Here is a 57,010-nt window from a genome sequence, read left to right on the forward strand (position 1 = left end):
GCTAAGCCATTGATATACAAGGCTTTTTGCCGTTCCGTTGCAACGGAAGTGGGGCGCATTATAGGCCCCTCCGCTCACAGGTCAAGCTTTATTTTGAACTACTCAGCTTTAATAACAATACGGGCAAATGCCTTCTTGCCTGCCTGACAAACATGAGTAGCACCCAACTTGAAGACAAAGCTTCGATCTACTACTTCACCATCAACCTTTACGCTACCTGCGTTCAGCAAATCACGTGCAGCAGCTGAGTTCTTTACCAGACCTGCGCGATTGAGCACTGCGGCTACGGACATATCCTCCGCAGTCGTTAACGTTACCTCTGGAATTTCCTCTGGCAGCTCGCCGTCCTTCATGCGATTGCCAGCAGAACGGTGAGCGGTAGCAGCTGCCTCCTCACCATGGAACCGGGCAACGATCTCCTCGGCCAACTTGATCTTGATATCGCGCGGATTGGCACCCGCCTCTACATCATGGCGAAACGCTTCAATCTCACTCATCGCCCTAAAGCTTAAAAGCTCAAAATATCGCCACATCAGCGAGTCAGGCATTGAAACGATCTTATTGTACATAACGCCAGGCGCTTCCTGGATACCTATATAGTTGCCAAGCGACTTGGACATCTTTTTGACGCCATCCAGCCCCTCAAGCAAAGGCATGGTGAGAATGGACTGCGCCTCTTGGCCATAGGCACGCTGCAACTCGCGGCCCATTAACAAATTGAATTTCTGATCAGTTCCACCAAGCTCGACATCTGCTTTCAATGCAACCGAGTCATATCCCTGAACCAGGGGGTACAAGAACTCATGAATAGCAATGGGTTGATTAGTCGCGTACCGCTTACTGAAATCGTCACGCTCAAGCATACGTGCGACCGTGTACTGAGACGCCAGGCGGATAAAGTCAGCCGGTGTAAGCTTGTCCATCCAAGCAGAATTAAACGCCACTTCAGTCTTCGCCGGATCCAATATCTTGAATACCTGAGCTTTATAGGTTTCGGCGTTTTCAAGAACCTGGTCACGCGTCAATGGCGGACGAGTCGTGCTTTTACCACTGGGATCGCCAATCATGCCTGTGAAGTCACCAATCAGGAAAATGACCTGATGACCCAGCTCCTGGAATTGACGTAGCTTATTGATCAGAACGGTATGGCCTAGATGAAGGTCTGGAGCTGTAGGATCAAAGCCTGCTTTGATACGCAACGGAGTCCCTTTCTCAAGCTTTGTAATGAGCTCAGATTCAACCAAAAGCTCGTCAGCTCCACGCTTGATCAGCGCTAACTGTTCTTCTACCGATTTCATTAGCTAATCCCGCTTAAATTAATGGCGCAACCATACAAGATCACCTGATAAAAACAAGATTTCCAGAAACCTCTACCTATCAGGCACATATTGAAAATTATTAAGGGTTGTTCGGAACTTTATTTGATTATATTTTAGGCAGTTATTCATGCTCAAAAGCACCGCTACGTCATGACACAACCAACTCCAAAAAGCCCGTTGTATCCTAAAAGCCATATCCTGGCTGCTAGTGGGGTCGCTGCGCTTCTGAGTTTGGCTCTGCTGGTGTTTCCTTCTCGCGATGTCGAGGCAAAGAAAACGCTCGTTAATATGGATATTCAGAATAGTGCTGAGCGCATTATTCAAGAAAAGGATGACCTTCGACAGCTAAGCACTCTCTCAGAGCCTGAAGCGTCCACAACTGAAAGTCCGTTCGCCAGTATTCCTGAGTCAACCGAAACGGCTCAAGAACCCAACCCAGCTGAACCCTCTTCTACCGAAAGCCTTGCCTCAGTTGACCCTCAGTGGAAAGTCGAAACTGTTAAAAATGGCGACACGCTTTCCACATTATTCTCGGCAGCCGGTTTGTCAGCAAACGTGCTGCAAGACGTTTTAAATAGCGACAAAGAAGCCAAAGCCCTTAGCCGAATTCACATAGGCCAAAAGCTCGAATTCAAGGTATCTCAGACCGGTGACCTGCTCGGCTTCCGAAGCAAGCCAAACGCCTTGGAAACCATCACGATCTCCAAAGCTGAAAGTGGTTATGACTTTAAGCGTGAAATAGCACAGCCTGATGTTGAAAAGGCTTATGCACGCGGCGTTATTGATAGCTCTCTATTTACAGCTGGCCGACGCGCCGGCCTATCCCACGACATGATCATGTCACTGGCCAACGTGTTCGCCTATGATATTGACTTCGCATTGGATATACGAGAAGGCGACGAATTCGAGGTCATCTACGAAAAGAAGGTGGTCGATGGAAAGCGTGTCGGCAACGGCAACATTTTAGCGGCGCGCTTCACCAACCGCGGTAAAACCTTTACCGCAGTCCGCTATACCAGCAAGCAAGGCACTACGAATTACTACACGGCTGACGGTAGCAGCATGCGTAGGGCATTTATTCGTACTCCAGTAGAGTTTACCCGTATCAGCTCCCGTTTTTCCCTGGGTCGTTACCATCCTGTCCTGAGCAAGATTCGTGCGCACAAGGGTGTGGACTACGCAGCACCAACCGGTACGCCTATCCATGCGACAGGGGATGGCAAAGTGGTAGAAGCTGGGCGCAAGGGTGGTTACGGAAACGCTGTAGTAATCCAGCACGGACAGCGCTACAGCACTGTTTATGGACATATGAGCAAATTCGGTCAAGGCATTCGACCAGGCGTACAGGTTAAGCAAGGACAGGTTATTGGATATGTAGGCATGACAGGACTCGCAACGGGACCTCATTTGCACTATGAATTCCGCATCAATGGTACGCATGTCGATCCGCTCGGCGTAAAGCTACCTATGGCTGATCCTATCGCAAAAAATGAGGTGAAACGTTTCTTGAGCCAAAGCCAGCCTTTAATGGCCCGCATGGACCAGGAAAAGTCCACCCTTCTTGCCATGAACAAGCGTTGACAGGTATGACGCTTTATATAGGGCTAATGTCTGGTACCAGCTTGGACGGACTGGACATTGCCCTTATTGATCAAACGGCTACTAGATGCACGCTTATCGGCTCTCATTATGTGCCGATGCCATCGAGCCTAAAACATAAGCTTCTTGAACTGTGCAGTGCTGGCGACAACGAACTGGAACGTGCCGCACTGGCTGAGCAGGATTGGGTCCATTTGGCTGCTCAAGGTATTGAGCAACTCCTCAGCGAAGCGCAGCTATCGACCTCGCATATCAGAGCGATTGGTAGTCACGGGCAGACAGTCAGGCATAGTCCATCTGATGGCTACACGATTCAGATCGGCAACCCGGCACTTCTTGCAGAGCTGACAAGGATTGATGTTGTTGCAGATTTTCGTCGACGGGATGTGGCTGCCGGTGGACAAGGTGCTCCCCTCGTCCCCGCTTTTCACGCGGCCATCTTTGGAGATCCGGCGAAAGAGCGAGCCATTCTTAACATCGGTGGTTTTACCAATATTACATTGCTATCACCTAGCCACCCTATAGAGGGCTTCGACTGCGGCCCAGGTAATGTATTGATGGATGCATGGATAAACGAGCACAAAGGCGAGCCTTATGACCAGTTTGGTGCCTGGGCTGCCAGTGGCTCCATTTCATCCATGCTTCTTAATGCCTTTTTGTCTGATTCTTTTTTTGCCAAACAGGGGCCTAAAAGTACTGGGCGCGAGCTATTCAATTTAAGCTGGTTAAAACAAAAGCTCTCAATGCTTCCTGCGATACCGGTAGCCGATGTTCAAGCAACCCTGGCCGAGCTTACCGCCATTTCTGTCTGTGATTCGCTGCGACTGGCTCAACCTACATGTGCCGAGCTATTTATCTGCGGCGGCGGTGCTCACAATGAGTTTCTGCTTAAGCGACTCTCTGCTTATTTACCAGAAACGCTCGTTACAACCACAGACGCACTTGGCGTTTCGCCAGACTGGGTAGAAGCAATGGCATTTGCCTGGCTGGCACATTGTTTTGTTGAGCGCATACCGGGTAACTGCCCGGACGTAACAGCGGCTAAGGGGCCTAGAATCTTAGGCGCGCTGTATCCTGCCTAAGCGAAAGCGCCGCGCTTAAACGCGGCGCCTCAGTAAAGCCTTCTTAGATTGAGAAAGACTGACCGCAGCCACATGTAGTTGCCGCATTAGGGTTCTTAATGACGAAACGCGAACCCTCCAGCCCCTCCTGATAATCGACTTCAGCGCCAGCCAGATACTGGAAGCTCATGGGATCGACAACCAGACTTACGCCGTCACGCTCTACAATGGTGTCGTCTTCAGCCGCATCTTCATCAAATGTAAAGCCGTACTGGAAGCCAGAACACCCTCCCCCCGTCACAAACACGCGCAGCTTAAGACGAGGGTTGCCCTCCTCGTCGATTAAGTTCTTTACCTTATTGGCTGCACCGGAGGAGAACAATAAGGGAGTCGGAATGAAGGTTTCGATGGTCATGCTTGAATCTCCCGGCTTTCGCCGATACCAACTGCAATATGCAACATTATCCGCTTAACCCAGAAAAATGGTCAACTATTCTGCGACCGACCGATAATTAAAACTTAAATCGCTTATAAGGTGACGCCTGCAACACGGGCATCTACTATCTCTGGTTTTATATTGCCGGAGATACCTGATGCTCTATCTATGGATCAAAGCGTTACACATCATAGCTTTAGTCTGCTGGTTTGCCGGTCTATTCTATTTGCCCCGACTGTTTGTCTACCACGCGCAAAGTGAAGACACCGTTAGCCGTGAGCGCTTCATTCTGATGGAGCGAAAGCTGTATCGAGGAATCATGCTGCCTTCAATGCTGGCTACGCTTGTTTTCGGCATTGTATTACTGGTCCTGAATCCAGGCTGGCTGAGTCAGGGCTGGATGCATACCAAGCTTGCACTTGTCTTTTTGCTGGTCGGCTATCACCACATGTGCGGTGCCATGCTGAAACGCTTTGCGCGAGGTGAAAACAAACACAGTCATGTATTCTACCGCTGGTTTAATGAAGCTCCTGTCCTGATCCTGATTGCGATCGTGATCTTGGTTGTCATCAAACCCTACTAAATTTCCGAACGCAGCATATTTTGACAATATGCTGCGTGCCTCTTCTATTGTGCGACAAGGAAGCTCGCCATGTCCGATACGCGTTACAAGATTACTTTTGATGGGCAATTGCTCCCCGGTGTCAGTCGAGATGATGTACTGGAGAATCTTGCGAAACTTTTCAAAAGTGATACGCAGAAAATAGCCCAGCTATTTCGCGGTCCGGTTACATTAAAAAGGGACCTTTCGGAACCTGAAGCTGATCGTTATCTGGCAGCCTTGAGACAAGCTGGCGCTCAAGCCAGGAAAGAACAGGACTTGGCCTCCATGCTTACGCTGGTTGAGGACAAAGAAATACCAGCAAAAGAAAGCACACGGTTAATGACTTGTCCAAAATGTGGACATGAACAGACCAAGCGCGACGAATGCGAGCAGTGCGGCATTATTGTTGAAAAGTACCTGGCACGTCAGGCTGAGCTAGCGTCAGAGCCGCCCGCACCGTCAACTGCGCCAGTCATGGCCGCGTCTCCTTATGCTCCGCCTCAAGCAGACCTTTATACCCATGGCGAACATGAATACGGTACCTTGAAGGTCTTCAGCCTCAAAGGTCGAATAGGACGCCTGCGCTTTTTAGCTTGGTCGCTTGTAGCATCTGCCGCTTTTTTTGCCGCCTTTTTTGCACTACTGACAACGGTAGGGATCGCAAGTCTCATGACGTCGCATCCCTCAATCCTTACAGGGCTTGGGCTTAGTGCGCTGCTTGGTCTTGCAATGCTATTTATTAACCTGAGCATAGGTGTTCAACGCTTGCATGATCTAGGCTGGTCAGGCTGGCTCTGGCTTTTGAGCATCGTTCCGCTCATAGGAGGCCTGTTTACTTTCGTGCTGATGGTCTTACCAGGATCACGTACAGCCAATCGCTATGGTGCACCGCCTCCACCTAACAGCATAGCGGTCAAGCTTTTAGCGGGTGTCTGGCTATTTATTGTGATCGCTGTGATTCTGGCCTCCCTTGTGCGCCCTAGCTAAGGGCACCCTGCCACGCCGGAGCGGTCCAACTCCATGCCGTACTTCTGAGGGAGCATCATGCCTCGCTATGCATTAATTACTGGCGCCTCTAGTGGAATAGGCCTTGCGCTTGCTGAAGCACTGGCGCGCCGCGGTCATCCCTTGATCTTACTTGCCCGAAAGCGGGAGGCACTTGAAAGCATTGCCAGTGAGCTGGCCCAGCGATTTGGCGTGGAAGTACTTTATCGTGTTTGCGATCTGTCGGAGCCGCTGCATGTGACAGGGCTTCTGCACGAGCTTGAGCAGAGCGAGAAGGTTATCGACCTGCTTGTGAACTGTGCAGGCATGGGGACTGGCGGCCCCTTTCTTTCCTCCGACTGGTCACGCGAGCAGCACCTTATTGAGTTGAATGTGCTGGCCCTGACTCGCCTCTGCCATGCCCTAGGTGCGCACATGGCTCAACAGGGCGGCGGACAGATTCTCAACGTGGCTTCGACGGCCGCCTTCCAGCCCATTCCGCTTATGAGCAGCTATGCCGCCAGCAAGGCGTATGTCCTGCATTTTTCCGAAGGGCTGCGTGAAGAACTAAAAAGCCGAGGCATTTCCGTCTCGGTGTTATGCCCTGGCCCAACGCGTACAAGCTTTTTCCGCAAAGCCGGCATGCAGACTGCCTCAATGGAGAAAGGCAAAACCATGATGGGCGCCGAGGAGGTTGCATTGATCGCCATGCATGGCCTCGCCAAGCGCAAGGCCATCATTCATTGCGGATGGCGAAACCGCCTGACGGCAATGGTACCTCGTTTTTTGCCACGCTCACTTGTAAGAAAAGTTACCGACAGAATAGGCCGCATGCTGACATCACCTTGACTTGCGTCTGTGCGCAAAAGATAACCCTCGCTACACTTTGATCTTCAAATACACAGGAGACATCCATGGACTGCCTGTTCTGTAAAATCGTGGCGGGAGAGATTCCAGCCCGCAAGCTTTATGAGGACGATCATGTCATTGCCTTCCATGACATATCGCCCCAGGCGCCCGTTCATTTTCTTGTCATTCCCAAGAAGCATATCGCCACGCTTCATGACCTGAGCGAAACCGATGACAAGACGCTAGCAGGTCATATCCTGTTTACGGCACAACGCCTGGCCCAGGAACAAGGTTGCGATGAAGGCTTCCGGGTGGTCATGAACTGTAATCCAATGGGTGGACAAACGGTTTACCACATCCATATGCATGTACTTGGCCAACGGCAAATGACATGGCCGCCGGGTTAAGCGTTCCTTTACCCTCCCCTGATTTGAACCTGGAGACTGGAATGGCTAACGATCGTCACTATTCCCCTGCAGATCACCTGTTCATGCAGGTTGATGCCGCATTAAAAACACTACTGCCTTTCAATGGACACCCTAATAGGGCCTCCCCTGCGCTGAGTCATTCGGAAGCCGAGCTGGATGAGTCCAGCACCCGGCACGTGGCTGGACTGATGCGCATCAACCACACCGGAGAAGTGTGCGCACAAGCGCTCTATCAGGGACAGGCCTTGACGGCCAAGCTGCCTGAAATTCGAAGCGCCATGGAAGAAGCCGCTGACGAGGAGATTGATCACCTCGCCTGGTGCGAACAGCGAATTAAGGAGTTGGGAAGCCATACCAGCGTACTTAATCCATTGTTCTATGGCCTATCATTTAGCATCGGCGCGACTGCTGGCCTGATCAGCGATCGCCTCAGCCTTGGCTTTGTCGCCGCGACAGAAGAGCAAGTCTGTAAGCATCTTGATGAGCACCTGATGCAGCTTCCTTCGGAAGACAAGCGCTCCCGAGCGATTCTTGAGCAGATGCGCATTGACGAGGAGCAACATGCGGATCATGCCCTGGATGCAGGCGGGCTACGCTTCGCTACGCCTATCAAACTTGGCATGACGCTTCTTTCAAAGGTAATGACCAAAAGCACATACCGCATTTAAGACAACAAAAAGGGCGCTCAAAGCGCCCTTTTAATTTCACCTGCTGCTTAACGAGGCAGGTTACGACCAGAAAATATCTCACGCATCTCATGCTTGAGGCGTTGCGTTACCTGCTCACGCTGCTCACGCGAAAGATTCTGAGTAGCATCACCAAACAGGTAATTTTCTAGCTCGAACTCTTTCAATAGCATCTTGGTGTGGAACAGATTGTCCTGATAAACGTTTACATCCGTCATCTGATAGGCCGAACGCGTGTCTTCAGACAGGTAGTTCTGGATGGAATTGATCTCATGATCGATAAAGTGCTTGCGTCCTTCCACATCGCGGGTAAAACCACGAACGCGATAATCGACAGTCACAATATCCGAATCAAACTGATGAATCAGATAATTCAATGCCTTTAGCGGTGAGATGACGCCACAGGTAGACACATCGATATCGACACGGAATGTGGCGATGCCGTCAACGGGATGAATTTCCGGGTAGGTATGAACCGTAATATGGCTTTTATCCAGATGCCCTAGAATTGTTTCGCGTAGCGGACCGGGTGATTCCTCGATCTGGCTTTCGGTAGGCTCAACAGGCTGCTCCGAAATGAGAATGGTCACGCTGGCGCCCTGAGGGTCGTAATCCTGGCGAGCGATATTCAGAATATTGGCACCGATGATATCCACGACGTCTGTCAGGATCTGAGTCAGACGCTCGGCGTCATACTCTTCATCAATGTACTGTACATAGGCTTGCTGATCTTCTGACGTCTCTGCATAGCAGATGTCATAGATATTGAAGCTCAAGGTCTTCGTCAGGTTGTTGAAACCATGGAGCCTGAGTTTACTTTTCACCGTAGGGAACTCCCATAGGTACGGTCTCTGACCGTGGTCGTGAATGCCCGTCATCTGCATAAGGCGCAGGTGCGTAGGGCCGTTTCATACCTCTTCGCATTGGCGATTGTGGCTGTGCTTGTCGGGCCTTGCCCTGAAAAGGGGCGCATTATGCAGAGCCTGAGGGCTATCCGCCAGAGGTTGCGCCCGAAAGACGATGAATTGATGACAGTCAGGGCTTAATTAAGCTCTATGATCTCGTATCCGTGCGAAATCTCGACGCCCGCACGCTCCAGCATGATAGAAGCTGAACAATACTTTTCTGCAGACAGCTCAATGGCGCGCTTGACCTGCGCTTCCTTCAAGTCACGGCCCTTGACCACAAAGCGGATGTGTATCTTGGTAAATACCTTGGGTTCGGATTCAGCCCGCTCAGCCTCAAGAAAGGCCTCACAGCTCTCTACAGCCTGGCGAGATTTCTTTAAGATACTCATCACATCAAAGCTGGTGCAGCCACCCAAGCCGATTAGCAGAGCCTCCATTGGGCGGACGCCCAGGTTACGACCGCCATGATCAGGAGGGCCGTCCATGACAACCACATGGCCACTGCCCGACTCGCCCAGAAACATGGCCTCACCGGCCCATTGAATTCGTGCTTTCACCATGAGACTCCACAGCAAGTAAAAAAATAGAGTACCACAGCCCCATAAATGTGATGGAATGCTATCAAACTGCCATTAAACTGTTAGTCACGTCGCACACTTCACAAGTCGTGATCTGCAGAGTAAAAATTCACTTTAATTTAGTGGCAAACTTGCCGATATGTTCAAATCCCTGTAGACAAGGCTTGTCTCAACTTCAGGAACCAGCATGGCCGCTATTATTCCTCCTGCAAAACTTCAACATCTCGATAAACTGCTCGCGCATTGCTCGCGTCGCCGCTATACCGCCAAGACGACGATCATTTATGCGGGTGATAACAGTGAAAGCCTGTTCTTCATCCTCAAAGGGTCGGTAACGATTCTGATTGAGGACGACGAAGGTCGCGAAATGATCATCGCCTATTTGAATGCGGGCGACTTTTTCGGCGAGATGGGGCTATTTGCCAAGGAAGGAAGCGAACCCGAACGCAGCGCCTGGGTTCGTGCACGCACGGAGTGCGAGGTTGCCGAGATCAGCTACAGCCAGTTCAGAGAACTGAGCCAGCAAGATCCCGACATGCTCTTCTCGCTGGGCCGCCAGATGGCCGAGCGTCTGCGCCAGACTACGCGTAAGGTAGGTGATCTTGCCTTCCTGGACGTGACTGGTCGTGTCGCTCGTACGCTGCTTGACTTGTGCAAACAGCCCGACGCCATGACGCATCCGGACGGTATGCAGATCAAAATCACACGCCAAGAAATTGGTCGCATCGTTGGATGCTCACGTGAAATGGTCGGTCGCGTACTCAAGTCTCTGGAAGAGCAGGGCCTTGTCCATGTGAAAGGCAAGACAATGGTTGTGTTTGGTACTCGCTAAACACACCATGCTCTGACAAAAAAGCCGGCTCGCGCCGGCTTTTTTATTAATCACTCTACGTCGGGGGAGGAGATCCCCGCGCGTCTTTCAGGAAAGAACAGCCGGTGCAGCTCGTGTCCGGGATCCTCTGCACGCATGAATGCTTCACCTACTAAAAAGGCATGCACATCGCTGACTTGCATCAGCTCAACGTCAGCCCTGTTCAGAATGCCACTCTCAGTTACCACCAGACACTCTCGCGGGATAGATGGCAATAGGTCCAGTGTTGTTTCCAGGCTCACCTCAAATGTATGCAGATTGCGGTTATTGATACCGATCAGCGGCGTGTCGAGTGTTTTCAGCGCTCGCTCCAACTCATTTGCATCGTGAACTTCAACAAGCATATCGAGGCCAACCGACTTTGCCGTAGCGGCTAGCTCTGCCATCGAGGTATCGTCCAGGGCGGACACGATGAGAAGAATGCAGTCAGCACCAATCGCACGGGCTTCAATGACCTGGTATGGATCGATCATAAAGTCTTTACGAATGATAGGTAATGAGCAGGCTGCCCGGGCTTCCTTCAAATAGGCATCGCTGCCCTGAAAGAAATCGATATCCGTCAGGACCGAAAGACAGGTCGCGCCGCCTGCTTCATAGCTTCGCGCAATATCTGCCGGCACGAACTCCTCCCGCAGGACACCCTTACTGGGCGAGGCCTTCTTGACCTCAGCAATGACCGCTGGTTCTCTTCGCGCCACGCGATCCATCAGGGCCTGGGCAAATCCCCTTGGTGATTCAGAGGCCTGCGCCAAGGCCTCCAGATCGGCCAGTGGAAGCGCTGACTTACGCTGTGCTACTTCTTCAGCTTTGCGGGCCAGGATTTTTTGCAGAACGGTAGGTACGCTCACGCTTGATTCTCCACTTTGTATACCGCTGTAAAGCTGGCCAACTCATCCATTTTTTCCCGGGCAAGGCCGCTGTACAACGCGTCATGCGCCAGATTGACACCTTCTTGCAAACTTGAAGCTAGATCAGCTGCATACAATGCGGCTCCCGCATTAAGCACAATCATGTCAGCGGCCTTTTGCCCAGCCTCGGTTTTCCGACGCCCCAGGGCATCCCGGATCAGACTTAATGAAGCCTCCGGGCTGTCGACTGTAAGCCCGATCAAGCTCTGACTCTTGATACCAACATCCTCCGGAAGGACTTCATACTCTTGAATTTGTCCATCCTTGAGTTCAGCAACACGTGTAGGCGCCGCCAGGCTGAACTCGTCAAGCCCATCCCTGGAGTGAACAACCAGCACATGCTTGCTGCCTAGCCGCTGCAGCACTTCGGCAAGGGGACGGCACAGTGCAGGCGTGAATACCCCTACCACTTGATGCAAGACACCGGCTGGACTGGTCAACGGACCTAGCATGTTGAATAACGTACGCAGCCCCAGAGACTTTCGAGGGCCTGCAGCATGGCGCATCGCACTGTGGTGCGATTGGGCAAACATAAAGCCTACCCCTATCTCGTTAACGCAACGGGCTATTTGTTCGGGCGTCAGGTTGAGATAAATCCCCGCCGCTTCAAGCAGGTCGGCACTGCCGCTTTTACCTGAAACAGCACGGTTGCCGTGCTTGGCTACTTTTCCCCCAGCAGCCGCGACAACAAAGACAGAAGCCGATGATACGTTGAAGATATTGGCCCCATCCCCTCCTGTTCCCACAATGTCCACAACGTGCTCAAGGCTGGGCAATTCAACCTTGGTAGCCAGCTCGCGCATCACGCTTACGGCACCACAGATTTCATCGATGGTTTCGCTCTTGATACGCATGCCCATGAGAAAAGCGCCGATCTGGGCATCATCACATTGCCCGGTCATGATCTGGTGCATGACGTCCTGCATTTCGCTTGTGGTCAGGTCGAGTTGACTGACGATTTTGCCGAGCGCTTCCTTGATATCCATGACTAGCGTGCGCCTCCGGTCTGCTTGAGGAAATTGGCCAGCAGGTCATGACCGTATTCGGTAAGAATCGACTCGGGGTGAAACTGGACACCTTCCAGCATGTACTCGCGGTGACGGAGCCCCATGATTTCATCCATGGTTCCATCTTCGTGTTGAGTCCAGGCAGTAATTTCCAGACAGTCCGGCAGCGTTTCTCGTTTCACCACAAGCGAATGGTAGCGCGTGACCGTAAAGGGGTTGGGCAATCCGGCAAATACACCCTCACCCTTGTGATAAACCAGGCTCGTTTTGCCATGCATCGGCTCACGCGCTCTGACCACCTCACCTCCAAATGCCTGCCCCAGGCTCTGATGACCAAGGCACACACCCAAAGTAGGCACTTTGCCTGCGAAATGTTTCAGCAGTTCGAGCGAGACGCCTGCCTCATTCGGTGTGCAGGGGCCTGGGGAAACGACAATGCGCTCCGGCGCCAGCGCATCGATTTCGTTTACGGTCGTTTCATCGTTGCGTACGACTTTTACGTCTGCCCCTAACTCGCCCAGGTATTGCACGAGGTTATAGGTGAAGGAGTCGTAGTTATCCAGCATCAGTAACATGGTAGCGCTCCTTCAGGTACGCGAAGTCGTAGAAGTTTGTTCAGCCAGTGCAACCGCGCGGAACATCGCACGACGTTTATTGATCGTTTCTTCCCATTCCGCAGCAGGTTGAGAGTCTGCAACGATGCCCCCACCGGCCTGAACATGAAGCTCACCGTTTTTGATGACGGCAGTACGAATCGCGATGGCAGTATCCATATTGCCATTCCAGGCCAGATATCCTACGGCACCGCCGTAGACACCTCGCTTGACAGGCTCCAGCTCGTCGATGATTTCCATGGCGCGGATCTTCGGCGCGCCGGACAGCGTACCTGCCGGCAGGATGGCACGCAGGGCATCCATGGCATTGAGACCGTCCTTGAGCTGGCCGGTCACGTTGGACACGATGTGCATGACATTGGAATAACGCTCGATCACCATTTTTTCGGTCAGCTTGACCGAGCCGGTCGACGATACGCGGCCAACATCATTACGACCTAGATCGATCAGCATCAGATGCTCGGCAATTTCCTTTTCATCACTGAGCAGATCTTTTTCGAGTTCAAGATCCTGCTCCTCAGACGCTCCTCGTGGACGCGTTCCGGCGATAGGTCTAACCGTTACCAGCCCTTCCTCTACTCGAACAAGGACTTCCGGCGAACTGCCTACGACATGGAAATCACCGAAGTTGAAGAAGTACATGTAGGGCGTTGGGTTGAAGCAGCGTAGCGCGCGATAGAGGTCGATGGGGGCGGCCTTGAAATCGATGGACATCCGCTGGGAAGGCACGACCTGCATGCAGTCCCCAGCCAGGATATAGTCCTTGATCTTGATAACCGCCTGCTCGTAATCCGCCTGAGTAAAGCTGGCTCGAAACTTGGGCTCCTGCGCCTGAGGTGCACTGAAATCGAGCCCACGGCGCGGCGTAATAGGCTGACGCAGGCGCTCCAGTAATTCATCCAGGCGCGCTTTGCCTTGGTCGTAGGCATTTTCATCGGCCGGGTCGACCAGCACGATGGCATGCATCTTGGTAGACAGATTATCGAACACCACGACAGCATCAGATACCATCAGCAGGATATCGGGATTGCTCAGCGGGTCAGGATTGGGGCAGGCACCCAGGCGCTTTTCAACGTAGCGGACACAGTCGTAGCCGAAATAGCCGACCAAGCCACCATTGAAGCGTGGAAGGTTAGGCAGCGTGGGCACGCGATAGCGCTGCTGGAATGCTTCGACAAACGCTAGCGGGTCCTCGACCTCAACGGTTTCGACGACCTCATCGCCCTCATGAATCGTGGCCTGGTGACCATAGACTCGCAGTACGGTGCGACTGGGCAGCCCGATAATGGAGTAGCGACCCCATTTTTCACCACCTTGGACAGACTCAAGCAGGTACGTATTGGTGGTATCGGCCAACTTGAGATAAAGCGACAGCGGCGTGTCGAAATCAGCCAGGGTTTCGAATGTCAGGGGAATACGGTTATAGCCGGCAGCGGCCAAACGCAGGAATTCTTCGCGGGTCATGATCAGCCTCGTGGAGGGTAAAGGTCAGGTGCAAAACGCGCCGGGCATGCCGGCCAGGAATGAGTCAGGCGCGCCAGCGCCAACGCGCCAGGGCCTTGATGACCTTCATCCACAGTTTGCAGGTGACCACCACGATTCGATCTCTTCGCCGGGTAGATAGGAATACGGCCACACTAGCTCAGGCAACTCGCTGAATCAACCTCTTTGCCATAGCGAGTGTGGCATTTTATCGCTAAGCCAGTAACTGCCTAAGGTCGTCCAGTAGCCAGTCAGGTGACTCATCAGCTATGGGCTGACCATGATTGTAGCCATAGGTCATCGCGACGCAGCGCACTCCGGCGGCCCGTGCAGCACGGATATCGTTACGTGAATCGCCAATGAACAAGGCGTCGTCAGGCTTGGCACCCGCCTTGCCCATGACATAGAGGAGCCCGGCAGGATCAGGCTTTTGTTGAGGTAACGTATCCCCTCCTACGATCCATGAGAAAAAATCGCCCAACTGCATGTCATCCAGAAGTGGGCCAACAAAGCGCTCCGGCTTGTTGGTAATGACGGCCATCGCAATCCCTTTGGCCTTGAGCGTCGCCAGCGCTTCCTGAACGCCGGGGTACACGACCGTGAGCTCGTGGCTGCCCCCATAAAGAGACATGAAAAGGCTCAGTGCCTCATCTGCCTCAGCCTCCGTGATGTGGCTGTGCTCCATCTGATCCGCCAAGGCACGACGAACCAGCACACGGGCTCCATTGCCAATCCACAGCCTGACCTTATCCAGCCCTGCAGGGGGTCGACCTAGCGTTTCAAGCATGGCATCAACCGCTGCGGCCAGATCTGGGGCTGAATCGAGAAGCGTGCCGTCCAGATCAAACATGATCAGCCGTGGCTGCTTTCCATCAAACAAGGTTTCCAGCACGCCTTGACTCATACTGCACGTGCCTTGGCCAGCTCATTACGCATGGTCTTGATGACCTCTGCATAATCCGGCGCATTAAAGATGGCGGAGCCCGCAACAAACGTATCGGCACCGGCACGTGCGATTTCACCGATGTTGGAAACGTTGACGCCGCCATCGATTTCCAGGCGAATCGGCAGGCCGGAGGCATTGATCAGCTCACGTGCCTCGCGCAGTTTGTCGAGTGTTTTCGGAATGAACTTCTGGCCACCAAAGCCCGGGTTCACACTCATCAGCAACACCATGTCGATCTTGTCCATGACATATTTCAGGCAGTCCAGAGACGTCGCCGGGTTAAAGACCAGCCCTGCTTTACAACCACCTGCCTTAATGAGCTGCAGTGAGCGGTCGATATGCTCTGAAGCCTCCGGGTGAAAGGTGATGAACGAGGCGCCCGCCTCGATGAAATCACCGATAATACGATCCACTGGCTTGACCATCAGATGCACATCGATAGGCGCCGTCACGCCATACTTGCGTAGCGCCGAACAGACCATGGGGCCAATCGTGAGATTGGGCACATAGTGGTTGTCCATAACATCGAAATGGACGATATCGGCGCCCGCTGCGAGCACCTTGTCTACATCTTCACCCAGACGGGCAAAGTCAGCGGAGAGGATCGACGGAGCGATAGCATAAGGTTGCATGGAAAAGCCTCAAGGCAAGTCAGCGGAAAGCGGCATTGTACCCAATGCAGCGGCTGGGCATTCATGCATTAGAGAGCTGACGACCGGCATTTCTCCCCGCTGCTGTCTTGCACAGCACATCTTGCAGGGCACACTTGCCGCTTGTGGCGGTCAGTGCAAGTAGATGCCTCTTATTTGCGTGCCGCGGTAGACATCGCCCATGACAGCATGACCAAAGGTGATTAGTCTTCCGCCCATTCTGGACAGGACGAAGTGCACTTCATGTTTAGCCGACCCGGTGTGTTCAACAAGACCCTGCTGCTGATTGCTCTTGGCATGGCCAACAATGCCTCTGCCGAAGAAGCTACTACCCCGCCAGCCCCTGCTGCCGAACGAGCAGCTCCGATTGGACGCAGTCAGGATACTGCGCAGGCGCTGGAGCGCACGCTCCCCAAAAGCGAGCAGCAGACCCTGACGGCGGGCAACGAGCAATTCCTGGCGTTATGGAAACCTGCCAATACTGCCCAGCCTCAGGGAACGATCGTCCTGATACCGGGCGATGGCGAGTCCGCTGACTGGCCCAACACCATCAGCCCACTCAGGCAAAAATTGCCCGACGAAGGTTGGCAGACACTTAGTCTGACTCTGCCCGACCCGCAAAACCAGGCTCCACTGCCGCGTAACGCCAATGGGGCGACTTCCGCTCCTGCCGATGCCGATGCATCCACTGCAGAGGGTGCGTCCCCTACACCCGTAGAAGGTGTGACCGGCACCGCACCAACACCTGAAACCCAGGCTGAAATAGGCAGTGGCGAACCCGCACAAGCAGGCAAAGCGCCCTCGGATGCCAAAGCATTGCAGGATGCCTATGCGGAGGGCGTCATGGCTAGACTGGCGGCCGGAATCGACTTTGCGCTACAGCGAGGCTCCAAGCAGGTGATTCTGCTCGGTCACGGTACCGGAGCCTATTGGGCAGCTCGCTACCTCGCTGAACGAGAACCCAGCGAGCTTCATCACTTGATTATCATTGATGGCAAGGCACCGGTTAATTCGGGCTCAAATCTGGATGCAATCGTGCCCAAGCTCAAGGTAGCAACAGGCGACTTCTATCATAACCAGTCTTCGATCGCTCAAGCCTCGGCCCAGCAGCGCCGCCAGGCTGCCAAGCGGGAACAGGCCAGCGATTACACCCAGGTTGCCCTAAAGACGATTCCCGGCGACCCCTCCAATGAGCAGGAACAGTTGTATCGTCGTGTGCGAGGCTGGCTTAGCACACACATAGCGGCAGGCGGTGGAGAGCAGCCTGCGCCCTAACGAAAGCCATGCCGTTCTTTGATAAGCCGATAGGCTGCGTGCAAGGCAGCGGTTTTTTCCGCTGCCTCCTGAACCACATATTTATTGGCGCCGGCACCTTGAACCTTGTCGGGATGATGCCTGCTGAGCAATCGCCGATAGGCTTGCTTGATACTTTTGCTATCGCTGCTCTCGCTTACCCCTAGCAGCGCCAAAGCCTCTTTATAGCCATTGTTTGCCCGCGACTTCTTCGCTGACCGCATGGGCTGCAGTTCATCTACTCGCGTTTGTGAGAGCCCGGCCCACAATCCCCATTGCCGGATCAGGTCCCGCTCACCAGGCCGGACGCTGCCGTTCACCCATACCATTCGCCAACAGGCACGAATGATAATTTCAGCCTGACTTTCCGCTGCAGCCAGCCGGGTACGAGCCGAGCGAACTGCCGTTTTACCCTGATTGAACGCAGCGATTGCACGGCGGCGGCCCTCAACGTCCAAACCCAATCGCTTAATTTCACCTTCAGCCTGGCGAATATGTGCCGTCGACACTTGCCCCCCTGCCTTGGCCAGATGGCCGAGCAGTTCAAACAAGAGCTGATACTCAAAACCAACCTGCCCCAGCCGCAGGCGCAGCGCAGACCAGGAGGTGAGTCCCAGCTTACGCTCGGCCGCATGCCCTAACATTGCACCCAGCAATGCTCCAGAAAGATCAGCTGCTGCCCAGCCGGTAAGCGCCCCGGACAGCGTTAAAGGCCATGGCCAGAACACTAGGCGCTCGCCTCGATCAGTTGCTCGACTTCTGCCAGCCGCTCATGGGTCCCTACATCGACCCAACGACCGGTATGCAGCGCTCCGCTGACGCGCCCTTCTGCAATGGCTGCGCGCAGTACAGGCGCCAACTTGAAGGCGCCTGCCTCGCAGGTGCGAAATAGATCGGGATCCAGTATTGCAATACCGCTGTAGGTAAACCTGTCGCAAGCCTCGCCAGCTTCAACCACGCGTCCATTACTCAAAAAGAAATCCCCTTCTGGGTGGTGAAGAGGGTTATCGACCAAAATCAGATGCGCTAAATCACCGGCGGTCAGCTGTAACGGCCGATAGTCGTAATCCGTCCAGATATCGCCATTAGCCACCAGGAAAGGCTCTTTACCTAACAGCGGAAGCGCCTTGAAGATGCCCCCGCCGGTTTCCAGCGGCTCACCTTCAGGCGAGTACACGATACTGACGCCTAACCGCGAGCCATCTTGCAGGTAGTCTTCTATCTGCCGCCCCAGCCACGCATGGTTGATGACGAAATCGTTGAAGCCAGCCGTTTTCAAAGCCCGAATCTGATATTCGATCAACGGCACTCCGCATGCTTTAACCAAAGGCTTCGGGGTATGCAAGGTAAGCGGGCGAAGCCGCTCCCCACGCCCTGCTGCAAGAATCATGGCTTTCATACGGTAGAGGCCTCCCGAAGCTCGGCGAGCAAGGCCTTCAAAGGCGCGAGTTCAGGGCGCCGCGCGATAACCGCCTCGATATAGGCGAAGAAACGCGGCACGTCAGCCAAATACTTGGGCTTGCCGTCTCGATGGCAAATGCGCGCAAAGATCCCGATGACCTTGAGGTGTCGTTGTACGCCCATCAGGTCGCTGGCTCGGTAAAAATCTTCAAAATCATCGCCAACCGGCAAGCCTTGCTGCCGGGCACGGGTCCAGTAAGTTTCGATCCACCCTCTGACACGCTCCTCCGGCCAACTCAGGAAGGCATCCTTGAAAAGGCAGGTCACGTCATAGGTAATGGGGCCGTATACCGCATCCTGAAAATCCAGGACACCTGGATTTGGCATACTGACCATCAAGTTGCGCGGCATGTAATCGCGATGCACCAAGACGCGCGGCTGCGCCAGTGCGCTGTCAATCAGCAGCTCACAGACCGACTCCCACGCGTCCTGTTGCGCCGCATCGAAGCGATGATCAAGAACGTAGCGGACATACCAGTCAGGAAATAGTTGTAGCTCACGCGCCAACAGGGCGCGGTTGTACTCTGGCAGATGACCTTCCGTCGGAAGAACCTGATAGGTCAATAACGCATTCAAAGCGTCATTAAAAAGCGCGTCGGCATTATCGGATGTCAGGACGTCAAGGTATGTTTGCCGCCCCAGATCATCCAGCAGTAAAAAGCCCTGTTCTATATCCTGAGCCAGGATTTCCGGCACATGCACACCGGCCTCGGCCAGTAGCGCGGCCACATGCACAAACGGCCGGCAGTCTTCCTGTGGAGGTGGTGCATCCATAACGATCAGGGTACGGCCGTCACATTCCCAGCGAAAATAACGACGAAAACTTGCATCGCTACTGGCGGGGGTCAGCTCGCCTTCTCCAGGCGCTCCCCAGCCTTTTTTATTGAACAATTCAGGCAGACACGCGTCCAGCCACTGACAGAGTTGGGTAAAGCGAACATCTTCAGACATTTATAACGGTTTCCCTCGGCCCTAGCCGTTGCGCAGGTCATGCTTTATTATCCGATATCTTTTTGAGCCCATCGAGAGGCCTGCGGTCCGTTTCCGGGCCGATGGCGCGCAGGATAACTTTAAGGATGGCCGTGAAATCCCCCGCGTTTCGCAGAAAGTTTCCCTTGCTGGTTACTGGCAGTCTGCTGGCTTTTCAGCCGCTGACCTCCGTTCTTGCTGCTCCGGCAGCCCAGCAGTTCAACTGCGCTCCTTCCGCCACAGGCGGCTGGGCGTGTAATACTACCGAGGCCACGAGTAATGTGCCTCCCCGCCCAGCTCATACGGAGTCGGCTGTCAGTGCAGGCGATGGCCCGCAGACCGCAGCCGCCCGAGAGCCGGAGAAGACGCTGGTCACCGAGAGCGAAGGCCGAGGCCTTGCTTCCCGAAGCGCGGACTATAGCCATCTGGATTGGGTGCCGCGTGAAAAGCTGACCCCTGCGCAGCTGGCGGAAACAGGCCCCTACTGCTCGGGCGCCTATGTCGAGCCACAGCGCCCCGGCATGAATGACAAAACGCCGATGAGCGAATCGCCGACGTACGTCACTGCCAAGGTGTCTCGCTATCAGGAAGAGACTCAGACCGCCACCCTCGCAGGTGATGTAATCCTGCGGCAAGGTCACATGCAGGTCGAGGCGAATGAGGCCAACCTGCATCGAACTGAAAACCGGGGCGAGCTGAACGGTAACGTCAAGTTCCGTGACAATGGCATGCTCGTGGTGGGCGACAATGCTCAAGTGCAACTCGACAACGGCGCCGTTCAGGTGGATAACGCCGAATACGTTGTGCACCAGAGCCGTATTCGGGGCAGCGCGCTGTACGTCAAGCGCGGCGAAGACGCCATTATCCGTCTAAAAGACGGTACCTATACGACATGCGAGCCGGGCAGCAACTCATGGACCGTCAAGGGCAATAACGTTACGTTGAACCCGGCGACCGGCTTGGGCTATGCCACCAACGCGACCTTGCGCGTCAAGGACTTTCCAGTCCTCTATACACCGTTCATTTATTTCCCGATCGACAATCGTCGTCAGTCAGGCTTCCTGCCGCCGACCATTGCCTCGTCGAGCGATAATGGTCTGACCGTCGTAACGCCCTACTACTTCAACCTGGCGCCCAATTACGACGCAACTCTGTACCCACGCTACATGACCAAGCGCGGCCTGATGATGGAAGGTGAGTTCCGTTATCTGACACGCAGCAGCGAAGGTCAGATCAGTGCGGCGTACCTGAACGATCAGGAAAACGATCATGAAGGCATGCCGGAAGCAACGGACAGGCGCTGGCTGTACGGTTGGAAAAACCGCACAGGCCTGGACTCCCGCTGGCTGGCAGAAGTCGACTACACCAAGATCAGCGATCCGTATTACTTCCAGGATCTGGATACCGATCTAGGCATTAGCAAACCCACCTACGTCAACCAGCAGGGCCAGCTGACGTACCGGGGTGATACCTATACGGCGCGCTTGAACGCTCAGGCTTACCAGATGGCTACGGTATCCGACGTGACACCGTATAACCGCCTGCCACAGCTGACATTGGATGGACACCTGCCTTACAGCCCAGGCGGCCTGCAGTTTACCTATGGCACCGAATTTGTTCGGTTCCAGCGCAGTCTGGATGACGATACTTATTTCGATCTGGATGATGACGGTAACCGCACCAACATCCGCAATCGTCCTGACGTAAATCTTTTCGGTCTCTCACGCGCTGAGGGTGATCGTATCCACGCTGAGCCTGGCATTTCAATGCCAATGAATGCTAGCTGGGGCTATCTGACACCCTCAGTTCGGTACGCCTATACTCGTTACGACTTGGATCTGGATAGTCAAGGCAAGAGTGACCTTAGCTCTTCATTCAATGACCCAAGCGGGCGCCGTCAATCTGTAGGCTCCAGCCTGCAAAGCTTTAACGATAACCCAAGCCGTTCTGTGCCTATCGTAAGCATCGACAGCGGCCTGTATTTCGATCGTAATTCCAACCTGTTCGGCGAAGGCGGCAAGCAGACTCTAGAGCCTCGTGCCAAGTACTTGTATGTCCCATACAAGGACCAGGATGACATCCCGGTATTCGATACCAGCGAATACACCTTCAGCTATGACTCCCTGTGGCGTGATAATCGCTTTACAGGTAGAGACCGGATTGGCGATGCCAATCAGCTGGCCTTGGGTGCAACCTCCCGCTTCATCGAGCCGAGTGGCTTTGAGCGAGCCAATGTCAGCTTTGGTCAGCTATTCTACTTCCGCGACCGCCGCGTACAGCTGCCAGGTTTGACGGAAGATGATATTGCCTACGCCCGCAGCCTTGGTCAGGATGTCGACAATCCTCAAGCTGACTCCTGGCGCTCGCCTTATGCGTTGGCCGGTATGTACCGCTTCAACCGCGACTGGCGCGTCAATGGAGAGTTCAACTGGGATCCGACCATTAACCACACGGACTCTGGCAGCGTAATGTTCCATTACCAGCCGGAAAACGATCCCCGGAAGATCGTCAACGCAGGCTATCGCTACAGAAGCAATACACGCGTCTATGATCCCAACCTGGGCCGTTTCGCCTACAACAGCAACGATTACAAGATCGACCAGCATGATTTCTCTGTCATCTGGCCAATCGTTCCGCAGTGGTCCGCCATTGCCCGCTGGCAGTTCGACTACAACAAGAGCCGTACACTCGAGGCCTTTGGCGGCTTCGAATATGACAGCTGCTGCTGGAAGCTGCGTCTGATCAACCGCTACTGGGTCGATACGGATGATGATGTTTTCTACAACTCCCAAACATCCAAGTCTGACCGCGGCGTCTTCCTGCAGATCGTCCTGAAAGGGCTCGGCAACGTCTTCGGTGGCAAGACCGAAGGCTTCCTGGATAAAGGCATTCAAGGCTATCGTGAACGTGAAGACCAAGCTATGTAACGCCATGCGCCCACTTGCTCTAGGTGTGGCGCTGACTATCAGCTCAATGGCCCATGCTGCCGTGGTACCGCTGGACCGAGTGGTTGCCATTGTAGACAACGATGTGGTGATGGAGAGTCAGCTCAGGCAGCGCCTGACCGAGGTGAAGCAGAACATTGCCAAGCGGGGCGGCGAAGTACCGCCCGACAGTGCTGTAGAAAATCAGGTACTGGAACGGCTGATTCTGGAAGACATACAGCTGCAGATCGCTGAGCGTAGCGGCATTCGTATCTCGGAAGACGAGCTAAACCAGGCGGTTGCCACAATCGCTCAGCGCAACGGACTGAGCGTGGCTCAGTTTCGTCAGGCGCTGGCTCAGGATGGCCTGACCTATGACGATGTTCGCGACCAGGTACGTCGTGAGTTAACTATCAGTCGCGTACGGCAGCGTCAGGTAGCCCAGCGCATCCAAATCAGTCAGCAGGAAGTGCAGAACTTCCTGAACTCCGATCTGGGCCGCATTCAGCTATCAGAAGAATACCGCCTGGCCAATATTCTGATTCCTGTGGCAGATAGCGCTTCTTCCAGTGAAATCCAGGCTGCTGGCCAAAAGGCCATGCAGATCTATAACAAGGCTCGTCAGGGTGCTGACTTTGGCGAACTTGCCATTGCCAACTCGGCTGGCGATAACGCCTTGGATGGCGGTGAGATAGGCTGGCGGAAAGCCGCCCAGCTTCCACCTCCCTTCGATCAGATGATCAGCTCGATGAAGCCAGGTGACGTCACTGAGCCTGCTCGTGTACCGGGCGGTATTATCATCCTCAAGGTTGAGGAGAAGCGTGGCGGCGAAAGCTCGGTGGTTGACGAAGTTCATGTTCGCCATATCCTGCTAAAGCCAAACGAAATTCGCAGCGACGAGGAGACACGTCGTCTAGCGGAACGCCTGCGTGAGCGCATCGAGGGTGGTGAAGACTTTGCCGAACTGGCCAAGAGCTTTTCGGAAGATCCCGGTTCGGCACTTAACGGTGGCGACCTGAACTGGATCAACCCGGAGTCTCTGGTACCTGAGTTCCGTGAGGTCATGAACAGCACCTCTGCTGGCCAGCTGTCTCAGCCTTTCCGTACGCAATATGGCTGGCACATTCTGGAAGTCCTGGGTCGTCGTGCTACGGACAACAGCGAGCAGGTTCGTCAACAGCAAGCCCTCAACCTTCTGCGTAACCGCAAGTACGATCAGGAGCTGCAGCTGTGGCTGCGCCAGATCCGCGACGAGGCTTACGTGGAAATCAAAAAGTGACAGGGCCAAAGCGCTTTGCTTTGACGCCCGGGGAGCCAGCAGGCATCGGTCCGGACCTTTGCCTGCTGCTTGCTCAGCATCCTCAGCCCTACCCTCTTATTGCTATTGCCAGCCAGTCTCTACTGGCCGAGCGAGCCCAGCAGCTCGGCCTCTCAATTTCCCTTATCAGCGTTACGCCATCTGACTGGCCTGTAGAGCCCACTAACGCCGGGGCGCTTTATGTATGGGACACACCACTAGGCGCACCCGTGGTGGCTGGCCAATTGAGTCCTGCCAATGGTCACTATGTTCTGGAAACCCTGACTCGGGCCGTGCAGGGCTGCCTCAATGGCCACTTTGCCGGCATGATTACCGCACCGGTTCACAAGGGCGTGATCAATGAAGCAGGCGTTGCGTTCTCCGGACATACCGAATTCCTTGCCGACCTGACCCATACTCCGCAGGTTGTCATGATGTTGGCAACAAGGGGCCTGCGCGTGGCTCTTGTCACTACGCACTTGCCCTTACGTGAAGTGGCGGACGCCATCACTGGCGAGCGTGTCCAGCGTGTAGCGCGGATACTTCAGGCTGACCTGCAAGAGAAATTCGGTATTCCGAAGCCGCGAATTCTGGTCTGTGGCCTCAATCCCCACGCCGGCGAAGGCGGACACCTGGGCCGGGAAGAGATCGAGATCATCGAGCCTGCACTTGAGCAGTTGCGTGAAGAAGGCCTTGAACTGATAGGCCCTTTGCCAGCTGATACACTATTCACACCCAAATACCTCGATCACTGCGACGCCGTGCTCGCCATGTATCACGACCAGGGCCTGCCTGTGCTCAAGCACAAAGGCTTTGGTGCCGCGGTCAATATTACCTTAGGCCTGCCGATCATTCGTACATCGGTCGACCATGGTACCGCCCTAGATCTGGCCGGAACGGGCCAAGTCGATACCGGCAGCCTGAGCGTTGCCTTGGAGACGGCCTATCAAATGGCCGAAACACATATCAATGACTGAGCTTTATCAACACAAGGCGCGCAAGCGTTTTGGACAGAATTTTCTTCATGATGCCGGCGTCATCCACCGCATCCTGCGCGCCATCAATGGAAAGGCAGGTGAACATCTGCTGGAAATCGGCCCTGGCCAAGGAGCGCTCACGGAAGGACTGCTGTCCAGTGGCGCAACGCTGGATGTCATAGAGCTTGACCAGGATCTTATCCCCCTGCTCAAGCTAAAGTTTGGCCTGAACCCTCAGTTCACCCTCCATCAGGGTGATGCCCTCAAGTTCAACTTTGCCGAACTGGTTAGTGGCGAGAAGCTGCGTGTCGTGGGCAACCTGCCCTACAACATTTCCACTCCATTGATCTTCCATCTTTTGGACCATGCAGACGTTATCTCCGACATGCACTTCATGCTGCAGAAGGAAGTCGTCGAGCGGCTGGCAGCAGAGCCAGGCGGCGGCGATTGGGGACGTCTGTCAATCATGGTTCAATACCATTGCCGCGTTGAGCACCTTTTCAATGTAGGCCCTGGTGCATTCAATCCTCCACCCAAGGTGGATTCGGCCATTGTGCGCCTTGTTCCACATACCGAACGTCCGTATACCGCTAAAAATCCAAAGATGCTTGAGCGAGTCGTACGTGAAGCGTTCAATCAGCGCCGCAAGACCTTGCGCAATACACTCAAGGGTCTCATGAACAGTGATGCCATCGAGGCTGCCGGCGTTGAGCCGGGTCTACGCCCCGAGCAACTCGATATCGCAGCCTTTGTCCGCTTGGCCAATGCCTTGGCAGATCAGCCACAGAGCAACTAAGGTCATCTGAATAACCTGAATATTTAAGAGGTCAGCCTCAGTGTCCGACCCACGCTATTCCATTAAAGTAGCTGTTTCCACACGCTACCTGCCGGAGCAGTCTCAGGAGGCGCAGAATCGCTTCGCCTTCGCCTATGACGTCACCATTACCAATGAAGGCAGCCTGCCGGCACAGCTGCATGCACGCCACTGGATCATTACCGATGGCAATGGTCGAACCCAGGAGGTGCGCGGTGCTGGTGTGGTAGGCGAACAGCCTGTACTTGCACCAGGAGCAACGCACCAATACAGCAGCGGTACGGTGCTCGAAACCCGCGTAGGCAGTATGCGTGGCAGTTATCAGATGGAGGCCAGTGACGGCCATACCTTCGATGCCGTTATTGCGCCCTTCCGCCTCGCTGTTCCAGGTTCCTTACACTGATGACGCTTTATGCCGTTGGCGACTTGCAAGGTTGCCTTGACCCGCTCAAGTGCCTGCTCGAAGAAGTAGACTTCGATCCTGCGCAGGACCGTCTCTGGCTGGTTGGTGACCTAGTCAACCGTGGCCCGCAATCACTGGAAACGCTGCGTTTCCTGTATGACATGCGGGAATCCATCGTCACCGTACTGGGCAACCATGACCTTCATCTTCTGGCGGTTTCGCTCCATCCCGAACGCATGAAGAAAAGCGATACGCTGCGCAAGATCCTCAAGGCGTCAGACTGCGACGAGCTGCTCTCCTGGCTTCGCCAGCAGCCGCTTCTTCATTACGATGAGCCGCGCGATACGATTCTGGTTCATGCTGGTCTGCCGCCGCAGTGGACGCTGGAGAAGGCACTCTCCCTGGCCAAGGAAGTAGAAACTGTCCTACGGGATGATGAGCACTTTCCACAGTTCATAGACGGTATGTACGGCAATGAGCCGGCACTCTGGGAGGAGAGCCTGGAGGGTGCCACTCGCTGGCGCGTTATTACCAACTACCTGACGCGCATGCGTTTCTGCGCACCGGACGGCACGCTGGAGTTGAAAACCAAGGAAGCCTCCGGCAGTGCGCCTGACGGCTATGCCCCCTGGTTCAGCCATCCTGGTCGTCTGACGCGTCAGCATCGGCTGATCTTTGGCCATTGGGCGGCACTCGAAGGCCGCTGCGATGAGCCAGGCGTGTTTGCGCTGGATACCGGCTGTGTCTGGGGCAACAAAATGACCTTAATGAATGTCGATACCGGCGAGCGCCACAGTTGCGCCTGCCAGGAAGGAGGCTAAAGATGAGCGAGTTTCACTGCATTGATCCTGAACAGGCGCTGGAGCTGCGCCAGCGTGGCGCAACAGTTGTGGATATCCGCGACCCTCATAGCTACGCCACCCTGCATATTGCGGGCTCTCAGCGGATCGATAACCAGACCCTGCCCGACTTCATGGCCCAGGCCGATATGGATCAGCCGCTGGTTGTCGTGTGCTATCACGGTCATTCAAGCCAGAGCGCTGCCGCCTTTTTTTCCCAGCAGGGCTTCAGTGAAGTCTACAGCCTCGATGGCGGCTTCGAAGTCTGGCGAAGCGTATATCCCGACGAGACGGAAAGCGGCTCGTTTTGATTGATCCTTCAAGTGCTTAGCACACGCTTTTGACGATCCCGTTACACATAAGTCTAAAGAGGGGCTTCCACATCTCCATAATCGGACTATTCTTGGATTAGGCCTTCCCATTCAGGGAGCCGGATTTCCGGCGGGCCATCGGTACGACCATTAGGTGTTCGGGGGAATTCCAAACGGTTGCTCCGTCGACTGTTGCTGTTTTCCGTGCACGCGTACGACCGATCCCAGCCGGCTCGAGGGTATCCAGCGAGGAGACGTCATGAGCATTTTCAGTCACTTCCAGGGGCGTTTCGAAGCGACTCGTCAGGAAGAATATTCCCTTCAGGAATATCTTGAGATCTGCAAGAAGGACCGTACTGCCTATGCCAGTGCCGCTGAGCGCATGCTCATGGCTATTGGTGAACCGGAGCTGGTAGATACCGCCAGCGATCCGCGCCTTTCGCGCATCTTTTCCAACAAGGTGATCCGTCGTTACCCTGCTTTTGCAGACTTCCACGGGATGGAAGATTGCATCGAGCAGATCGTTTCGTATTTTCGGCACGCTGCCCAAGGCCTCGAAGAGAAAAAGCAGATCCTTTATCTCCTGGGTCCTGTAGGGGGTGGTAAATCGTCATTGGCGGAAAAGCTCAAGCAGCTGATCGAGCGTGTTCCGTTTTATGCCATCAAGGACTCTCCGGTCTTTGAATCTCCGCTGGGCCTATTCAATCCTGATGAAGATGGCCAGATTCTTGAAGAGGACTATGGCATTCCTCGCCACTATCTGCGCAGCATCATGTCGCCTTGGGCAGCCAAGCGATTGCAGGAGTTCGGCGGAGATATCAGCAAGTTCCGTGTTGTAAAGCTGCACCCCTCCATCCTTAACCAGATCGCTATCGCCAAGACCGAGCCAGGCGATGAGAACAACCAGGACATTTCCGCGCTTGTCGGCAAGGTCGACATTCGCAAGCTCGAGGAATATCCGCAAAACGATGCAGACGCCTATAGCTACTCAGGCGCTTTATGCCGAGCCAACCAAGGCTTGATGGAATTTGTGGAAATGTTCAAGGCACCTATCAAGGTGCTGCACCCACTCCTGACCGCAACTCAGGAAGGCAACTACAACAGTACCGAAGGTCTGGGTGCCCTGCCCTACAGTGGGATCATCCTGGCCCACTCCAACGAATCAGAATGGCATACCTTCCGTAACAACAAGAATAACGAGGCCTTCATCGACCGTATCTACATCGTCAAGGTCCCGTATTGCCTGCGTGTTTCGGATGAGATGAAGATCTACGACAAGCTCCTCATCAACAGCTCTCTATCCAAAGCTCATTGCGCGCCCGATACGCTCAAAATGCTGGCGCAGTTCTCTGTACTTTCACGCCTGAAAGAGCCTGAGAACTCGAATATCTACTCCAAGATGCGGGTATACGACGGTGAAAACCTGAAGGACACTGATCCCAAGGCCAAGTCGATTCAGGAGTATCGCGATACAGCAGGTGTCGATGAAGGCATGAACGGTTTGTCGACCCGTTTTGCCTTCAAGATTCTTTCCCGTGTCTTCAACTTCGATGCCAACGAGATTGCAGCCAACCCTGTTCATTTACTGTATGTGCTTGAGCAGCAGATCGAGCAGGAGCAGTTTCCGGCAGAAGTCCGCGAGCGCTACATGCGCTTTATCAAGGAATACTTGGCACCTCGTTATGTCGAGTTCATCGGCAAGGAGATTCAAACCGCCTACCTTGAATCGTACAGCGAATACGGACAGAACATTTTTGACCGCTACGTGTTGTACGCCGATTTCTGGATTCAGGATCAGGAATACCGTGACCCGGAAACAGGTGAAATTCTCAATCGCGCGGCGCTAAACGAGGAGCTGGAGAAGATCGAGAAGCCGGCAGGCATCAGCAATCCAAAAGACTTCCGCAACGAGATCGTCAACTTTGTGCTGCGCGCGCGTGCCAATAACAATGGCAAGAATCCCAGCTGGCTCTCTTACGAGAAGCTGCGCACGGTCATCGAGAAGAAGATGTTCTCGAACACCGAGGATCTCCTGCCGGTTATCAGCTTCAACGCCAAGGCAAGCAAGGAGGACCAACAAAAACACAACGACTTTGTGACTCGCATGGTCGAGCGTGGCTATACCGAGAAGCAAGTGCGGTTGCTGTCCGAGTGGTATCTGCGGGTACGGAAATCGCAGTAAAGAACGCAGTCGTATCGTCACAGGCAGAGACGGCGTGACCGTGCTCTGCCGTGACCTGTCCGGCGGTAGGCAAATCGCAATATGCCAAGCCTATCGTAGGACCGCGGACTGCTCCATTTCCGAGCCCGGAGGGCGTCTATGAGTTATGTCATCGACCGGCGTTTGAATGGCAAGAATAAGAGCACGGTAAACCGTACACGTTTTCTGCGGCGTTACCGCGAGCACATCAAGAAGGCGGTCGAAGAGGCCGTGAGCCGCCGTTCCATTACCGATATGGAGCATGGCGAGCAGATCAGTATTCCTGGCCGCGACATTGATGAGCCCGTGCTGCATCACGGTCGTGGCGGCAAGCAAACGACCGTTCATCCCGGTAATAAGGAATTTTCTTCAGGAGACCGCATTCCGCGCCCCCAAGGAGGCGGTGGTGGCGGCGCAGGCCAAGGCAAGGCCAGCAACAGTGGCGAAGGCATGGATGACTTCGTGTTCCAGATTACCCAGGACGAATTTCTCGACTTCATGTTCGAGGATCTTGAACTGCCGAATCTGGTGAAAAAACAGCTGACCGGCAGTGACACGTTCAAGACAGTACGTGCTGGTATCAGCAGCGAAGGGAATCCGTCGCGCATCAATATCATCCGGACTTTACGCTCCGCTCATGCCCGGCGAATTGCTCTGTCGGGCGGGAGCCGCAACAAGCTGCGCGAAGTCAAGGCAGAGCTTGCACGCCTGCGTGTCGAGGAGCCGGACAACATCACTGATATCCAGGCGCTCGAAGCCGAGATTGTGCGTCTGCGCGCCCGGATCGATAAGGTCCCGTTCCTGGATACCTTTGACCTCAAGTACAACCTGTTGAGCAAACAGCCTACGCCAAGTTCAAAGGCAGTGATGTTCTGTCTGATGGATGTTTCCGGCTCGATGACTCAGGCGACTAAAGACATCGCCAAGCGCTTTTTCATCCTGCTCTATCTGTTTCTCAAGCGTAATTACGAGCGAATCGATGTGGTGTTTATTCGTCACCACACTAGCGCGCGTGAAGTGGATGAAGAGGAGTTTTTCTATTCCCGTGAAACGGGCGGCACGATTGTATCCAGTGCATTGAAGCTCATGCAGGAAATCATGGCGGAGCGGTATCCCATCAACGAGTGGAACCTGTATGCCGCGCAGGCCTCGGACGGTGACAACTGGAATGACGACTCGCCTATCTGCAGAGATATCCTAGTCCGCCAGATACTGCCGTTCATGCAGTACTACACCTATGTAGAGATCACGCCACGGGAACATCAGGCCTTGTGGTACGAATACGAACAGGTGCGCGGGGCGTTTCCCGAGTCCTTTTCGCAACAGCAGATCGTATCGGCTGCCGACATCTACCCGGTGTTTCGTGAACTGTTCCAGCGGAGGCTTGTGTCATGAAGCGTCAGCCTATTTCCACCGGCTCGGAATGGACATTCGAGCTCGTACAGGCCTACGACCGGGAAATCGGTCGTATCGCCAAGCGCTATGCGCTGGATACCTATCCCAACCAAATTGAAATCATCACAGCCGAGCAGATGATGGACGCCTACGCGTCCGTTGGCATGCCCATCGGCTATAACCACTGGTCTTATGGTAAGCACTTCCTGCATACCGAAAAACATTACAAGCGCGGGCAAATGGGTCTGGCCTATGAAATCGTGATCAATTCAGATCCCTGCATCGCCTATCTGATGGAGGAAAACACCATTACGATGCAAGCCCTTGTGATTGCCCACGCCTGTTATGGGCATAACAGCTTCTTCAAGGGCAATTACCTGTTCCGGACCTGGACAGACGCCAGCTCCATCATCGATTACCTAGTGTTCGCCAAGCAGTACATCACGCAATGCGAAGAACGCCATGGCATCGATGCGGTAGAGGACCTCCTCGATTCATGCCATGCGCTCATGAATTATGGTGTGGATCGCTACAAGCGGCCCTATCCCATTTCCGCTGAAGAGGAGCGCCGTCGGCAAAAAGAGCGTGAGGAGCTCCTGCAGCGCCAAGTAAATGACCTCTGGCGCACCATCCCCAAGATGGGCGACAAGGATAAACACGAAGAGGATGCGCGTTTCCCGTCTGAGCCTCAGGAAAATATTCTTTATTTTCTTGAGAAACATGCCCCGCTGCTAGAGCCCTGGCAGCGTGAAGTTATCCGGATCGTGCGCAAGATCGCTCAGTACTTCTATCCGCAGCGGCAAACGCAGGTAATGAATGAAGGCTGGGCAACCTTCTGGCATTACACCTTGCTCAACGATCTCTACGATGAAGGCCTCGTAACCGATGGCTTCATGTTCGAGTTCCTGCAGTCTCACTCAGGCGTGATCTACCAGCCAAGCTTCGACAGCCCCTATTACAGCGGCATCAACCCTTACACCTTGGGCTTTTCCATGTTCCGCGATATTCGCCGGATCTGTGAGAATCCTACCGAAGAAGACAAGCGCTGGTTTCCGGATATCGCAGGCAGCGACTGGCTCTCTACCGTTACGTTCGCGATGAAGAGCTTCAAGGACGAAAGCTTTATCCTTCAATTCCTGTCGCCCAAGGTTATCCGGGATCTCAAGCTGTTCAGCATTCTGGACGATGATCACCGTGATGAGCTGGAAGTCGCGGCAATTCATGATGATCGGGGTTATCGCCTGATTCGTGAGCAGCTGGCAGCCCAGTACAATCTGGGCAATCGTGAGCCTAATATCCAGATCTGGAATATCAACCGTCGCGGTGATCGCTCGCTCACGTTGCGGCATACCCAGCATGATCGCAAACCCCTGGGCGATTCTACCGAGGAGGTACTCAAGCACTTGCATCGCTTATGGGGCTTTGACATTCACCTTGAAACCGCTCAGGGCGATCAGATCGTCAGCACCCAGCACGTTCCGCCCCGGGACGGCCACCGGGACCTTGACCCTCGGCGTACCGACATCGCTATCTCGCCCATCTAAATCCAAGGCCTCCTGTGAGGCCTTGTTTCTTTACATCCTTTTTGGCGTTTACCTACTTCATCGTTATCCTGCTGCCTTCAGGAGGTGAAGCATGCAGATATACAAGGTGGGTGGCGCGGTCCGGGATCGATTGCTAGGGCAGCCCGTTACGGAAGTCGATTGGGTTGTTGTCGGAGGTACCGCTGAAGAGCTTACCGCTCAGGGTTTTCGCCCCGTCGGCGCGGACTTTCCTGTTTTCCTTCATCCCAAGACCGGTGAGGAATACGCCCTGGCGCGCACTGAACGTAAAAGTGGTCGTGGCTATGGCGGCTTCACCTTTTTTGCAGACCCGGACGTCACCCTGGAAGACGATCTCATCCGCCGCGATCTGACCATCAACGCAATGGCAGAAGACGAAGCGGGCCACGTGATTGATCCCTATGGTGGCCTGAAGGATCTACATGCACGTCTGCTGCGCCATGTGTCCCCAGCGTTCATGGAGGACCCATTGCGGGTGCTGCGCGTAGCTCGTTTTGCGGCCCGCTATGCTCCGCTTGGGTTTAATGTCGCTCCGGAGACCCTTGAGCTGATGCAGCGCATGGCGACCAGCGGTGAACTGGACGCCCTGACACCCGAGCGCATGTGGAAAGAAATCTCCCGGGCGCTGATGGAGTCAAGGCCGGATGTTTTCATTCAAACCCTGCATGTCTGTGGTGCGCTGGCTGTACTGATACCCGAGATCGACTCCCTGCTCAAAGCCGATGCCTCTCCGTCTACCAGCCATACCTTGCGGGTACTGCGCCAATGCGCCAGTCATAAGCAACCCCTTCCCATACGCTGGTCATGTCTACTCATGCAGGTGAAGGGCGATCAACACGAGCCAAACCAGGTTACCGACACGATCGAAGCCATCAATAACCGCTTCAAGTTGCCGCGTGACTGCAGTGAGCTGGCGTTATTGGTCAGCCAGTATCACCCGCACGTCCAGCGTGCAGCCGAGCTGAGCTCAACAGCGCTTCTGGCGCTATTCCAGTGCTTCGACCTGTTCCGTCGGCCGGCTCGCTTCGAGGAGTTCCTTCAAGCCTGTGAAATGGACCACTATGACGCAGCACTCCCCTATGCGCAGGCAAATTACATGCGCTCGGTTGCGCAGGCTGCACGCGCAGTAACAGTACAACCTTTATTGGAGAGAGGACTTAAAGGCGCCGAACTTGGGGAGGCTTTGAAGCAGTCGCGCCTCGAGGCCATCGAGGCGTATTGCCGTGACTATTCAGCTGGAAAGGCCTGACACAGCGTGGCTGGCGTCAATGCCTGTCCACGCCATGTAAACGGTACCGGCCATAAACGCTGGACCTTGGGCATCGCAGCCCAAAGAGAAGCGTAATCACGGCCATCGACAGGATGCCTGACTGTGGCGGCCAATAACGAGAGCGGCCAAAGCACAAAGGCATTCTTGAGAATTTCTGCCCGCGGCAGAATCAGCCCATCCAGGTTTCCTACGAGATCGCCATAGGTCAGAATGTCGATATCAAGCGGCAAACCGGTACGATCTGCCGCGTATCGGCCATTATCAGCCTCGATGTGCTTTAAGCGAACAATCAAGTCAGCCAGGGACAATTCTGTCTGGGCCTTGACGACCAGGTTGAAGAACGGCTCGCTCTTGATACCCACGGCCTCGCTTTCAAAAACGGGAGAGCATGCCAGCTCTCCGCATAAGGCGGACAAGGCCTCCAGTGCCGCCGTCAGATGCTGCTCACGCGCGGTATTGCTGCCAAGGCCCAGGTATACCGTGGTCAGAGACATCCGCGCTCGATCTCCACACCAACCCCTGCCGCCGTCGGTACGGCACCCGGCTTGGTAATCTTCAGCCGCAACCCGGGCAATTGAAACTCCTGCATCAAGAGACTGGCCAGGCGCTCGGCAAACGTCTCGACCAACTGGAAGCTCGACTGCTGGGCGAACGCTGTAATACGTTCTGCCACCGCGGCGTAATTCAACGTCTTGTCCAGTTCATCGCTCTCGGCGGAAGGACGAATGTCCCAAGCCATGGTGACATCCAGACGCAAGCATTGACGAATTTCGCGCTCCCAGTCATACACACCAATAACGGTGTCAACTTCCAGTCCCTCGATGAATACCTTGTCCACGACCCTCTCCAGCGCCCATATGCGCATTATTTGAAAAGCCCAGCCACCGTATCGCGGTCAGACGAAGATTCCCATTAGAATCTGAAGGGACTGCCCCTCCGGGAACATCATCATGGTTTGGTTGCTGGCCACTTTTGCCTACCTGCTCGGCTCCGTATCGTTTGCCGTCCTGCTCAGCCGCGCCTTTGGCCTTAACGATCCCAGAACCAGTGGATCAGGCAATCCCGGTGCAACCAACATGTTTCGTCTTGGTGGCAAGCGCCTTGCCATCCTGACATTACTAGGCGACCTGAGCAAAAGCCTCGTCCCTATTCTCCTGGCACGTACCCTGGGCCTGTCAGAGGTCGAGCAGGCCTGGATCGGTCTGGCAGCAGTACTGGGCCATGTCTATCCGCTCTACTTTCAGTTTCGCGGCGGCAAAGGCGTCGCCACAGCGGCCGGTATGTTGCTAGGCCTGTATCCCTGGGCTGCATTGCTGGCGGCTGGCATCTGGGGAATCGTCTTCGCAATGACCCGTATCAGCTCCCTGGCTGCACTGGCCGCCACGTTGCTGTGCCTGCCGCTTATCGCCTGGCAACAACATGCCGCGTTATTGCCTCTGCTCGCGCTGACCATCCTTATCGTGCTTCGCCACCGTGCCAATCTCAAAGCCTTGCTGGCAGGACGAGAACGTCACTTCTAGAGAGCGTGACAGCTTTTGTCCCAAAAGATTTGCCAGATCACGCCCTTGACGTTACTCAGACCGCCGGTAACTGCTCCATTGGCCAACGTGCCTGCACCTGAATGGCGGGGCCATCCTGCTGACCGGCCAGCAGACGCTGGCAACCGGCATACGCAATCATGGCGCCGTTGTCCGTACAGAAACGTGGGCGGGCATAAAAGACATGCCCACGTAGCTCCTTGAGCATGGTCTCCAACGAGGTTCTCAGCGCAGTATTGGCGCTGACACCGCCAGCAATTACCAGAGACTTGAGGCCTGTTTGCTTAAGGGCACGCTTGCACTTGATCGTCAGCGTCTCGACGACCGCACGCTGAAAGGCCAAGGCGATATCGCAACGCGTCTGCTCACTGTTATCCCCTGCCGCCTCGCATTGCTGCCAGGTGTTAAGAGCAAAAGTCTTTAAACCGCTGAAGCTGAAATCCAGACCAGGCCGGTCTGTCATCGGACGCGGAAAGACAAAGCGATCAGGATTGCCATTGAGCGCAAGTCGAGCAATCTCCGGCCCGCCTGGATAACCGAGCCCCAGGAGCTTGGCAGTCTTGTCAAAGGCTTCCCCCGCAGCATCGTCTACCGACTCGCCCAGAAGCTGATAACGGCCGATACCGTCCACCCGTACAAGCTGCGTATGGCCACCAGACACCAACAAGGCGACGAACGGAAATTCCGGCGGCTGCTCCTCCAGCATGGGCGCCAACAAATGGCCTTCCATGTGATGAACCCCCAACGCCGGAACACCCCATGCCAGACTCAGCGCCTGGGCAAAGGAGGCGCCTACCAGCAGCGCACCGACCAGGCCCGGACCGGCCGTATAGGCAATGGCATCGACATCGGCCGGCTTGCTGCCTGCCTCAGCCAATACCTGATTAATAAGAGGAAGCATTCGTTTTACATGGTCACGGGAGGCCAATTCAGGCACTACCCCACCATAAACACGATGCAAATCGATTTGACTGAATAGCGCATCGGACAAAAGTCCACGTTCGCTGTCAAAGAGTGCGACACCTGTTTCGTCGCAGGACGTTTCGAGTCCCAGAACACGCATGGGCAGATGGCCTTCGGCCTGACGATGAATGAAGGAAGGCATGATAATCCCACCCATTTGCTCAGACCAGTGCTTTCGTCCGGAAGCTTTGCATTTACCCCGGCGAAGCGTTACTATCCGCAACCCTTAAAAACCGACGCTTTACATGGCCAAGGCCTCAAGCGTTGAATCAACCCCCGGTAAAACATTGAAGGTACGACCTGGATGCCCGCCGTCAAAGTCAAAGAAAACGAACCCTTCGACGTAGCCCTGCGTCGTTTCAAGCGCTCTTGCGAAAAAGCCGGTGTTCTGGCTGAAGTTCGCAGCCGCGAGTTCTACGAGAAGCCTACTTCCGAGCGTAAGCGCAAGGCAGCTGCTGCTGTTAAGCGTCATGCCAAGAAAGTGCAGCGCGAACAGCGCCGCCGCGAGCGTCTGTACTGATCAGACGCCTGCAAGGCTAACGGCTCCGCCCGACCACTGGTCGGGCTGAACGTATGTGATCTGCTAATCCGCACCACCTGTCAAGCATGTCCCATGCCTGGCGCATTCCTGTTGAACATCCTTTCGCAACGTGCGTTAGTATGCTCAAGTTTCGATAGTCGAATTTATAATTCAACCAAGCGACCTGCGCATGGAAGCAACCGTTTTTCATCGCGTATGCTAATGGCCCTCCCTGAGCCGAATGCACCATGGCCGGATTGATCCCCCAGAGCTTTATCGACGACCTGCTCAACCGCACCGACATTGTCGAAGTGGTAGGGTCACGCATCAAGCTAAAAAAAACCGGCAAGAATTTTAGTGCGCTCTGTCCTTTTCATAACGAAAAGAGCCCTTCGTTCAGCGTAAGTCCAGACAAGCAGTTCTATTACTGCTTCGGCTGCGGCGCAGGCGGAAATGCCCTCGGCTTTGTCATGGACCATGACAATCTAGAGTTTCCCGAAGCTGTTGAAGAGCTGGCCAGAAAAGCCGGTCTTGACGTTCCCCGGGAAGAAAGCACCAGTGGCGGCCCACGCAAGCCGCGGCAGATGGTGGACTCTCCGCTGTATGCGCTGCTGGCCGACGCAGCCACGTTCTATCGTCAGTCGCTCAAGAGTCACCCCCAGCGTAAAGCCGCGGTGGATTACCTGAAGAAACGCGGCCTGACCGGCGAGATCGCGCGTGATTATGGCCTGGGATTCGCACCGCCTGGCTGGGACAATCTGCTCAAGCATCTGGCAGGTGACGAGCTTCAGCAAAAAGCCATGATCGAGGCTGGTTTACTGATTGAAAATACCGAAAACGGCAAACGCTACGATCGTTTCCGTGATCGGGTCATTTTTCCGATCAAGGACAGCCGTGGGCGCGTTATCGCGTTTGGTGGCCGAGTCCTGGGCGATGAGAAACCCAAGTACCTTAACTCTCCGGAAACGCCTGTTTTCCATAAGGGTCAAGAGCTGTACGGGCTGTTCGAGGCTCGCCGAGCCAACCGCGATCTTGACGAGATCATTGTCGTGGAAGGCTATATGGACGTGATTGCCCTGGCGCAGCAAGGCATACGAAATGCTGTTGCCACCCTGGGTACGTCTACCAGTGAGGAGCACATCAAGCGCTTGTTTCGTCTGGTGCCTCAAATTCTGTTCTGCTTTGATGGCGACAAGGCCGGTCGTAGCGCAGCATGGCGCGCGCTGGAATCAGCGCTCCCCACCCTACAGGACGGTCGCAAGATCCGCTTTCTCTTTCTTCCCGAAGGCGAAGATCCAGATTCTCTCGTCAGATCAGAGGGCCCGGACGCGTTTCAGGCACGTTTCGTCCAGCAGGCGCTGCCACTGGCCGAGTATTTCTTCCAGCAACTGGCAGCCGAGGCTGACCCGTCTACTCTGGAGGGAAAGGCGCACCTGGCGACACTGGCCATACCGCTGATTGAAAAGGTCCCGGGAAATAACCTGAAAGCGCTCATGCGCCTGCGCCTGACCGAGCTGACCGGGCTCAACAACGAGTCGCTCAATCAGTTTGCCAGCGCACCAGCCGCGACACCACGGCCTACGGACGAGCCTTACTACGAGCAGGATGCCTACTACGACAGCGGCTATGACTCACCTGCGCCTGCTGCGCCCTACCCGAGCACTCGCACAGGCAAGCCCTCGTATGGCGGGAAAAATGGGTTCCGCGGCAAGAAGTCGTTCGGCTTCAAAGGTGACCCTGCCATGCGTGCCCCACGCGAGCCGGTAAAGGTTGAACCGCCTACGCTTGCCGCATTACGCAGCCTGGTACACCGCCCTTCGCTGGCCTTGCAGGTTCAGGATGCAAAGAACATTGCCGAAGAAAATGACCAGTACGCACAGCTTCTTGTTGCCCTGGTTGATGCCTTGCAGAAGAAGCCCGAACAGAGCACGTTGCAGCTGCTGGCACGCTGGCACGGCACTGAACAAGGCAAACTATTACGTGTTTTAGCCGAAAAAGAGTGGTTGATTTCAGGTGATAACCTTGAACAACAGTTTTTCGACACCATTACTAGGCTTGCAGCAAGCCAGCGTGAACGCAGCCTTGAACAGCTGCTCCGCAAGGCGCGCCAAAGCGAACTCAGCATTGAAGAGAAGGACCGTCTGCGCGAGCTTCTTAGCCGCCCAGCTGTGCCATCAACCTGATTCTGGCAAGAAAGCCGCCTGATCGGCTATAATACTCAGCTTATTTTTGCCCGCCTATGCCTTCGTGGAAGGGTGTTTATGTCCGGAAAAGCGCAACAGCAATCTCGTCTTAAAGAGTTGATCGCCCGCGGTCGCGAGCAGGGTTACCTGACGTACTCGGAAGTCAACGATCACCTGCCGGAGGATATCTCCGATCCAGAACAGGTGGAAGACATCATCCGCATGATCAACGACATGGGGATCAACGTATTCGAAACAGCTCCGGATGCGGATACCCTACTGCTCGCAGAAGCGGATACCGATGAAGCCGCCGCTGAAGAAGCCGCCGCCGCACTGGCAGCAGTTGAAAGCGATGTTGGTCGTACCACCGACCCCGTGCGCATGTACATGCGTGAGATGGGTACCGTTGAACTCTTGACCCGTGAAGGCGAAATCGAAATCGCCAAGCGTATCGAGGAAGGTATCCGTGAAGTCATGAGCGCTATCGCTCACTTCCCGGGCTCGGTTGAATACATTCTCAGCGAATATGATCGGGTTACGTCCGAAGGCGGTCGCCTGTCTGACGTTCTCAGCGGCTACATCGATCCCGATGACGGCACGCTGCCTGAGAGCGAAAGCGATGACATTCCTGTGCCCAAGGCCAAGGATGCCGCTGCAGCCCAGAGCGACGACGAAGAAGAAAGCGAGAGCGATGATTCCGAGGAAGAGACCGAAAGCGGTCCGGACCCGGAAGAAGCTCGTCAGCGCTTCGCAGCCGTAGCCGAACAACTGGAGAAAACCCAAAAGGCGCTCCAGAAGCATGGCCGTAGCAGCGATCAGGCCATTGAAGAGCTAGTGGCCCTGGCCACGCTGTTCATGCCGATCAAGCTGGTACCCAAGCAGTACGAGATACTGGTAGGCCGCGTTCGCGAGTCGCTGGATCGTGTTCGTGCCCAGGAACGCGCCATCATGCAGCTGTGTGTACGTGATGCACGTATGCCCCGCGCTGATTTCCTGCGTTCGTTCCCGAGCAACGAAACCAACCTTGAGTGGGTAGACAAGGTTCTCAAGAACAAGCCCAAGTATGCCGAAGCGATTGAGCGCCTGCGTCCTGATATCCAGCGCAACCAGGAAAAGCTGATTGCCCTGCAAAAGGAGCTTGATCTGACAGTTGCCGAGATCAAGGAGATCAACCGCAACATGTCCATCGGCGAAGCCAAGGCTCGTCGGGCGAAAAAAGAGATGGTTGAGGCCAACCTGCGTCTCGTGATTTCGATCGCCAAGAAGTACACAAACCGTGGCTTGCAGTTCCTTGATCTGATCCAAGAAGGCAACATCGGTCTGATGAAGGCGGTAGACAAGTTCGAATACCGCCGCGGCTACAAGTTCTCCACCTATGCGACCTGGTGGATTCGTCAGGCGATTACCCGCTCCATTGCGGACCAGGCACGGACCATCCGTATTCCGGTTCACATGATCGAGACGATCAACAAGCTCAATCGTATTTCCCGCCAGATGTTGCAGGAAATGGGTCGCGAGCCGACGCCGGAAGAGCTGGGTGAGCGTATGGATATGCCTGAGGACAAGATCCGCAAGGTATTGAAGATCGCTAAAGAGCCAATCTCCATGGAAACACCGATTGGTGATGATGAAGATTCGCACCTGGGTGACTTCATCGAAGACTCCACCATGCAGTCTCCGATCGAGGTAGCGACCAGCGAAAGCCTGAAGGAAGCGACTCGCGATGTACTGGCAGGACTGACGGCTCGTGAAGCCAAGGTACTGCGCATGCGTTTCGGCATCGATATGAATACTGACCATACGCTTGAAGAGGTCGGTAAGCAGTTCGATGTGACACGCGAGCGTATTCGTCAGATCGAAGCCAAGGCTTTGCGTAAGCTGCGTCATCCGTCTCGTAGCGAGCATCTTCGCTCGTTCCTCGACGAGTAAATGAAAAACCGGAGCAAACGCTCCGGTTTTTTTATGCGCTTTATTTTGCCATTTGCTTCTATATGGGTATAATGCGCCCCTCTCGTAGGGCCTGTAGCTCAGTCGGTTAGAGCAGAGGACTCATAATCCTTTGGTCGAGAGTTCGAGTCTCTCCGGGCCCACCAGAAATTCGAAAGTATTACAGGGGCGTCGCCAAGCGGTAAGGCAGCAGGTTTTGATCCTGCCATGCGTTGGTTCGAATCCAGCCGCCCCTGCCATATCTCAGCGCCAAGCGCGCAATAAAAAAGGCTTACCTCGGTAAGCCTTTTTTATTTCTGCTCTCCTTACGCCTTCAGACCTGACGATCCGGAGGCCGAGCCCTGCGCGGAATGCATACCTGTCTCTACCAGGGTCAACCTCGGCTTGGCCGATTCAGTCGCCGTCGACTCGCCGAGAGGAAGCGTCACGCTGAACGTAGCCCCCTGTCCTTCGATGCTGCTGACACCTATCGTGCCACGGTGCGCCTTGACGATCTGATCGGCGATATAAAGCCCCAAGCCCAGCCCTGCAACGCCTTCGCTTCCACTAGCGCGCTCAAACTGGCGGAAAATACGCTCCTGATTCTCAGGCGAGATACCGATACCAAAGTCCCGTACGCTAAGTACAGCACAGCCGTCCTTGACATCCAGTTTCACATGAACGGGCTTGCCTGCACCGTAGCGCATGGCATTGGTAAGCAGATTGGCAACAACCTGCTCGATTCGGAATTCGTCCCACTCCCCTTCGATGTATTCGGGAAGCTCTACCGTGACGTCACAGCCAGTCGCGTTGAGTTGCGGCATGAAATTTTCGACGATACTGGAAACCAGTTTCACCAGATCGAAACGGGAAGGTCGGATAGACAACTTGCCCGTCCGGATACGGGATACGTCGAGCATGTCATCAATCAGACGTACCAGCTTTTGTACCTGACGCTCGTCCCGCTCGACCATCTCCATCAGCTTTTCAGGCGTAAAAGCTGCCATATTGTTCTTGCCCAGGTAGATTTTGCGCAGCTGGGCTTCAAGAATCAGGGTATTGAGCGGGGTCTTCAGCTCATGAGAAACGATAGACATGAAGTCGTCGCGCATCCGCACCGCATGCTGCAATTCAACTTGCGTCTGGCGCAGCTCGGCCAGCAGTACCTCCTGCTCCTGACGGCTACGCTCAAGCGCCTCAAGCTGACGCCGCATGCCCTTGCGGTGCCGGTACAGGTCCACGAATACGCTGACCTTACTCTTGACCGCATGGATGTCGAGCGGCTTGTAAAGAAAGTCTACAGCTCCGCTCTCATAGCCTTTGAAGGCATAGTTGCGGTCATGACCGGCAGCACTGACAAAGACGATTGGAATATGTTTGGTCTTCTCGGTACTTCGCATCATTTCGGCAAGCTCGAAGCCGTTCATGACCGGCATCTGCACGTCCAGAATGGCAAGCGCAAATTCGTGTACGAGCAATAGCTCAAGCGCAGCCTCGGCAGAACCTGCCTTGAATACAGAGAGGTCCTCGTGTTTCAACAACGCCTCAAGTGCCAAAAGATTCTCTGGAAGATCGTCAACGATGAGAATCTTTGCTGTATTCACTTCTTTAAGCATTGTTCTGTTCCAGCTCGACGAGCAATGTATTAATGTCTCTGACAGGCAAAATGAAATCAGGAGTAAACAACTTGAGAGCCGCTTCCGGCATCGTAGGCACGAAGGCTTCAGCCGGATCCTGAACCACGGTCAACCCACCGGCACGGTGGATCGCTCTCAAGCCTGCCGCGCCGTCCTCATTGGCTCCGGTCAGTAGAACACCACAAAGGTGCTCGCCAAATACGTCTGCAGCACTTTCGAACAATACGTCGATTGAAGGCCGCGAAAAGTGCACACGCTCTTCCCGGCTCAGGGAGAGCGTTTTGTCCTGTTCGATCAGCAGATGGTACCCAGGCGGCGCAAAGTACAGCGTGCCAGGGTGCAGCGGTTCCTTTTCATCTGCTTCCTTAACGTCTATCTCCAGACGCAGCCGGAAAATTTCCGCTAGTTTACTGTCCTTGTCCTCGGGCATGTGTACTACCACGACGATAGGCAGGCGAAAAGTTTCGACCAAGCCGACCAATAGTACACTAAGTGCTTGTAGCCCACCCGCGGAAGCGCCTACAACAATTGCTTCAATTTGCCGCTGCGGCAGCGAAAAGAGGGTATCCGGCCCTTGTTTCATGACGATTATAACCGCCTGAAAAGTCGTTCTTTTTTGACGACCGGTTCGAAATGACCCGCATAGGCAGAGAAATCGAGCGACTCCTTGCTGCCGAGTCCGAGAAAGCCTCGGTGGCACAGCGACTCATGAAACAAACCGAACGCGCGATTCTGCAAGCCTTTGTTGAAATAGATCAGAACATTTCGGCAGGAGATGAAGTGCGTCTCAGAAAACACCATGTCCGTAGCCAGGCTATGGTCGGCAAAGGTGACATTGGCCATCAGTGACTTATCAAACAGCGCCCCATCGTAGGCGGCTGTGTAATAGTCGGAAAAGGAATTCTTACCGCCGGCCAGCTGATAGCTTTGTGTGTATTTACGCACCCGCTCCAGCGGAAAGACGCCCTGCCGGGCGCGATCCAGCGATTGTGGATTGATATCGGTGGCGTAAATCAACGTACGGTCCAGCAGCCCCTCTTCCTTGAAGAGGATGGCCATGGAGTAGACTTCCTCCCCCGTACTGCACCCGGCAATCCAGATCTTGAGCGATGGATAGGTCTTGAGCACAGGGACTACGTGCTCTCGAATGGCCAGGTAATAGGTGGGGTCACGAAACATCTCGCTGACCGGAATCGTCAGGAACTGGAGCAGCTCGCTGAACAGTTGCGGATCATGCAGCACGCGAGCCTGCAGCTCTGAAATGGTTTCGCATTCAAACTTCGACAGCGCATGGAGCACCCGGCGCTTGAGCGAAGCGCCGGAATAATCCCGAAAGTCGTAGCTGTATTTGAGATAGATACCCTCGATGAGCAAGCGCAGCTCAATATCCAGGGTACGGTCGGGACACATGGTTACAGCTTCTCCAGTGACGGCATCCATACCCTGATTAATGAAAACAGTCGGTTCAGATCGACAGGCTTGGCCAGATAGTCATTGGCACCGGCACGCAGACAACGCTCCTGGTCGTCCTTCATGGCCTTGGCAGTAATGGCAATAATGGGCAGTTTTTGCAGGTAAGGAATCTTGCGAATTTCCTGCATGGCCTGATAGCCGTCCATCATTGGCATCATGATGTCCATGAGTACAAGATCAATACCCTCAATCGTTTGTACCTTCTCCACCGCCTCAAGACCGTTACGGGCGATTTCGACGATCGCTCCCTTTTGCTCGAGCGCACTGGTAAGGGCAAAGATATTGCGTACGTCGTCATCTACCAACAGGAGCTTACGACCTTCGAATGCCTTGTCGCGGCTGCGGGCAGTCTTGAGCATTTTCTGGCGCTCAGGCGGCATGTCGGCTTCGATCTTGTGCAGGAAGAGTGTGACCTCATCCAGCAGACGCTCGGGCGAACGGGCTCCTTTGATGATGATCGAGCGCGAGTACTTCATCAGGTTCGCTTCTTCATCACGGGTCAGACTGCGCCCGGTATAGACAATGACCGGCGGGAAGGAGCAGATCTCTTCATTGGCCATGCGCTCAAGCAGCTCGTTGCCTTCCATATCGGGCAGTTTGAGGTCGATTACCATGCAGTCATAGATATTGTTGCGCAGCAGCTCAAGCGCTTCCTGGCCAAGCTCCACTGCCGTGATTTCCACATCCGAATCACCGATGAGCTTGGTGATGCTGTCGCGCTGCAGCGCATCGTCTTCGACCAGGAGAATGCGCTTCATCTTCTGCGAAAACTTGGCTTCGAGTCGACTGAAGACGGTCTTGAGCTCATCACGGGTGGTAGGCTTCATGGCATAGCCAACGGCCCCCATGTGCATGGCGGCCTCGACCCGATCCTCAACCGATACCACATGCACCGGAATATGCCGTGTATGGGGATTCTCCTTGAGCCGCTCAAGCACGGTAAGGCCTGAATGGTCGGGCAGGCGCATGTCCAGCAGAATGGCATCTGGCGTGAACTCGGTTGCGACGTCGAAGCCTTCATCGGCCCCATGTGCCACCAGGCAGCTGTATTTCAGCTCATGGGCCAGATCGTAAAGGATACGTGCAAACTGTGGCTCGTCCTCAATCACCAGCACCTTGCGATCCGGGAAGGGGAATTTTTCACGGTCATCCGGGAATGGTCTCGGGCGAGCCGGGTTTATTTCATCGGTCTTCGGTACTTGCGCCGATGACGGCGCGGCAGCGACCGGTGCAGCAACCGCTACTGGAGCTGGCGACTCGCTGACAGAACGTGGCGCGGGGGCTGCCTGAACACGGGGAGCAGGTGCGTCGGCAATGAGTGGCTGCTCATACTGCAGGGGTAGGCGCAAGGTGAAGGTACTGCCTTGCTGCGGAACGCTCTGCACTTCAATGGAGCCCCCCAGCAGCTTGGCCAGATCGCGAGAAATGGAAAGCCCTAGACCGGTACCGCCGTAACGACGGGTCGTTGCGCCATCGGCCTGACGGAAGGCTTCAAAGATGACTTCCTGCTGATCTGGCGCAATCCCAATACCCGAGTCGGTGACCGCAAACGCGACCTGGTTCCGGTCGAGTGTCACCTTGAGCGTGACGCCGCCTCGCTCGGTAAACTTGAATGCATTGGAAAGCAGGTTCTTGAGAATCTGTTCGATACGCTGCCGGTCCGAGTACACAAAGCCAGGCAGATCGTCGGCAAGATCCACCGTGAAAGACAGCTCACGGCTATCGGCCACGGGATTGAACGCGTTTTTCAGGGTGTCGACAACACGCTTGACGGACACCTGCTCAGGCCTGATTTCCAGCATGCCTGCCTCGACCTTGGAAATGTCGAGGATATCGTTGATCAGGTTGAGCAGGTCATTGCCAGCAGAATAGATGGACTCTGCAAAACGGACCTGCTCGGCAGTAAGGTTCGCATCCGTGTTATCGGCCAGCAGCTTGGCCAGGATAAGCGAGCTGTTGAGCGGTGTCCGTAGTTCATGGGACATGTTGGCCAGGAATTCGGACTTGTATTGGCTAGCCCGCTCAAGCTCGCGAGCCCGATCTTCCAGTTCAGTCTGCGCTGCGTTGAGCAGGTTGTTGCGCTCGTCGAGCATGTCGCGCTGCTGTTGCAGCTCATGGGTCTGCTCGGAGAGCTGCTCGTTGGTCTGCTCAAGCTCGGCCTGCTGCTGCTCGAGGTGCGCCTGAGACTCCTTGAGCGCACGGGACTGCTCTTCGAGCTCTTCGTTGGCGGTGCGGAGTTCTTCCTGCTGTACCTGCAGTTCTTCGTTGAGCTGCTGGGTCTCGGCCAACAGCTTTTGCAGACGCTGGCGATACTTGCCGGCCTCGATGGAAGAACCAATCGCTGAGGAGACAAGCTTGAGCAACTCGGTATCCCGCGCTTCCAGACTGCGGGTAAAGCCGAGCTCCACCACGCCATTGACCATGCCATCGCTTTCAATCGGTACGATCAGGGCCGCTGCGGCAGTGGTCTCGCCGACGGCCGAGCTGACCTTCAGATAATCACGCGGCAGATCCTTTAGCTCAATGATGCGCGACTCCAGAGCCGCCTGTCCCACCAGGCTTTCACCCAAGGCCAGCGTGCGTCTCGTGGAAAGGTTCTCTTCGCTCAACGCATATTCGGCTACGCGCTCCAGCTTACGGTTATCGTCCTGGACGATATAGATCGCCCCTGCAGAAGCACCCAGGTAGCGGGCCAGGAACTGCAGGATACTTTGCCCCAGCAGTGGCAACGTCTGCTGGCCAATCACCTGTTCGGAGAGCTGCATCTGTCCGGCACGGTACCAAGCTTGCCGTTGCATTTGCTCGGCATGATCGAGCTGCTGATCCAGCGCGGTGGTGTAGGTATTAGACAAGCGCGTCAGCTCACGGCGCCCCAGGAAGGCCAGCAGGCCGCTCAGCAAGAGGCTGACACACAGAAATGACGCAACAATGATGATGGTGGCCTGACTGGCCGTTGAACTACGCTCGGCTCGTTGCTGCTGCTCCAATGCAATGAAATCATTGAAGTCGCGACGGATAGCATCAATCAAGTCTTTGCCTTCGCCGTCGCGTACGTGCTTCATGAAGTCGCCGTTCTGCTGATTCAACGCGATCATTCGAGACGCATATTCACGCCAGGAACGATGCAAGCTTTCAATGCGCTCAAGCCGACGTAGCTGGACCTCGTTATCTGAAACCAGACTTTTCAGCTCATCCAACTGAGGCTGAAACGTAGCCTGTGCACGCTGGTAGGGCTCAAGAAAGGATTGATCATCACTTAGCAGATAACCCCGCATACCTGTTTCCAGATCTACCGCGAGCCTGAATACATTGTTACTGCTACTGATAACCCGATCGGTATGCTCGATCCACTGGTTTACGGAAAGAAGGTAATAAACGACAGCAACAAAGAACGCCGAAGTAAGAAAACCGATCCCTAATGGCAGAGTCAGGTTACGGCTCAGGATTCGACGAAAGCTTTGCTGATCGACAGGCGACTCACGATTCATGCGTTACTCAATATCAGTCATGAATGAAAAAGCGGCCACCTGCTGCAAGGCAGCCGCAGTACGGCAAGCATGCACGAAAAAACGGAAAGCGAAGCGGCCCGCGTTCAATTAATTCAATCGCGAGCCGGATTATCCATTGACTGGACTAACGTCGAGCGATGATCCAGACAGCATGAATAATGCCTGGAATATAGCCCAAAAGGGTCAGCAGGATGTTCAACCAGAAAGCGCCTCCGAGACCAACCTGCAGGAAAACGCCTAGGGGCGGAAGGATGATGGCGCAGATAATTCTGATCAGGTCCATTTGCAAGCTCCTCGTAACAGGCCGTCGAAACAGCTATAGGACCTATTGCACGGGAGTCGGTTCCTCGAATGCCAGGCAGAAAAAACCCCACCGTAGCGGGGCTTTGCAGACTATGGAGGATTTCCGTATCGGGCACCGTCCTGGCGCAATCCTCTAACTCCCTGTTTTGACTGGGGCGCTTCCTGCGCTGAACTCGATAGCTGAATGATATTCCCTATAAATGTAGGGTTAATAGAGCCAAGTCATGCAACATTCTGTAAGTATTTGCTTACATCAGAATTGCTCAGCCTCCAGCTCATACAACACACCGCTGCCTGCCTTTACCGAAGCCGTCAACGAATGAATGCGAGGTAGCAGTCGGGCAAAGTAGAACCGTGCCGTTGCGAGCTTGCTACTGCGCAGCTCGGCATGATCGTTTTGCAATGCGGCTTCAGCCATGCGCGCCCACAGGTAGGCATAGGCGGTATAACCCAACACATGCAGGTACTCCACCGATGCTGCACCTATCTCGTTCGGATTGGTTTTGGCCTCGTTCATGACCCACTCGGTCAGGGCGTCCAGGTTATCCAGCGCTGCTCGCAGCGGTTCGGCAAACTCGGACGACGTGCCATTCAGTATTTCGATATAGGCTCTGATCTCTTCCGAGAAAGGCCGATACAGGCTTCCCGCCGACCCTACGACCTTGCGCCCCATCAGATCCAGCGCCTGGATACCGTTGGTGCCCTCGTATATCTGGGTAATACGAACGTCTCGTACCAGCTGCTCCTGTCCCCATTCACGAATGTACCCATGCCCACCAAAGATCTGCTGGCCATGCACGCAAATCTCGAGCCCTAGATCTGTCAGGAAAGCCTTGGCTACAGGAGTCAATAGCGCCACCATGCCTTCGGCACGTGAGCGCACCTGAGCATCGTTGCTGAACTTGGCGATATCGAGCTGCATCGCAACATAGGTGGAAAATGCACGACCGCCCTCGTTCAAGGCCTTCATGGTCAACAGCATGCGACGTACGTCAGGATGAACGATGATAGGGTCAGCCGCCTTTTCAGGCGCAGAAGGGCCGGTTGCCGCGCGGCTTTGCAGGCGCTCACGGGCGTACTCAACGGCACTCTGATAGGAACGCTCCCCTGCTCCCAGCCCTTGAATACCTACACCCAGGCGTTCGTAATTCATCATGGTGAACATGGCAGCCAGCCCTTTATTGAGCTCACCGACCAGATAACCCTTGGCGCCATCAAAGTTCATCACGCAGGTACTGGAGCCATGAATACCCATCTTGTGCTCGATGGAGCCGCACGCCAGGGTATTGCGCTCGCCAAGGCTGCCGTCCTCATTGACCAAGACCTTTGGAACGAGGAAAAGTGAAATGCCTCTGGAGCCGGCAGGTGCGTCCGGAAGCTTCGCGAGCACCAGGTGGATGATGTTTTCCGTCAGGTCATGCTCACCGGCTGTAATAAAGATCTTCGTACCGGTAATGGCATAACTGCCATCCGCCTGCGGTTCGGCACGGGTGCGGATGATGCCCAGGTCTGTGCCGGCATGGGGCTCGGTCAGGCACATGGAGCCTGCCCATACACCGGAATAGAGGTTGGGCAGGTACCTCGTTTTCAGCTCTTCGCTGGCATGGGCATGGATGGCCAGGCAACCGCCCGCTGTGAGCATGGGGTACAGGCCAAAGGATAGATTGGCCGCATGGACCATTTCCTCGACCTGAGCAGAAATCACTTTGGGCATGCCCATACCACCGTACTCGGGGTCACCGCCTACGCCTACCCAACCGCCTTCGGCATAGACGGTATACGCCTCCCGGAAGCCTTTTGGCGTAATCACCTTGCCCCCTTCCCAACGGCAGCCCTCTTCATCCCCATTGCGGTTGAGTGGAGACAGGGTGCGGGCAGCCACCTTGGCCGCTTCTTCCAGGATGGCGTCGGCCGTCTCGGTATCGACCCGCTCCGCCAGCTCAGGTAACTGCTGCCACGCCTCCTGCACCTTGAACACATCATTGAGCAGGAAACGGATATCACGTAGGGGAGCTTGGTAGTCAGCCATGGGGCAATCCTCCAGCAGAGGCGCAGGGTATCCGGCGCTTTTTGTGAGTATTCCCTGAGTGTAGCGAACACGCCAAAAGGGCCATAGGTTCATGATGCGACCAGATAGTCAGCTTCGGTCACCCACCCGATCCTTGTTTGAGCCAACAAAAAAGGGACGCTGTTAGCGTCCCTTTTCAAGGTTCTTACAAGCCTGCCTTGGCTTTCAATCGCCACTCGTGAAGCAGCGGCTCGGTATAACCGTTGGGCTGTTCGCGTCCCTTTAGAACCAGGTCCCGGGCGGCCCGGAAGGCATAGGACGTTTCGAAGTTGGGCGCCATGGGACGATACAGGGAGTCACCTGCGTTTTGCTCATCCACGATACGGGCCATCCGCTGCAACGTTTCGATCACCTGTGCCTGATTGGTTACGCCGTGGCGCAACCAATTGGCAATATGCTGACTGGAGATACGCAGTGTGGCGCGGTCTTCCATCAGGCCGACGTTATGGATATCCGGCACCTTGGAACAGCCGACGCCCTGGTCTACCCAGCGCACGACATAACCCAGAATGCCCTGGGCGTTGTTGTCCAGCTCCTGCTGAATCTCCTCGGCAGACCAGTTGGCAGACTCGACAACTGGAATGGTCAGCAAATCGTTCAGGATGCTGTCACGAGCGGCGTTGACATCGACCTGCTCCAGTTCTTGCTGGATCGCCTGCACATCGACCTGATGGTAATGCAGCGCATGCAGGGTCGCAGCCGTAGGCGATGGCACCCAGGCGGTATTGGCGCCAGCTTTAGGATGACCAATCTTTTGCTCCAGCATGGCGGCCATAAGGTCAGGCATGGCCCACATGCCCTTACCGATCTGGGCGCGGCCACGCAGCCCGCAGGACAAACCAACCAAGACGTTGTTGCGCTCGTAGGCGGCGATCCACTTGCTTCCTTTCATGTCGCCCTTGCGCAACATCGCACCCGCTTCCATGCTGGTGTGCATCTCGTCGCCGGTGCGATCCAGGAAACCGGTATTGATAAAGGCCACGCGGGAAGCCGCCTCGGCAATACAGGCCTTGAGGTTGACGCTGGTACGGCGCTCCTCATCCATGATACCCATCTTGATCGTGTCGGCAGGCAGTCCCAGCATGGACTCGACCCGTCCAAACAATTCAGCCGCAAAAGCCACTTCCTTCGGCCCGTGCATCTTTGGTTTCACGATATAAATGGAGCCGGTACGGGAGTTGCCACGGCGCGCCAGATCATGCAGGGCGATGGTAACGGTCATCACCGCATCCATGATGCCTTCAGGAATCTCCTGACCATCGGCATACAGAATGGCCGGGTTGGTCATCAGGTGGCCGACGTTACGTACGAACAGAAGCGAGCGGCCATGCAGCGACAGGCTCTCACCATTGGCCGCCGTATACTCACGGTCCGGGTTGAGCGTACGCGTGAAGCGCTTGTCACCCTTGGTCACCTCTTCGGCCAGATCACCTTTCATCAGGCCCAGCCAGTTACGGTAAGCCAGGACCTTGTCCTGTGCATCCACAGCAGTAATCGAGTCCTCCAGATCCATGATGGTGCTGACGGCCGACTCCATCAGGATGTCCTTCACACCAGCACAGTCGGTCTGGCCGATCTGGGAGTGACGATCGATCTGAATTTCAAAATGCAGACCGTTGTGCTTGAGCAGAATGGCCGATGGTTCGGATGCATCGCCCTGATAGCCGACAAAGGCTGACGGATCGGCCAGCTCGCAGGCCCCATTCTTCATGTCTACCACGAGACGGCCGCCGTCGACCCGGTAGCGCGTTGCCTCTTTATGGGAGCCTTTGGCCAACGGAACGGTTCGGTCCAGGAAGTCGCGGGCGTAAGCGATAACCTTGGCTCCGCGAGCGGGGTTGTAGCCCTTGGCTTTCTCGGCGCCTTCGTCTTCTGGAATGGCATCAGTGCCGTAGAGTGCATCGTAAAGCGAGCCCCAGCGCGCATTCGCAGCGTTCAGGGCATAACGCGCATTGAGCACCGGTACAACCAGCTGCGGACCAGCCTGCTGCGCGATTTCAGTATCGACATTGGCTGTGGTCGCCTGGACCTTCTCCGGCTGCGGCAGCAGGTAGCCAATGGACTCCAGAAAGCGGCGATAGGTCGCCATGTCCTTGATCGGGCCGGGATTGGTACGATGCCAGTCATCCAACTTTGCCTGGATCTGATCACGCTCGGCCAGCAGTGCCTGGTTACGCGGTGCCAGGTCATGCACCAGAGCATCGAAGCCCTGCCAGAAAGCAGCGCTATCGATTCCCGTACCGGGCAACACTTGCTCCTCGACAAAGCGATGCAAGGAGGTGGCTACCTGTAAGCGATGGCAAGAAGTGCGTTGAGTCATGTCGTAATCCCTGTGTTCTTCTTATCGGTTCAACCCAAAACAGCCGCAGCACCCGCTTTGGCCACCTGTGCATCCTGATCGGCCTTGACGCCTGAAACGCCTACCGCGCCGACGACCTGTCCCTCGACCATGACCGGTACACCACCCTCCAGCATGCCAGCCAACACCGGCGCGGACAGAAAGGCAGTGCGTCCGCCGTTGATCATGTCTTCAAACCCTTTGGACTCACGGCGCCCTAGGGCTGCGGTCCGGGCTTTTTCCGTAGAGATGTAGCCGCTGGTTGGCGCGGCATTGTCGAGCCTGAGCAGCGCCAGCGGATGTCCGCCATCGTCCACTACCGCAATGGAGACGGCCCACTGGTTGCGCTCGGCCTCGGCGCGTGCGGCCTCCAGGATGCGATTCACTTCAGTGACGGTCAGGACGGCTTTGCTTTGCATGCAGATTCTCCACGTGAGGATGGTAGGGTTCGGAATTCAGAGCGGCATCGACAATCTCGATCCAATGTCGGACCGGTGTACGACTAACACCGCCCAGATGGGTCTGGCAACCGATATTGGCGGTAACGATCAGATCGGGCTGCCCACTCTCGAGCGCGGCGAGCTTGTTGTCTCGCAACTGACGAGACAGCTCCGGCTGAGTGAGCGAATAGGTGCCGGCAGAGCCGCAGCACAGATGGGCGTCTGGCACCGTCGCCAGCGTATAGCCCAGACGCTGCAAGACCTCTTCTACAGCGCCGCCCAGCTTCTGAGCATGTTGCAGGGTACAGGGGCAATGAAAGGCCAACCGGTGATCCGCACTCACCACCAGCCGCTCCAACGGCTCGGCACGAACCACCTCGACGATATCCTTTGCCAGCTCGGATACCCGGCGGGCCTTGGCGGCATAGGCGGGATCATCCTTCAGCAGATGACCGTAATCCTTGACGAATGCGCCGCAACCGCTGGCCGTCTGCACGATTGCCTCTGCGCCTGCTTCAACGGCAGGCCACCAGGCATCGATATTGCGGCGGGCACGGTCAAGGCCGTCATGCTGGGCATTAAGATGAAACTCAACGGCGCCGCAGCATCCTGCTCGCGGCGCATCGACCACGCTAATCCCCAATCGATCCAGCACCCGCGCCGTTGCAGCGTTGGTGTTGGGCGATAATCCTGGTTGAACACAGCCCTCCAGCATCAACACGTGTCGCTCATGACGTACCGCCGGACGCTCTCCCGCGGGAAGCGGATCGGCAGGAAGCTTGCTCTTTAGCGCATCCGGTAAGAGTGGGCGCAGTGTTTGCCCTACACCCGCCAGCGTCTTGAATAACGCAGGACGCGGTAGCACGGCGCGCAAGCCGGCCCGCAGGAGGCGCTCACTCATGGGGCGAGGCACGCGGCGCTCCAGCTCGGCACGACCGATATCCAGGAGATTGTGGTAAGTCACGCCGGACGGACAGGTCGTCTCACAGTTGCGACAGGTCAGGCAGCGGTCCAGGTGCAGCTGTGTTTTCGTTGTTACGGGTCCGCCTTCCAGCATCTGCTTGATCAGGTAGATACGCCCGCGGGGCCCATCCAGCTCATCGCCCAACAGCTGATAGGTCGGGCAGGTCGCGTTGCAAAAGCCGCAGTGTACGCAGCTACGCAGTACGCGTTCGGCCTCCGCTGCCTGCGGTAGGCGACGTGCTTCTTCACTTAGTATTGTTTGCATTACAGCTCCGCATACAGTCGACCAGGATTGAACAGCCCATGCGGGTCCATTTGCTGCTTGAGCTGACGCTGATATTTGAGAAGCACAGGTGCCAGTGGGTGGAATGGCTCGCGCGTGATATCAGGCGTGAAACAGGTGGCATGCCCCCCGACCTGCTCGACAAGAGGCCTGAGCGTGGCGGTATCCATATCGCTTTTCAGCCACCGCTGGGCACCGCCCCAATCCATCAGGACCGAGCCGGGCAGCTCCAATACGGGGATGTGATTGGGTAGCGACAGGCGCCACAGTGGACGTGGATCAGCGAAAAATTCCAGTCGGTGCTCGCGCAGATCCGTCCAGTACGCAACGGACAGGTCTTCACCTCCAATGCGATCCCGAGCGGCCGCGACAGAACCCTCACCGCCCTCCAGACGAATATGTAATGCGCGGCCATCATGGCAGGCCCCTGCCAGCGGAATGGCCTGGCGCTCCCACTCGGCCAGCTTGCTTAGCGCGCGCGGGGCATCCAGCTCTAACCTTAGACGGGTACACGTCCGCGGCTTGGGCAGAACCTTGAGAGACACCTCGGTGATCAGCCCCAGACAACCAAAACTCCCGGCCAGCAGACGAGACAGGTCATAGCCCGCCACGTTCTTCATGACTTCACCGCCAAAGCGCAGGTGCTTGCCCTCGCCTGTGATGACCCGGGTCCCCAGAACGAAATCCCGTACCGAGCCTACCCAAGGCCGACGCGGGCCGGAAAAGCCCGTCGCAATCATGCCGCCTACCGTCGCGCCCGGTCCGAAATGCGGCGGCTCGCAGGGCAGCATCTGGCCGTTGGCTTCCAGCGCAGCCTCCAACTCAGCCAGTGGAGTGCCCGCCCGTACCGTTACTACAAGCTCAGTGGGATCATAGGTAACGATGCCTCGGTGGGCGCGCACATCGATTTCCATACCGTCTACCGGTCGGCCCAGGTGACGCTTGCTGTCGCCGCCCCGGATGCGCAGCGGCTGACGTTGTTCAATAGCCTGCAGCACTTCGTCCTGAAGCGTCTGAGAAGCATCATGGGAAGCAGTCATGGCGTCCATCAGAAGCGCTCCAGTTCAGGAAAAGGCAGCTTGCCGTGATGTACATGCATGCCGCCAAACTCAGCGCAGCGGTGCAGCGTCGGCACGTTCTTGCCCGGGTTGAGCAATCCCTTCTCATCAAAGGCTTTCTTGACGGCGTGAAATAACGTCAATTCATCAGGCTTGAACTGCGTACACATGGAGTTGATCTTTTCTCGCCCTACGCCGTGCTCACCGGTGATGCTGCCACCTACCTCCACACACAGGTCGAGGATCTTGCCGCCCAGCTCTTCTGCGCGCTCAAGTTCGCCCGGCTGATTGGCATCAAACAGGATCAGCGGATGCATGTTGCCGTCCCCGGCATGGAAGACATTGGCAACCCGCAGGCCGTAGTGCTCGGACAGATCCGCAATTCCCTTGAGAACGCCCGGCAATGCACGGCGGGGAATGGTGCCGTCCATGCAGTAGTAATCGGGAGAAATCCGGCCTACTGCCGGGAATGCGTTTTTGCGGCCTGCCCAGAATTTCTGCCGCTCGGCCTCGTCCCGGGCCAGCCGAATCTCGGTGGCTCCGGCCCGCGCCAGGACATCACGAACGCAATCGCAGTCAGCATGAACGTCAGACTCCACCCCATCCAGCTCACACAGGAGGATAGCCTCGGCGTCCACCGGATAGCCTGCATGGATGAAATCTTCCGCCGCCCGAATGGAGAGGTTATCCATCATTTCCAGACCGCCAGGAATGATGCCTGCAGCGATAATATCGCCGACTGCTCGACCGGCTTTTTCAATACTGTCGAAGCTGGCCATCAACACCTTGGCCGTTTGTGGCTTGGGCAGAAGCTTGACGGTCACCTCCACCACCACGCCTAGAAGCCCCTCCGAACCCGTGAACAAGGCCAGCAGATCAAACCCGGGCGTGTCCAGCGCCTCACTACCCAGGGTCAGACGCTCTCCCTCAATGGTCACAATGTCGACCTTCAGGATGTTATGCACCGTAAGTCCATACTTCAGGCAGTGCACGCCCCCTGCGTTCTCAGCCACATTGCCGCCAATGGAACAGGCGATCTGGGAGGACGGGTCCGGGGCGTAATACAGCCCGTAAGGATTGGCTGCCTGGGAAATCGCCAGGTTACGCACGCCGGGCTGAACCCGTGCACGGCGCGCATCCGGGTCAACTTCAAGGATCCGATTGAATTTCGCCATGACCAGCAGCACGCCCTGCTCCAGCGGCAGAGCACCACCGGAAAGCCCCGTCCCTGCTCCCCGCGCAACGACTGGGACGTTACGCTCATGGCAGAGCCGCATTAAGGTCTGCACCTGCTCAATGGTATTCGGGAGCACGACGGCCATGGGCGTCGTGCGGTATGCCGACAAGCCATCACACTCGTAGGGTTTCAGGTCTTCGCGTGCGTGGAGGAGCTGAACGCCGGGCAACGCGGCCTCCAATGCCTTAATCAGACTAGCCTTGTCGACCTTGGGCAGTACGCCATCGACGCGTTCGTCATACAGGATATTCATTGCCAGAGTACCGATCTTGTTGTTTTTGTGCCGGAGGGCCTGGGCCTTTCAAGGCTACGTGCTTTTCTTTTACTCCCCGTTTGCCAAGACGTCTATGCCACTAAAAGCTGGTCAGACCAGTTTTTCAATACTCAGTCTTAGCCGAAAGTCTTAGGCCCACAGGCGCCATGCACCTTGACGAAAGACCAGACACTCATGCCCACTAAGTCTTTACCAACTGGTCAGACCAGAGCCATGAGCACTCTTGAAGTCACCAAGCGAAGACAGGTTGCCGATGCTGTAAGCGAGCAAATCGAACGGTTGATCGTCGATGGCGTATTAAAGGTCGGGCAAGCCCTGCCCTCCGAGCGTCGCCTGTGCGACAAGCTGGGGGTTTCGCGGGCGGCCCTGCGTGAAGGACTCGGTGTGCTGAGAGCAAGGGGCATCATTGAAACCAGCCAGGGCCGCGGCTCCTTTGTAGCTCGCCTTAGCGCCTCGAATGACACCAGCCCACTGCTGCACCTGTTTGGCAGTCAACCCCGTACGCTCTTCGATCTGCTCGAAGTGCGCGCCCTGCTCGAAGGAGAAGCCGCCCGGTTGGCAGCCTTGCGCGGTACAGAGGCGGACTTTGTGTTGATTGGCCGACGTTATCAGGCGCTGTGCGAGGCTTGTGAAAACCCGGAAGCGTTGGACG

The 57,010-nt window shown here is 55.5% G+C and carries 52 protein-coding genes and 2 tRNA genes (1 of these 54 running past the window's edge); 27 read left to right on the plus strand and 27 right to left on the minus strand.

What is annotated here, in order from left to right; genetic code table 11:
* Positions 1–98: 98 nt before the first annotated feature.
* Complete coding sequence (tyrS, locus tag HMPREF1487_RS07135) at positions 99–1,298, minus strand: tyrosine--tRNA ligase (RefSeq protein WP_010795952.1); 1,200 nt, start codon at positions 1,296–1,298, stop codon at positions 99–101.
* Between the two features lie 171 nt (positions 1,299–1,469).
* Between tyrS and HMPREF1487_RS07140 the strand changes: the two genes are divergently transcribed.
* Together HMPREF1487_RS07140 and HMPREF1487_RS07145 are read left to right on the plus strand one after the other, a co-directional pair.
* Positions 1,470–2,900 (plus strand): peptidoglycan DD-metalloendopeptidase family protein, encoded by a 1,431-nt coding sequence (locus HMPREF1487_RS07140; protein WP_010795953.1) that lies wholly within the window; start codon positions 1,470–1,472, stop codon positions 2,898–2,900.
* A 5-nt stretch (positions 2,901–2,905) separates the two neighbouring features.
* Entirely contained in the window at positions 2,906–4,000 is a 1,095-nt protein-coding gene (locus tag HMPREF1487_RS07145; RefSeq protein ID WP_010795954.1) for an anhydro-N-acetylmuramic acid kinase, read from the plus strand.
* 43 nt (positions 4,001–4,043) lie between these two features.
* Here HMPREF1487_RS07145 and erpA read toward each other — a convergent pair whose 3' ends face one another.
* Positions 4,044–4,394 (minus strand): iron-sulfur cluster insertion protein ErpA, encoded by a 351-nt coding sequence (gene erpA / locus HMPREF1487_RS07150; protein ID WP_010795955.1) that lies wholly within the window; start codon positions 4,392–4,394, stop codon positions 4,044–4,046.
* A 178-nt stretch (positions 4,395–4,572) separates the two neighbouring features.
* On the opposite strand from erpA, the gene hemJ reads away from it, so the two are divergent.
* The 5 genes from hemJ (at position 4,573) to coq7 (ending at position 7,948) form a co-directional block, all read left to right on the plus strand.
* The gene (gene hemJ / locus HMPREF1487_RS07155) at positions 4,573–4,998 is read left to right on the plus strand and encodes a protoporphyrinogen oxidase HemJ (RefSeq protein WP_010795956.1); all 426 of its coding nucleotides are present in this window, start codon (positions 4,573–4,575) and stop codon (positions 4,996–4,998) included.
* A gap of 69 nt (positions 4,999–5,067) precedes the next feature.
* Complete coding sequence (locus tag HMPREF1487_RS07160) at positions 5,068–6,006, plus strand: DUF805 domain-containing protein (RefSeq protein ID WP_010795957.1); 939 nt, start codon at positions 5,068–5,070, stop codon at positions 6,004–6,006.
* A gap of 57 nt (positions 6,007–6,063) precedes the next feature.
* Positions 6,064–6,852, plus strand: a complete 789-nt coding sequence (locus HMPREF1487_RS07165) for an SDR family NAD(P)-dependent oxidoreductase (protein WP_010795958.1) — start codon at positions 6,064–6,066, stop codon at positions 6,850–6,852.
* Between the two features lie 65 nt (positions 6,853–6,917).
* The gene (locus tag HMPREF1487_RS07170; protein ID WP_010795959.1) at positions 6,918–7,259 is read left to right on the plus strand and encodes a histidine triad nucleotide-binding protein; all 342 of its coding nucleotides are present in this window, start codon (positions 6,918–6,920) and stop codon (positions 7,257–7,259) included.
* Between the two features lie 41 nt (positions 7,260–7,300).
* A complete protein-coding gene (gene coq7, locus HMPREF1487_RS07175; protein WP_010795960.1) occupies positions 7,301–7,948 on the plus strand; it encodes a 2-polyprenyl-3-methyl-6-methoxy-1,4-benzoquinone monooxygenase in 648 nt (215 codons plus the stop codon).
* Positions 7,949–7,995: 47 nt separating this feature from the next.
* On the opposite strand, the gene speD is transcribed toward coq7, so the two are convergent.
* Together speD and HMPREF1487_RS07185 are read right to left on the minus strand one after the other, a co-directional pair.
* Positions 7,996–8,790, minus strand: a complete 795-nt coding sequence (speD, locus tag HMPREF1487_RS07180) for an adenosylmethionine decarboxylase (RefSeq protein WP_010795961.1) — start codon at positions 8,788–8,790, stop codon at positions 7,996–7,998.
* Positions 8,791–9,008: 218 nt separating this feature from the next.
* Positions 9,009–9,431, minus strand: coding sequence for an OsmC family protein (locus HMPREF1487_RS07185; RefSeq protein WP_026004192.1), 423 nt, complete (start codon positions 9,429–9,431; stop codon positions 9,009–9,011).
* Between the two features lie 208 nt (positions 9,432–9,639).
* Between HMPREF1487_RS07185 and crp the strand changes: the two genes are divergently transcribed.
* Positions 9,640–10,284 carry a cAMP-activated global transcriptional regulator CRP gene (gene crp / locus HMPREF1487_RS07190; RefSeq protein ID WP_010795963.1) on the plus strand — a complete coding sequence of 215 codons (645 nt, stop codon included), beginning with the start codon at positions 9,640–9,642 and terminating at the stop codon, positions 10,282–10,284.
* A gap of 50 nt (positions 10,285–10,334) precedes the next feature.
* Here the strand turns inward: crp and trpC are convergent, their stop codons facing one another.
* The 6 genes from trpC to rpe all read right to left on the minus strand — a co-directional run bounded on the left by trpC (position 10,335) and on the right by rpe (position 15,912).
* On the minus strand, positions 10,335–11,171 hold the full coding sequence (gene trpC / locus HMPREF1487_RS07195) for an indole-3-glycerol phosphate synthase TrpC (RefSeq protein ID WP_010795964.1): 837 nt from the start codon (positions 11,169–11,171) through the stop codon (positions 10,335–10,337).
* Positions 11,168–12,217, minus strand: a complete 1,050-nt coding sequence (gene trpD / locus HMPREF1487_RS07200; RefSeq protein ID WP_010795965.1) for an anthranilate phosphoribosyltransferase — start codon at positions 12,215–12,217, stop codon at positions 11,168–11,170. The genes trpC and trpD overlap by 4 nt, the downstream gene beginning before the upstream one ends.
* A gap of 2 nt (positions 12,218–12,219) precedes the next feature.
* Positions 12,220–12,813 (minus strand): anthranilate synthase component II, encoded by a 594-nt coding sequence (locus HMPREF1487_RS27260; protein ID WP_010795966.1) that lies wholly within the window; start codon positions 12,811–12,813, stop codon positions 12,220–12,222.
* Positions 12,814–12,825: 12 nt separating this feature from the next.
* Positions 12,826–14,316 (minus strand): anthranilate synthase component I, encoded by a 1,491-nt coding sequence (trpE, locus tag HMPREF1487_RS07210; protein WP_010795967.1) that lies wholly within the window; start codon positions 14,314–14,316, stop codon positions 12,826–12,828.
* Between the two features lie 232 nt (positions 14,317–14,548).
* Positions 14,549–15,238 (minus strand): phosphoglycolate phosphatase, encoded by a 690-nt coding sequence (locus HMPREF1487_RS07215; protein ID WP_010795968.1) that lies wholly within the window; start codon positions 15,236–15,238, stop codon positions 14,549–14,551.
* Positions 15,235–15,912, minus strand: a complete 678-nt coding sequence (gene rpe, locus HMPREF1487_RS07220) for a ribulose-phosphate 3-epimerase (protein WP_010795969.1) — start codon at positions 15,910–15,912, stop codon at positions 15,235–15,237. The genes HMPREF1487_RS07215 and rpe overlap by 4 nt, the downstream gene beginning before the upstream one ends.
* A gap of 261 nt (positions 15,913–16,173) precedes the next feature.
* Between rpe and HMPREF1487_RS07225 the strand changes: the two genes are divergently transcribed.
* On the plus strand, positions 16,174–17,205 hold the full coding sequence (locus HMPREF1487_RS07225) for an alpha/beta hydrolase family protein (protein WP_010795970.1): 1,032 nt from the start codon (positions 16,174–16,176) through the stop codon (positions 17,203–17,205).
* Here the strand turns inward: HMPREF1487_RS07225 and HMPREF1487_RS07230 are convergent.
* Genes HMPREF1487_RS07230 through HMPREF1487_RS07240 form a run of 3 tightly spaced genes read right to left on the minus strand, consistent with a single transcriptional unit; the run spans position 17,202 to position 19,635 of the window.
* On the minus strand, positions 17,202–17,951 hold the full coding sequence (locus HMPREF1487_RS07230; protein ID WP_010795971.1) for a DnaJ domain-containing protein: 750 nt from the start codon (positions 17,949–17,951) through the stop codon (positions 17,202–17,204). The two genes, HMPREF1487_RS07225 and HMPREF1487_RS07230, sit on opposite strands and share 4 nt — an antisense overlap.
* The gene (murU, locus tag HMPREF1487_RS07235) at positions 17,951–18,622 is read right to left on the minus strand and encodes an N-acetylmuramate alpha-1-phosphate uridylyltransferase MurU (RefSeq protein ID WP_010795972.1); all 672 of its coding nucleotides are present in this window, start codon (positions 18,620–18,622) and stop codon (positions 17,951–17,953) included. The genes HMPREF1487_RS07230 and murU overlap by 1 nt, the downstream gene beginning before the upstream one ends.
* Positions 18,619–19,635, minus strand: a complete 1,017-nt coding sequence (locus HMPREF1487_RS07240; RefSeq protein WP_010795973.1) for an aminoglycoside phosphotransferase family protein — start codon at positions 19,633–19,635, stop codon at positions 18,619–18,621. Before HMPREF1487_RS07240 ends, murU begins: the two co-directional genes overlap by 4 nt.
* A gap of 125 nt (positions 19,636–19,760) precedes the next feature.
* On the opposite strand from HMPREF1487_RS07240, the gene HMPREF1487_RS07245 reads away from it, so the two are divergent.
* The 11 genes from HMPREF1487_RS07245 to HMPREF1487_RS07295 all read left to right on the plus strand — a co-directional run bounded on the left by HMPREF1487_RS07245 (position 19,761) and on the right by HMPREF1487_RS07295 (position 33,624).
* On the plus strand, positions 19,761–22,580 hold the full coding sequence (locus HMPREF1487_RS07245) for an LPS-assembly protein LptD (protein ID WP_010795974.1): 2,820 nt from the start codon (positions 19,761–19,763) through the stop codon (positions 22,578–22,580).
* Positions 22,561–23,856, plus strand: a complete 1,296-nt coding sequence (locus HMPREF1487_RS07250; RefSeq protein WP_026004190.1) for a peptidylprolyl isomerase — start codon at positions 22,561–22,563, stop codon at positions 23,854–23,856. Before HMPREF1487_RS07245 ends, HMPREF1487_RS07250 begins: the two co-directional genes overlap by 20 nt.
* Positions 23,853–24,851, plus strand: coding sequence for a 4-hydroxythreonine-4-phosphate dehydrogenase PdxA (gene pdxA / locus HMPREF1487_RS07255; RefSeq protein ID WP_037029818.1), 999 nt, complete (start codon positions 23,853–23,855; stop codon positions 24,849–24,851). The genes HMPREF1487_RS07250 and pdxA overlap by 4 nt, the downstream gene beginning before the upstream one ends.
* The gene (gene rsmA, locus HMPREF1487_RS07260) at positions 24,844–25,647 is read left to right on the plus strand and encodes a 16S rRNA (adenine(1518)-N(6)/adenine(1519)-N(6))-dimethyltransferase RsmA (protein WP_010795977.1); all 804 of its coding nucleotides are present in this window, start codon (positions 24,844–24,846) and stop codon (positions 25,645–25,647) included. The genes pdxA and rsmA overlap by 8 nt, the downstream gene beginning before the upstream one ends.
* Positions 25,648–25,687: 40 nt before the next feature.
* Positions 25,688–26,068: a Co2+/Mg2+ efflux protein ApaG gene (gene apaG / locus HMPREF1487_RS07265; RefSeq protein ID WP_010795978.1), complete on the plus strand. Its 381-nt coding sequence runs from the start codon at positions 25,688–25,690 to the stop codon at positions 26,066–26,068.
* The gene (locus HMPREF1487_RS07270; RefSeq protein ID WP_010795979.1) at positions 26,068–26,889 is read left to right on the plus strand and encodes a symmetrical bis(5'-nucleosyl)-tetraphosphatase; all 822 of its coding nucleotides are present in this window, start codon (positions 26,068–26,070) and stop codon (positions 26,887–26,889) included. Before apaG ends, HMPREF1487_RS07270 begins: the two co-directional genes overlap by 1 nt.
* Before the next feature lie 2 nt (positions 26,890–26,891).
* Positions 26,892–27,218 (plus strand): thiosulfate sulfurtransferase GlpE, encoded by a 327-nt coding sequence (gene glpE / locus HMPREF1487_RS07275; protein ID WP_010795980.1) that lies wholly within the window; start codon positions 26,892–26,894, stop codon positions 27,216–27,218.
* A 259-nt stretch (positions 27,219–27,477) separates the two neighbouring features.
* Positions 27,478–29,400, plus strand: a complete 1,923-nt coding sequence (locus tag HMPREF1487_RS07280; protein WP_010795981.1) for a PrkA family serine protein kinase — start codon at positions 27,478–27,480, stop codon at positions 29,398–29,400.
* Between the two features lie 138 nt (positions 29,401–29,538).
* The gene (locus tag HMPREF1487_RS07285) at positions 29,539–30,813 is read left to right on the plus strand and encodes a YeaH/YhbH family protein (RefSeq protein ID WP_010795982.1); all 1,275 of its coding nucleotides are present in this window, start codon (positions 29,539–29,541) and stop codon (positions 30,811–30,813) included.
* Entirely contained in the window at positions 30,810–32,357 is a 1,548-nt protein-coding gene (locus HMPREF1487_RS07290) for a SpoVR family protein (protein ID WP_010795983.1), read from the plus strand. The genes HMPREF1487_RS07285 and HMPREF1487_RS07290 overlap by 4 nt, the downstream gene beginning before the upstream one ends.
* 91 nt (positions 32,358–32,448) lie before the next feature.
* Entirely contained in the window at positions 32,449–33,624 is a 1,176-nt protein-coding gene (locus HMPREF1487_RS07295; RefSeq protein WP_010795984.1) for a multifunctional CCA addition/repair protein, read from the plus strand.
* On the opposite strand, the gene folK is transcribed toward HMPREF1487_RS07295, so the two are convergent.
* Together folK and folB are read right to left on the minus strand one after the other, a co-directional pair.
* Positions 33,603–34,139: a 2-amino-4-hydroxy-6-hydroxymethyldihydropteridine diphosphokinase gene (folK, locus tag HMPREF1487_RS07300; protein ID WP_010795985.1), complete on the minus strand. Its 537-nt coding sequence runs from the start codon at positions 34,137–34,139 to the stop codon at positions 33,603–33,605. The genes HMPREF1487_RS07295 and folK overlap by 22 nt on opposite strands.
* Complete coding sequence (gene folB / locus HMPREF1487_RS07305; RefSeq protein ID WP_010795986.1) at positions 34,130–34,483, minus strand: dihydroneopterin aldolase; 354 nt, start codon at positions 34,481–34,483, stop codon at positions 34,130–34,132. Before folB ends, folK begins: the two co-directional genes overlap by 10 nt.
* Positions 34,484–34,595: 112 nt before the next feature.
* Between folB and plsY the strand changes: the two genes are divergently transcribed.
* Complete coding sequence (plsY, locus tag HMPREF1487_RS07310) at positions 34,596–35,165, plus strand: glycerol-3-phosphate 1-O-acyltransferase PlsY (RefSeq protein WP_010795987.1); 570 nt, start codon at positions 34,596–34,598, stop codon at positions 35,163–35,165.
* 55 nt (positions 35,166–35,220) lie between these two features.
* On the opposite strand, the gene tsaD is transcribed toward plsY, so the two are convergent.
* On the minus strand, positions 35,221–36,246 hold the full coding sequence (tsaD, locus tag HMPREF1487_RS07315) for a tRNA (adenosine(37)-N6)-threonylcarbamoyltransferase complex transferase subunit TsaD (protein ID WP_026004189.1): 1,026 nt from the start codon (positions 36,244–36,246) through the stop codon (positions 35,221–35,223).
* A 204-nt stretch (positions 36,247–36,450) separates the two neighbouring features.
* Here tsaD and rpsU point away from each other — a divergent pair, with 204 nt between their 5' ends.
* The 5 genes from rpsU (at position 36,451) to HMPREF1487_RS07340 (ending at position 41,035) form a co-directional block, all read left to right on the plus strand.
* Positions 36,451–36,666 (plus strand): 30S ribosomal protein S21, encoded by a 216-nt coding sequence (gene rpsU / locus HMPREF1487_RS07320; protein WP_010795989.1) that lies wholly within the window; start codon positions 36,451–36,453, stop codon positions 36,664–36,666.
* Positions 36,667–36,914: 248 nt separating this feature from the next.
* Positions 36,915–38,849, plus strand: a complete 1,935-nt coding sequence (gene dnaG / locus HMPREF1487_RS07325) for a DNA primase (RefSeq protein WP_010795990.1) — start codon at positions 36,915–36,917, stop codon at positions 38,847–38,849.
* A gap of 78 nt (positions 38,850–38,927) precedes the next feature.
* On the plus strand, positions 38,928–40,778 hold the full coding sequence (gene rpoD / locus HMPREF1487_RS07330) for an RNA polymerase sigma factor RpoD (protein WP_010795991.1): 1,851 nt from the start codon (positions 38,928–38,930) through the stop codon (positions 40,776–40,778).
* A gap of 87 nt (positions 40,779–40,865) precedes the next feature.
* A tRNA-Ile gene (locus tag HMPREF1487_RS07335) sits at positions 40,866–40,942 on the plus strand.
* An 18-nt stretch (positions 40,943–40,960) separates the two neighbouring features.
* Positions 40,961–41,035 (plus strand) — tRNA-Gln (locus HMPREF1487_RS07340).
* Positions 41,036–41,101: 66 nt separating this feature from the next.
* On the opposite strand, the gene HMPREF1487_RS07345 is transcribed toward HMPREF1487_RS07340, so the two are convergent.
* From HMPREF1487_RS07345 to glcD, 11 genes are all read right to left on the minus strand, one after another.
* On the minus strand, positions 41,102–42,391 hold the full coding sequence (locus HMPREF1487_RS07345) for a hybrid sensor histidine kinase/response regulator (protein WP_010795992.1): 1,290 nt from the start codon (positions 42,389–42,391) through the stop codon (positions 41,102–41,104).
* Positions 42,384–42,995 (minus strand): chemotaxis protein CheB, encoded by a 612-nt coding sequence (locus tag HMPREF1487_RS07350; protein WP_010795993.1) that lies wholly within the window; start codon positions 42,993–42,995, stop codon positions 42,384–42,386. The genes HMPREF1487_RS07345 and HMPREF1487_RS07350 overlap by 8 nt, the downstream gene beginning before the upstream one ends.
* 5 nt (positions 42,996–43,000) lie before the next feature.
* Positions 43,001–43,822 carry a CheR family methyltransferase gene (locus tag HMPREF1487_RS07355; RefSeq protein ID WP_010795994.1) on the minus strand — a complete coding sequence of 274 codons (822 nt, stop codon included), beginning with the start codon at positions 43,820–43,822 and terminating at the stop codon, positions 43,001–43,003.
* Positions 43,823–43,824: 2 nt separating this feature from the next.
* A complete protein-coding gene (locus tag HMPREF1487_RS07360; RefSeq protein ID WP_010795995.1) occupies positions 43,825–47,373 on the minus strand; it encodes a response regulator in 3,549 nt (1,182 codons plus the stop codon).
* Between the two features lie 145 nt (positions 47,374–47,518).
* Positions 47,519–47,677, minus strand: a complete 159-nt coding sequence (locus HMPREF1487_RS26705; RefSeq protein WP_010795996.1) for a YqaE/Pmp3 family membrane protein — start codon at positions 47,675–47,677, stop codon at positions 47,519–47,521.
* A gap of 273 nt (positions 47,678–47,950) precedes the next feature.
* The gene (locus tag HMPREF1487_RS07370; RefSeq protein WP_010795997.1) at positions 47,951–49,726 is read right to left on the minus strand and encodes an acyl-CoA dehydrogenase C-terminal domain-containing protein; all 1,776 of its coding nucleotides are present in this window, start codon (positions 49,724–49,726) and stop codon (positions 47,951–47,953) included.
* 184 nt (positions 49,727–49,910) lie between these two features.
* Complete coding sequence (locus HMPREF1487_RS07375; protein ID WP_010795998.1) at positions 49,911–52,085, minus strand: malate synthase G; 2,175 nt, start codon at positions 52,083–52,085, stop codon at positions 49,911–49,913.
* Positions 52,086–52,114: 29 nt separating this feature from the next.
* The gene (locus HMPREF1487_RS07380; protein WP_010795999.1) at positions 52,115–52,522 is read right to left on the minus strand and encodes a heme-binding protein; all 408 of its coding nucleotides are present in this window, start codon (positions 52,520–52,522) and stop codon (positions 52,115–52,117) included.
* A complete protein-coding gene (gene glcF, locus HMPREF1487_RS07385; protein WP_010796000.1) occupies positions 52,491–53,771 on the minus strand; it encodes a glycolate oxidase subunit GlcF in 1,281 nt (426 codons plus the stop codon). Before glcF ends, HMPREF1487_RS07380 begins: the two co-directional genes overlap by 32 nt.
* The gene (gene glcE / locus HMPREF1487_RS07390; protein WP_037030558.1) at positions 53,771–54,829 is read right to left on the minus strand and encodes a glycolate oxidase subunit GlcE; all 1,059 of its coding nucleotides are present in this window, start codon (positions 54,827–54,829) and stop codon (positions 53,771–53,773) included. The genes glcF and glcE overlap by 1 nt, the downstream gene beginning before the upstream one ends.
* Positions 54,830–54,837: 8 nt before the next feature.
* Positions 54,838–56,337 (minus strand): glycolate oxidase subunit GlcD, encoded by a 1,500-nt coding sequence (glcD, locus tag HMPREF1487_RS07395; RefSeq protein ID WP_010796002.1) that lies wholly within the window; start codon positions 56,335–56,337, stop codon positions 54,838–54,840.
* Positions 56,338–56,571: 234 nt separating this feature from the next.
* On the opposite strand from glcD, the gene glcC reads away from it, so the two are divergent.
* Positions 56,572–57,010 carry the 5' portion of a transcriptional regulator GlcC gene (gene glcC / locus HMPREF1487_RS07400; protein ID WP_010796003.1) on the plus strand. 335 nt of this gene lie beyond the right edge of the window, so only the first 439 of its 774 coding nucleotides appear in the window; it begins with the start codon at positions 56,572–56,574; the stop codon falls past the right edge of the window.

The organism is Pseudomonas sp. HPB0071 (assembly GCF_000478505.2).
Classification (GTDB): domain Bacteria; phylum Pseudomonadota; class Gammaproteobacteria; order Pseudomonadales; family Pseudomonadaceae; genus Chryseomonas; species Chryseomonas luteola.

Bases quoted from the DNA above. Each gene is read 5' to 3' on its own strand.
- HMPREF1487_RS07280 (WP_010795981.1), top strand. From the start codon at position 27,478: ATGAGCATTTTCAGTCACTTCCAGGGGCGTTTCGAAGCGACTCGTCAG.
- tsaD (WP_026004189.1), bottom strand. From the start codon at position 36,246: ATGCGTGTTCTGGGACTCGAAACGTCCTGCGACGAAACAGGTGTCGCA.
- HMPREF1487_RS07225 (WP_010795970.1), top strand. From the start codon at position 16,174: ATGTTTAGCCGACCCGGTGTGTTCAACAAGACCCTGCTGCTGATTGCT.
- HMPREF1487_RS27260 (WP_010795966.1), bottom strand. From the start codon at position 12,813: ATGTTACTGATGCTGGATAACTACGACTCCTTCACCTATAACCTCGTG.
- HMPREF1487_RS07240 (WP_010795973.1), bottom strand. From the start codon at position 19,635: ATGTCTGAAGATGTTCGCTTTACCCAACTCTGTCAGTGGCTGGACGCG.
- HMPREF1487_RS07270 (WP_010795979.1), top strand. From the start codon at position 26,068: ATGACGCTTTATGCCGTTGGCGACTTGCAAGGTTGCCTTGACCCGCTC.
- trpD (WP_010795965.1), bottom strand. From the start codon at position 12,217: ATGGATATCAAGGAAGCGCTCGGCAAAATCGTCAGTCAACTCGACCTG.
- rpoD (WP_010795991.1), top strand. From the start codon at position 38,928: ATGTCCGGAAAAGCGCAACAGCAATCTCGTCTTAAAGAGTTGATCGCC.
- HMPREF1487_RS07165 (WP_010795958.1), top strand. From the start codon at position 6,064: ATGCCTCGCTATGCATTAATTACTGGCGCCTCTAGTGGAATAGGCCTT.
- HMPREF1487_RS07140 (WP_010795953.1), top strand. From the start codon at position 1,470: ATGACACAACCAACTCCAAAAAGCCCGTTGTATCCTAAAAGCCATATC.
- hemJ (WP_010795956.1), top strand. From the start codon at position 4,573: ATGCTCTATCTATGGATCAAAGCGTTACACATCATAGCTTTAGTCTGC.
- HMPREF1487_RS07355 (WP_010795994.1), bottom strand. From the start codon at position 43,822: ATGTGTCCCGACCGTACCCTGGATATTGAGCTGCGCTTGCTCATCGAG.
- HMPREF1487_RS07285 (WP_010795982.1), top strand. From the start codon at position 29,539: ATGAGTTATGTCATCGACCGGCGTTTGAATGGCAAGAATAAGAGCACG.
- HMPREF1487_RS26705 (WP_010795996.1), bottom strand. From the start codon at position 47,677: ATGGACCTGATCAGAATTATCTGCGCCATCATCCTTCCGCCCCTAGGC.
- HMPREF1487_RS07170 (WP_010795959.1), top strand. From the start codon at position 6,918: ATGGACTGCCTGTTCTGTAAAATCGTGGCGGGAGAGATTCCAGCCCGC.
- glpE (WP_010795980.1), top strand. From the start codon at position 26,892: ATGAGCGAGTTTCACTGCATTGATCCTGAACAGGCGCTGGAGCTGCGC.
- tyrS (WP_010795952.1), bottom strand. From the start codon at position 1,298: ATGAAATCGGTAGAAGAACAGTTAGCGCTGATCAAGCGTGGAGCTGAC.
- trpE (WP_010795967.1), bottom strand. From the start codon at position 14,316: ATGACCCGCGAAGAATTCCTGCGTTTGGCCGCTGCCGGCTATAACCGT.
- glcD (WP_010796002.1), bottom strand. From the start codon at position 56,337: ATGAATATCCTGTATGACGAACGCGTCGATGGCGTACTGCCCAAGGTC.
- murU (WP_010795972.1), bottom strand. From the start codon at position 18,622: ATGAAAGCCATGATTCTTGCAGCAGGGCGTGGGGAGCGGCTTCGCCCG.
- erpA (WP_010795955.1), bottom strand. From the start codon at position 4,394: ATGACCATCGAAACCTTCATTCCGACTCCCTTATTGTTCTCCTCCGGT.
- HMPREF1487_RS07375 (WP_010795998.1), bottom strand. From the start codon at position 52,085: ATGACTCAACGCACTTCTTGCCATCGCTTACAGGTAGCCACCTCCTTG.
- folK (WP_010795985.1), bottom strand. From the start codon at position 34,139: ATGTCTCTGACCACGGTATACCTGGGCCTTGGCAGCAATACCGCGCGT.
- rsmA (WP_010795977.1), top strand. From the start codon at position 24,844: ATGACTGAGCTTTATCAACACAAGGCGCGCAAGCGTTTTGGACAGAAT.
- HMPREF1487_RS07295 (WP_010795984.1), top strand. From the start codon at position 32,449: ATGCAGATATACAAGGTGGGTGGCGCGGTCCGGGATCGATTGCTAGGG.
- HMPREF1487_RS07345 (WP_010795992.1), bottom strand. From the start codon at position 42,391: ATGCTTAAAGAAGTGAATACAGCAAAGATTCTCATCGTTGACGATCTT.
- HMPREF1487_RS07350 (WP_010795993.1), bottom strand. From the start codon at position 42,995: ATGAAACAAGGGCCGGATACCCTCTTTTCGCTGCCGCAGCGGCAAATT.
- HMPREF1487_RS07215 (WP_010795968.1), bottom strand. From the start codon at position 15,238: ATGAGTCAAGGCGTGCTGGAAACCTTGTTTGATGGAAAGCAGCCACGG.
- rpe (WP_010795969.1), bottom strand. From the start codon at position 15,912: ATGCAACCTTATGCTATCGCTCCGTCGATCCTCTCCGCTGACTTTGCC.
- HMPREF1487_RS07160 (WP_010795957.1), top strand. From the start codon at position 5,068: ATGTCCGATACGCGTTACAAGATTACTTTTGATGGGCAATTGCTCCCC.
- coq7 (WP_010795960.1), top strand. From the start codon at position 7,301: ATGGCTAACGATCGTCACTATTCCCCTGCAGATCACCTGTTCATGCAG.
- HMPREF1487_RS07360 (WP_010795995.1), bottom strand. From the start codon at position 47,373: ATGAATCGTGAGTCGCCTGTCGATCAGCAAAGCTTTCGTCGAATCCTG.
- plsY (WP_010795987.1), top strand. From the start codon at position 34,596: ATGGTTTGGTTGCTGGCCACTTTTGCCTACCTGCTCGGCTCCGTATCG.
- HMPREF1487_RS07380 (WP_010795999.1), bottom strand. From the start codon at position 52,522: ATGCAAAGCAAAGCCGTCCTGACCGTCACTGAAGTGAATCGCATCCTG.
- glcF (WP_010796000.1), bottom strand. From the start codon at position 53,771: ATGCAAACAATACTAAGTGAAGAAGCACGTCGCCTACCGCAGGCAGCG.
- rpsU (WP_010795989.1), top strand. From the start codon at position 36,451: ATGCCCGCCGTCAAAGTCAAAGAAAACGAACCCTTCGACGTAGCCCTG.
- glcE (WP_037030558.1), bottom strand. From the start codon at position 54,829: ATGACTGCTTCCCATGATGCTTCTCAGACGCTTCAGGACGAAGTGCTG.
- HMPREF1487_RS07370 (WP_010795997.1), bottom strand. From the start codon at position 49,726: ATGGCTGACTACCAAGCTCCCCTACGTGATATCCGTTTCCTGCTCAAT.
- HMPREF1487_RS07290 (WP_010795983.1), top strand. From the start codon at position 30,810: ATGAAGCGTCAGCCTATTTCCACCGGCTCGGAATGGACATTCGAGCTC.
- crp (WP_010795963.1), top strand. From the start codon at position 9,640: ATGGCCGCTATTATTCCTCCTGCAAAACTTCAACATCTCGATAAACTG.
- HMPREF1487_RS07245 (WP_010795974.1), top strand. From the start codon at position 19,761: ATGGCCGTGAAATCCCCCGCGTTTCGCAGAAAGTTTCCCTTGCTGGTT.
- HMPREF1487_RS07145 (WP_010795954.1), top strand. From the start codon at position 2,906: ATGACGCTTTATATAGGGCTAATGTCTGGTACCAGCTTGGACGGACTG.
- dnaG (WP_010795990.1), top strand. From the start codon at position 36,915: ATGGCCGGATTGATCCCCCAGAGCTTTATCGACGACCTGCTCAACCGC.